The organism is Streptomyces sediminimaris (genome assembly GCF_047049295.1).
Lineage (GTDB): Bacteria > Actinomycetota > Actinomycetes > Streptomycetales > Streptomycetaceae > Streptomyces > Streptomyces sediminimaris.
Genome location: NZ_JBJWOT010000001.1, coordinates 4377243 through 4433563, shown reverse-complemented (window position 1 = coordinate 4433563; position 56321 = coordinate 4377243). Strand labels below are relative to the sequence as shown.

The following is a 56321-nucleotide window of genomic DNA, read 5'->3' as shown; positions in this document are numbered from 1 at the left end:
GGTGCGCGCCGCCGCGATCTTCTTCGTACGGCCCGCCGGCGCCCTGGACCTGCCCAAGGTGCGCGCCTACGCGCGCGCGTACCGGCGTACGGCGGGCGCCACGCCCTCCGAGCTCGCGGCGGCCGTGCACCGGGTGTGGTGGGAACGCCTCAACGACTTCTGGATGCTGCGCTGGCACTACGAACGCGGCGACACCCGCGCCGACCCCCAGTTCCCGGCGGCCTCCGCGCTGGCGGTGTGGTGGACGCGGGAGTACGACGCGGTGTGCGCGGCGTTCGCGGAGTGATCCGTCAGCCGCCGAGACCCTGGGTCACGCCGCCGTTGCCGACGCCGCCGTCCGTCGTCGGGTTCGACGGATCACCCGTCGGCGCGGTCGGCGTGTCCGTCGGCTGGTCCGTCGGCTTCGTGGTGGTCGGCTGGTCCGTCGGCTGGCCGGTGGGCTGGTCCGTGGGGCTCTGCGAGGGGGTGTACGACGGCGTGTACGACGGCGTGTAGTCCCCGGAGCCGCCGCTCGTGGAGTTGTCCCCCGTCGAGGTGTCCGCCGACCGGTCGGTCGGCTCGGAGCTGGGCGTCCGGCTGGCCGAGTCGTCCTTCGTGGAGTGCGTCGCGCTCGGCGACGTGGTGGGGTGCGTGCCGCCGCCCGCGCCGCCGCCCTTGTTCAGCGCCAGCGCGACGCCCGCCGCGATGGCGATCACCGCGAGCACGGCGAGGATCCACAGCTTGCCGCGGCCGCTGCCCCGGTTGCCGTGCCCCTCGAAGCCGCCGTCGTCCCGGCCGCCGTAGCCCCCCACCATGCCCTGCTGCGGGATCTGCGCCGTCCCGGAGGCGTCACCGGGGTGCGGCAGCACCTGGGTGCCGGCGAAGCCCGCCGCCGGGGTGTGCCGGCCCTCGTGCATGTCGACCGGGCCGGTGTTCCAGGTGCCGGTGTGGCCGCCCTGGTCGTAGAGCATCTGCAGGCCGTACTGGACCAGGCCGCGCATCTCCTCCGCGGTCTGGAAGCGGTCGTCCGGCTCCTTGGCCAGCGAGCGCATGACGAGGCCGTCGAGCTCCGGCGGGGACTCGCCGCCCGAGGTCTGCGACGGCGGCACGGGCACGTCCTGGACGTGCTGGTAAACCACCGACAGCGGGGTCTCGCCGACGAACGGGGGCCGCAGCGCGAGGAGTTCGTAGAGCAGGCAGCCCGTCGCGTACAGGTCGGAGCGGTGGTCGACGGCCTTGCCGAGCGCCTGCTCCGGGGAGAGGTACTGCGGGGTGCCCATGACCATGCCGGTCTGGGTCATCGTCGTGGAGGCGCCGTGCAGGGCGCGGGCGATGCCGAAGTCCATCACCTTGACGGCGCCGGTGTTGGTGATGATGACGTTCGCCGGCTTGATGTCGCGGTGCACGATGCCGTGCTGGTGCGAGTAGGCGAGCGCCTCCAGCACACCGGAGACGATGATCAGGGCCTGCTCGGGGCCCGGCGCCTCGGCGTTGATCAGCAGGTCGCGGATGGTGCGGCCCTCGACCAGCTCCATCACGATGTACGGCACCGACTGGCCGCCCACGAAGTCCTCGCCGGAGTCGTACACGGCGACGATCGCGTGGTGGTTGAGGCCGGCCACGGACTGCGCCTCGCGCGTGAACCGGGCCTTGGAGACGGGGTCCTCGGCGAGATCGGCGCGCAGCAGTTTGACGGCGACGGTGCGCCCGAGGCGCACGTCCTCGGCGGCGAACACCTCTGCCATGCCGCCGCGGCCGAGTCTGCGCGTCAGCCGGTACCGGCCGTCCCCGACAAGTCCGCCGTTCCCCCACATCTCCGGCGCATCTGACATACCGCCGCCAGTCGCCTCGGGGTCGGACGGGCCCTGGGCGCGCTGCTGCTGTGCCATCAGTCCTCGCCGTCGTTTCTGCCCGCGGTGCGCGCGGTGTTGTCACGGTCTCCGTCGGCCACGCTACAGCCTCGGCGCAACCCGCCGGCCCGGGACAGGGGCCGGAACCGGATCGGGACGGACCGGCCATCAAACCGCCATCCGGCGCTCCCGTGCAAATTGTGTGTACCGCCCGTACGCCGTCTGTAACGCTCGCGCGACGCTTGTGTCGCGTACGGTCACGGATCGGGCACCGAACTTGACGTGTCACTGCCCTCGGGCAGACTTGGCCGGGAATAGCACTTTGGATCAACGACAGTCAACGGCGCCTGACGGCCCACGGGGGAAGCGGAAGATGAGCCAGGACGGCGCACAGGACCGGTATCAGGGGCGCGCGCTGGCCGGCGGCCGCTACCAGCTGCGCGACCTGCTCGGCGAGGGCGGCATGGCCTCGGTCCACCTCGCCTACGACAGCGTGCTGGACCGCCAGGTCGCGATCAAGACGCTCCACACCGACCTCGGGCGGGAACAGGCCTTCCGCGAGCGCTTCCGCCGCGAGGCCCAGGCCGTGGCCAAGCTCACGCACACCAACATCGTCTCGGTCTTCGACACCGGCGAGGACAGCCTCGGCTCCATGACGACGCCGTACATCGTCATGGAGTACATCGAGGGCCGCCCGCTGGGCTCGGTGCTCGACGCGGACGTCCGGCAGTTCGGCGCGATGCCCGCCGACAAGGCGCTGAAGATCACCGCGGACGTGCTCGCGGCGCTGGAGATCAGCCACGAGATGGGCCTGGTCCACCGGGACATCAAGCCGGGCAACGTCATGATGACCAAGCGCGGCGTGGTCAAGGTCATGGACTTCGGCATCGCGCGTGCCATGCAGTCCGGCGTGACGTCGATGACGCAGACCGGCATGGTCGTGGGCACCCCGCAGTACCTCTCGCCGGAGCAGGCCCTGGGGCGGGGCGTGGACGCCCGGTCCGACCTCTACTCGGTCGGCATCATGCTGTTCCAACTGGTCACCGGGCGGCTGCCGTTCGACGCGGACTCGCCGCTCGCGATCGCCTACGCGCACGTGCAGGAGGAGCCGGTCGCCCCGTCGTCGATCAACCGGTCGCTGCCGCCCGCGGTGGACGCGCTGGTCGCCCGCGCGCTGAAGAAGAACCCCAACGAGCGTTTCCCGAACGCCGAGTCCATGCGCGACGAGTGCCTGCGCGTGGCCGCGTCCTTCCAGGCCGCTCCGCCGAGCATCGCGCCGGGCGCGCCCGCCCAGGCCGGCTCCGGCGTCGCCTCCGCGGTCTTCCCGCCGGTCGACCAGTCGGCCCCGGCCCCGACGGGCCCCGTGCAGACGCCCTACCAGCCGGCCCCGAACCCCTACGGCGCCCCGTCCGTGCCGTCGCCCGCGTACGGCTACCCGCAGCAGGGCGGCTACCGGACACCGTCCCCGTACGGGCAGCCGTCGACGCCGCCGCCGTACAACATCACGCCCCAGCCCGCCCCGGCCCCCGCGGGCGGCGGCCGGAGCAACAAGCCGGTGATCATCGGCTCGGTCGCCGTCTCGGTCATCGCGGTCGGCGGGCTGATCGCCGCGCTGCTGTTCAACAACGGCGGCGGGGACGACCAGGCCAAGGGCGGCGGCACCAGCGCGAGCGCGTCGGCGACGAAGGCGGCGGGCTACCGCGGGCCGGACACCACGAAGAAGATCGACTCCAGCGAGTGCACGGAGCCCCAGGAGTCGTACAACGACCCCAAGAAGATCAAGCTGCCCGACTTCCGCTTCAAGTACATCGGATCGGTCAAGGAGTGCCTGCAGGCCGCGGGCTGGCAGCTGAAGATCAAGAAGGTCGACGAGAACACGTACGGCGAGGGCGCGGTCATCGACCAGTTCCCCTCCGCCGAGACCGACGTCGACCCGAAGAACATGCCGCAGATCGAGCTCAGCGTCTCCTCGGGCAACCCGGCCTGACCCGCACGGCGGACGCGGAAGGGCCCGGCGGCTTCGGCTGCCGGGCCCTTTCCGCGACTCGGGTTCTTTCCGCGACCCGGGTTCTTTCAGAGGTACGGTCCGCCCGAGTGGCCGCCGGTGTTGCGGTCCTCGGCTGCCCCCTCGGGGGCGACGCCCGGCGGCAGCGCGCGTCGCATCTGCTCCAACTGGGCCCGCGCGGCCATCTGCTGGGCGAACAGCGTGGTCTGGATCCCGTGGAAGAGGCCCTCCAGCCAGCCCACCAACTGGGCCTGCGCGATGCGCAGTTCGGCATCGCTGGGAGTGCCGTCGTCCGTGAACGGCAAGGACAGCCGCTCCAGTTCCTCCACCAGCTCCGGCGCCAGCCCGTCCTCCAGCTCCTTCACCGAGCTGCGGTGGATGTCCTTGAGCCGGGCCCGGCTCGCCTCGTCCAGGGGAGCCGCGCGCACCTCCTCCAGGAGCTGTTTGATCATGCTGCCGATCCGCATCACCTTGGCCGGCTGCTCGACCTGCTCCGTCACCGGAATCTCGCGGGAGTCGTCGTCCGCGCCGCCACCAATCGCCATGCCGTCCTGGCCCACGACCAGGATCTGGGGATTCTCCGGCGACCTGTCGTTCCTCGGCATCTCCATGCCGCCATTCTCTCGCACCCGTTCATCTCATCACCGTGGTGCCCCCCGTGCACGGTGATCCACCGTTCACGGCGCGGGAGTTTCCGCCCGCAGCCGCAGCAGCCGGGCCTCGCAGTGTTCCAGCCAGCGGATCTCGGCCTCCGCATGGCAGATGAGCTGCTCCAGGATCAGCAGCCGCGCCACCTCGTCCGGGTGCCCGGGGCCCCGCGCCGGCACCTGCGCCCGCCGCCGTACGTGCTCGTGCAGCGCGTCCGCCACGTGGCGGCGCTGTGCCTCGACGACCGTCCGCACGTCGGCGCCGGGTGCGCCGACCGCCGGCGCCAGCCTGACCGCCGGCTCGTCCCGCGGCGGTCCGGCCCGCTCCACAGGGCGCGAACCAGGCCGCCAGCTCGGTCCGGCCCATGCGCGTCAGCGCGTACAGGGTCCGCCCGGCCTCGTCCTCGCCCTCCCGCAGGACCATCCCGTCCCGCTCCAGCCTGCCGAGGGCGGTGCAGACCTGCCCGAGGCTCAGCGGCCAGGTCCCACCGGTGCGCGCCTCGAACCCGGTGCGCAGCCGTGAGGCGTGGCGGGGGCCCTGTTCGAGGAGCGCCAGCAGTCCGTGACGTATCGGCATACCCGGATTGTGCAGCGGCTTCGGATATTTGGCGGAACACGGAATGCCGGAAGGGTGGGCCGGTGTGAGCCTTGAGGCGTGACTCCATGGCTGCGTGCTTTGCAGGGGGCCGGACTGGTGGTGGGGGTGGGGACGAGTGTGCTCCTGCCTGCGTGCGGGGGTGCGGTGGCGTACGGGGGCGGGAGCGTTCTCGCCGGGCACGCGGCCGCCGCGACGCATGCGCCTGGTTCGACGAACGGCCCCGTAGCGGCGCACAGCCCCACTCCGGCGCACAGCCCCGCTCCGGCGCACAGGCCCCCTGCGGCGTACAGGCCCCCTGCGGCGTACAGGCCCCCTGCGGCGCACGGTCCTGTCCTGCCGGACGAGGCCGGATCAGGCGACGAGGCCGGATCGGGCGACGAGGTGGCGACCGGGGACGAGGCCGGCACCGGGGACGAGGCCGGCGCGGGGTCCCACGCCGGGCACGCGTCCGGTTCCGGCACGCCGGAGGCCGTAGCTCGCCGGTCCGGCTCCCCCGGTGTCTCGCCGGAGCCGTCGCGTGCCGGGAGCCTCGCGGGACAGGGGCGGGAGCGGCCCGGGCGGCGGGAGAGCCCGCCGGCGGACGAGTCGGCAGGCGACTCCTCGGACCAAGGGGAGGAACAGGGGGAGGACCAGGGCGACGAGGGCGGGGACACGGCGTATCCGCAGGGGCGGGACGAGGGGGACGGGGCGGGCGACGCCTCCGCGACGCCGCCCCAGGAGGCGGGCCTGGTGCCGTCCCGGGCACCGGGACGCCGCGCTCAGCAGGCCGGGGCCCCCGCCGAGCCCGTCCTGCGGATCCTGCCGCTGGGCAGCGGACTGGTCCTGATCGGGCTCGGCCTGGGGCTCGCCTTCATCGCCCTGCGGCTGCGGCGGGTCTAGCAGCCCGACGGCTCCCGCGGGCGGCCTCAGGGGCTCAGGGGCTCAGGGGCTCAGGGCACCACCAGCAGCACCTTGCCCACGTGACCGCTCTCCTCCACGACCCGGTGCGCCGCGGCGGCGTCGCTCATCGGGACTTCGCGGTCGACGACCGGGCGGACGTGGCCGCCGTCGAGCAGGGGCCACACGTGCTCGCGTACGGCCGCGACGATCGCCGCCTTCTCGCCGAGCGGACGGGCGCGCAGCGAGGTCGCGCTGATCGCGGCCCGCTTGTTCAGCAGCGTGGCGATGTTCAGCTCACCCTTGATGCCGCCCTGCATGCCGATGATGGCGAGGCGGCCGTTGACCGCGAGGGCCTGGACGTTGCGGTCCAGGTACTTGGCGCCCATGTTGTCCAGGATGACGTCCGCACCCGCGCCGTCGGTGGCCTTCTTGACCTCGGCGACGAAGTCCTGCTCCCGGTAGTTGATCAGGATGTCGGCGCCCAGCGCGGCGCACCGCTCCAGCTTCTCCCCGGTGCCCGCCGTGACGGCGACCTTCGCCCCGACGGCCTTCGCCAGCTGGATCGCCATGGTGCCGATGCCGCTGGAGCCGCCGTGCACGAGCAGCGTCTCGCCGGGGCGCAGGTGGGCGATCATGAAGACGTTCGACCAGACGGTGCAGACCACCTCGGGCAGCGCGGCGGCCTGCCTGAGGTCGACGTCCTTGGGCACGGGCAGCAGCTGGCCGGCCGGGATCGCCACTTTCTCGGCGTAGCCGCCGCCCGCGAGGAGTGCGCAGACCTCGTCGCCGACGGCCCAGCCGGAGACGCCGGGGCCGAGCGCGGCGATGCGGCCGGAGCACTCCAGGCCGGGGTAGGGGGACGATCCCGGCGGCGGATCGTAGAAGCCCTGCCGCTGCAGGATGTCGGCGCGGTTGACGGCGCCGGCCACCACCTCGACCAGCACCTCGCCCTCACCGGCCACCGGATCCGGGACCTCGTCCCACACCAGCGCCTCGGGCCCACCAGGTTCGGGAATCGTGATCGCATGCATGAGGGGGACGCTACTCCTCACCGCCCGGACGGCGGCTTCGGCGCCGTGATCACCGGCCACCGGCCGAGTGATCACTCCCGGGACATGGGCCGGACGTCGGGTGCGACCTGGGCGCCCGGGGTCGCCCGGACGATCGTGATCAGGCGGTCCGTCAACTGCAGGGTGCCGATGGCCGGATCGTCGTAGCCGAGCACCCGGTGCCCGCGTATGACGCTGACCACCAGGTCCTCCGTCTCCCGCGGGCTCCTGCCCGCCTCGGCCTTCACCACCGGCCGTTCGACCATGTCGAGCCCGGTGCCCTGCTGGATGAGGTCTTCCAGCACCATGCCGGCCGCGGGGCTGAGCACGGAGAGCCCGAGCAGTCGGCCGGCCGCGCTGGCGCTGGTGATGACGGCGTCGGCACCGGACTGCTTCAGCAGCGGCGCGTTCTCCTCCTCGCGCACCGCGGCCACGATCTTCGCCCCGCGGTTGAGCTGCCGGGCCGTCAGCGTGACCAGCACGGCCGTGTCGTCGCGCTGGGTGGCGATGATGACTTGCCGCGCCCGGTGCACCTCGGCCCGCTTGAGCACCTCGCTGCGCGTCGCGTCCCCGACCACACCGGCGTAACCGTCGGCCGTCGCGGCCTCGATCACCTCGGAGCTGGGGTCGACCACGACGACCTGCTCCTTCTTCAGACCCGTCGCACACACGGTCTGGACCGCCGAGCGCCCCTTCGTCCCGAAGCCGACGACCACGGTGTGCTCCCTCAAGGCGGACCTCCAGCGGTTGAGACGCCATTCGTCACGGGTGCGTTCGGTGAGGACCTCGAGGGTGGTGCCGACCAGGATGATCAGGAAGAGCACCCTCAGGGGCGTGATGACGAAGATGTTGGTGAACCGGGCCGCGTCGCTGACCGGGGTGATGTCGCCGTACCCGGTGGTGGAGAGGGTGACGGTCGCGTAGTAGAACGCGTCGAGCAGGTCGACCGAACTGTCCGAGCTGTCGTTGTAGCCCTCGTGGTCGGCGTACACGATCAGGGCGGTCGCGACCAGGACCAGCAGCGCCATCAGCAGGCGTCTGCCCACCTGCCGGATCGGGCGCTGCACCACTTTCCTCGGGAGTTCCACCCGGTGGGTCACGAGATGTTCGTCCGCCTGGCGGGCGATCGCGTCATGGCCCGGCAGTTTCACGTGAAACACACTCCGATTCCGGCGGAGGCCCAGGGCAGATCGAGCAGTTCCAGCTCCTGACCGGGACCGGCGCCGCCCGGTGGCACGACGGCGAGGGCGTCCGCCGCCGCGATGCCGCGCAGCATGGCCGGGCCGTTGTAGTGCAGCGGCACGGCGCGGTCGCCGCGCAGCACCACGGGGACGAGCCGGGTGTCGTGCGGATGCCCGTGGGCCGCTTCCTGGATCGGCAGGGTGTACGGCTCCGGGGCGGGGCGGGCGGCGAGCGTGCGCAGCAGGGGCTCGGCGAGGGTGAGCAGGCCGGAGACGGCGGCGAGGGGGTTCCCAGGCAGGCCGACCAGGTGCTGGTCGGCCTTGGTGCGGGCCAGCAGCATCGGGTGGCCGGGGCGCACGGTGACGCCGTCCACCAGGAGCTCGGCGCCGATGCGGCTCAGGGTGGGGTGGACGTGGTCGACGGGGCCGGAGGCGGTGCCGCCGGTGGTGACGATCAGGTCCGCGTCCGAGCCGGTGACGGCCTTGCGCAGGGCCTTCTCGTCGTCGCCGAGCCGTCGTACGGAGATGACGTCGGCGCCCAGCGCGCGCAGCCAGGGCGGCAGCATCGGGCCGAGGGCGTCCCTGATCAGTCCGTCGTGCGGCGTGCCTTCGGTGAGCAGCTCGTCACCCAGCACCAGGACGTGGACACGGGGGCGGGGGACGGCGGTGACGGTGTCGTAGCCGGCCGCCGCGGCGAGACCGAGCACGGCCGGGGTGACGAGGGCGCCGACGGGCAGCAGCTGGTCGCCGGAGCGGCACTCCTGGCCGCGCGGGCGGATGTCCTGCCCGTGGTGCATCTCGCGGGTGGCGTGCAGCCGGCCCTTGTCGTCGGTGCGGCCGTGCTCGGAGCGGATCACGGCGGTGGTGTCCGGGGGGATACGGGCGCCGGTGGCGATGCGGACGGCCTCGCCGTCGGTGAGGGCTTCGGGCTCGGCGTGCCCGGCCAGGACGCCTTCGTCGCGTACGTCCCAGGGGCCGGGCCCCGCGACCGCCCAGCCGTCCATCGCCGAGGTGTCGAAGGAGGGCAGGTCGGTCAGGGCGGTGAGAGGGGCGGCGAGGGTGAGTCCGAGGGAGGCGTCGAGGGGGACGGAGACCAGGGCGCGACGGGCGCCCGAGCGGGCGGCGCGTGCGGCGGTCTCCCGGGCCTCGGGCCAGGGGGTGGCCCGGTGGTGGGCGCCGGGCCTGTGCGGTGTGCCGTGGTGGTGGCCGGACGCCGCGGGCGCGGGTGCGCGGTCGCCGGCCGTGCGGCCGTCGGGGTCGTTCACCAGGGCGAGCACCTCCTCGACGTCCAGGTCCTCGGCGTCCTCGCCGGTACGGACGGAGCGGGCGGTCATCCGGCGTCCGGGCGGGTGTCGGGCGTGGCGTCCGGCGCGGCGTCGGTCTTGGCGGCGGCGGCCTCGTCCGCCCAGCGCCGGGCCAGCGCCGCGGCCTTGCGGGCGGCCTCGGCGACGGCTTCGGGGCCGCCGCCCGCCCGGCCGGCCGCGTAGCCGACGAGGAAGGTGGTCAGGGGTGCCGCGGGCCTGGCCACACCGTGGGCGGCGTCGCGGGCGAGGTCGAGCAGAGCGCGCATGTCGACGTCGAGGTCGATGCCCAGCTCGTCCTTGGCTGCGGTAATCCATTCATCCAACACGTGCCCATGCTCCCTGATACGTGCCCTGGCGGTGGCGATGTCGTCCCAGGTGTCGCAGTCGAAGGAGGCGACGGGGTCCGGGACGCGGGTGAGGTCGAGGGCGCCGGTCAGCCGGCGCAGCGGCAGGCCGGTGAGGCCGCCGTGCTCGGTGGACAGGGTGGCCAGCTCCCGCCGCAGTGCCTGTGTGCGGTAGGCGGCCACGAGAGGCTGGTCGCGGCCGTCCGCGTCGGTGAGCAGGACGCCGTCGGCGTCGCTCGCGCGCAGCGCGGTCAGCAGCCGCACCACCGTGGCCGTTTCGAGGAACGGCAGATCGGCGGAGAGGACGACGAGCTCTCCGGCCGCGGTGTGGTGCAGCCCGGCGCCGAGGGCGGCGAGGGGTCCGCCGCCGGGCGGGTCCTCGCGGGCCCACAGCACGGGCCGGGCGGTGGGCCGGGCGTCGGCGACGACGACGGTCGTGCGCGCGTCGGCGCAGGCGGTCAGGACATGGTCGAGCAGCGCCCGGCCGCCCACGTGGACGCCGGGCTTGTCCGCGCCGCCGAGCCGCCGGGCGGCGCCGCCGGCGAGTACGACGGCGTCGTACGGCTCGGCGGCGGCGCGGTCGCCGGAGAGCTCGCGGGAGGTCACCCCCCGAGTATGCGTGCCGTGGCGATCACAGGGAACGTGCGGGCGGGGCTGCAATCACAGCGTGCGCAGCAGGACCGCCGGCTGTTCCACGCAGTCCGCCACATACCGCAGGAAGCCGCCCGCGGTGCCGCCGTCGCACACCCGGTGGTCGAAGGTGAGCGAGAGCTGCACGACCTGGCGCACCGCCAGCTCGCCCTCGTGCACCCACGGCTTGGGGACGATGCGTCCGACGCCGAGCATGGCCGCCTCGGGGTGGTTGATGATCGGCGTGGAGCCGTCGACGCCGAAGACCCCGTAGTTGTTCAGCGTGAACGTGCCGCCGGTGAGGTCGCCGGGGGTGAGGCTTCCCGCGCGGGCCGCCTCGGTCAGCCGGGCGAACTCCGCGGTCAGCGCCTCCGCGTCCCGGGCGTGCGCGTCCCGTACGACCGGGACGACGAGGCCCCGCTCGGTCTGCGCGGCGAAGCCCAGGTGCACCTGGTCGAGCCGGACGACCTCCCTCGCCTCCGTGTCGACCGTGGAGTTGAGGTCGGGGAAGCGGGCGAGGGCGGCGGTGCAGATGCGGGCCAGCAGGGCGAGCAGGGAGATCTTCGCTCCGCCGGCCGCGTTCATCGCGGCACGCGCGCGCATGAGCTCGGTCGCGTCGGCGTCCACCCAGCAGGTCGCGTCCGGTATCTCGCGGCGGCTGCGGGAGAGCTTGTCGGCCACGGCGCCCCGCACGCCCTTGAGGGGCACGCGCAGACCGGTGCCGGCGGGGGCCGCGGCGGGCGCCGTAGGCGCGGGGGCCTGGGCCTGGTCCCGGGGTTCCGCCGGCCGGTGGTGGGCACCGGCGGCACGCAGCGCGTCCTCCACGTCCGCCCGCAGGATCAGCCCGTCGGGGCCGGAGCCGGTCATCTCCCGCAGGTCCAGGCCGTTCTGCCGGGCGAGCCTGCGCACCAGGGGTGAGATCACGGGGACGGGGCCGTCGGCGGGCTCGGGGGTGCCGGCGTGCCCGTTCGCCTCGCGGGGCGGCGCGGCGGGGGCCGCCTGGCCGGGCCGCACCCTGCGGCGTCGCGCGGGGGACTGCGAGGTGCCGTATCCCACCAGGACGTTGCCCGAGCCCTGGGTCTCGGCGCCGGAGGCCGGGGCGCCCACTGCCACGGTGATCAGGGGTGCGCCGACGGGCAGTTCCGTGCCCTCCTCGCCGAAGCGGGCGGTGACCACGCCGCCGTAGGGGCAGGGGACCTCGACCATCGCCTTGGCCGTCTCGACCTCGACGACCGGCTGGTCGACCGCGACGAGGTCTCCGACCTCGACCAGCCAGCGCACGATCTCCGCCTCGGTGAGGCCCTCCCCGAGGTCGGGGAGCCTGAACTCCAGGCTGTGCATCTCGGAAGTCTGTGCCATCAGCTCTCCGCCTCCCACTGCAGACGCGCCACGGCGTCCAGGATCCGGTCGACGCCGGGCAGGTGGTGGCGCTCCAGCATCGGCGGCGGGTAGGGGATGTCGAACCCGGCCACGCGCAGCACCGGCGCCTCCAGGTGGTGGAAGCAGCGCTCGGTGACGCGGGCCGCGATCTCACCGCCGGGGCCGCCGTAGGAGCCCGACTCGTGCACGACGACCGCGCGTCCGGTGCGCCGTACCGAGGCGCAGACCGTCTCGTCGTCGAACGGCACCAGGGAGCGCAGGTCGACGACTTCGAGGTCGTGGCCCTCGGCCGCGGCGGCCTCGGCGGCTTCGAGGCAGACGGGCACCGAGGGCCCGTAGGTGATGAGCGTGGCGCTGCGGCCGGAGCGCCGCACCGCCGCGCGGCCTATCGGTTCGACGTCCGTCGGGTGCTCGGGGTCCCAGGTGTCCTTGGACCAGTACAGGCGCTTGGGCTCGAGGAAGACGACGGGGTCGTCGGAGGCGATCGCGGCGCGCAGCAGGCCGTAGGCGTCGGCGACCGTGGCCGGGGTGACGACGTGCAGCCCCGGGGTCGCCATGTAGTACGCCTCGGAGGAGTCGCTGTGGTGCTCGACGCCGCCGATGCCGCCGCCGTAGGGCACGCGGATGGTCAGGGGCAGGGGCATGGCGCCGCGGGTGCGGTTGCGCATCCGGGCCACGTGGCTGACCAGCTGCTCGAAGGCCGGGTAGGCGAACGCGTCGAACTGCATCTCCACGACCGGCCTGAGGCCGTACATCGCCATGCCCACGGCCGTGCCGAGGATGCCCGCCTCGGCCAGCGGGGTGTCCGTGCAGCGGTCCTCGCCGAACTCCTCGGCGAGTCCGTCGGTGACCCGGAAGACGCCGCCGAGGGTGCCGACGTCCTCGCCCATGACGTGCACGGCGGGGTCGGCGGTCATGGCGTCGCGCAGCGCGCGGGTGAGGGCCTGCGCCATGGTGGCCGGCTTGACGGCGACGGTGGTCATCAGTGGCCGCCTTCCTGCTCCGCGTGGAGCTCCGCCTGCAACTGGGCCCGCTGCTGGAGCAGCTGGGGGGTGGGCTGCGCGTAGACGTGGGCGAAGAGGTCCATGGGGTCGAGCACCGGGTCCTGGTTCATGCGTTCGCGCAGGTCGGCGGCCATGGTCTCGGCGGCGTCGCGGGCGGCCCGTATGCCGTCCTCGTCGATCAGGCCGCGCTCGGTCAGCTCGTGCTCCAGGAGCGCGATCGGGTCGTGCGCGCGCCAGGCGTCCACCTCGGAGTCGCCGCGGTAGCGGGTCGCGTCGTCGGCGTTGGTGTGGGCCTCGACGCGGTAGGTGATCGCCTCGACCAGAGTGGGGCCGCCGCCCTCACGCGCGCGGCGCACGGCGGCGCCGAGCACCTCGTGCACGGCGGCGGCGTCGTTGCCGTCGACCAGGCGGCCTGGCATGCCGTAGCCGACGGCCTTGTGGGCCAGCGACGGAGCGGCGGTCTGCTTGGCGAGCGGGACGGAGATGGCGAAGCCGTTGTTCTGGACCAGGAAGACGACCGGCGCCTGCCAGACGGCGGCGAAGTTCAGCGCCTCGTGGAAGTCGCCCTCGCTGGTGCCGCCGTCGCCGACCATGGCGAGCGCGACCACGTCGTCGCCCTTGAGGCGGGCGGCGTGGGCGAGGCCGACGGCGTGCGGGAGCTGGGTGGCGAGCGGCGTGGACAGCGGGGCCACGCGGTGCTCGTGCGGGTCGTAGCCGGTGTGCCAGTCGCCGCGCAGCAGCGTGAGCGCCTGGACGGGGTCGAGGCCCCGGGCGACGGCGGCGAGCGTGTCGCGGTAGCTGGGGAAGAGCCAGTCGCGGTCCTCCAGGGCCAGCGCGGCGGCGACCTCGCAGGCCTCCTGGCCCGTGCTGGAGGGGTAGACGGCGAGGCGGCCCTGCTTGGTGAGCGCGGTGGCCTGGGTGTTGTACCTGCGGCCGCGGACCAGCTCGGCGTACAGGCGGCGCAGCAGGGCCGGGTCGGCCTTCGCCGCCGCCTCGGTGCCGAGGACGCGCAGCGGCTCCGCGTCGGGCAGCAGCGGCGCGGGGTCCGTGCGGGGCTGCCAGGCGGGCGGCGGGGCCGGCCGGTAAGCGCCCCGCTGCTCCATGACCGTCATGACGGCACCTCCTCGTGGGAGCGGCTTGGCGCACCACGGCAGTGTGGCGCGCCTCACCTACCGATTGTTCGGTCGTCGACACATTTTGGCTACAGGTGGCTTCCGGCTGTGGACAAACGGTTCTCCACAGCCTGGAATGAAGGCACTACGTCCACGGCAGGGAGGCGGGGGGACATGGCGCCTGAACAAATGGCCGAAGGGCCGGAGGCGACAGGCACCCCGCCGCCCGCCCGTCCCCTCGACGCCATCGATGCGGACATCCTCCAGATACTCCAGGCGGACGGCCGCGCCTCGATACGGTCGGTCGCGGAACGGGTGCACGTCTCGCGCGCCAACGCCTACGCGCGCATCAACCGCCTCCTCGACGACGGCGTCATCCGCGGGTTCGGCGCCCGCGTCAACCACGAACGCGCCGGTCAGGGGACCTCGGCGTACATCACCCTGAAGATCGTCCAGAACTCCTGGCGGACGGTGCGCGAGGAGCTCAGGCAGCTGCCCGGCGCCTCGCACATCGCGCTGGTGGGCGGCGACTTCGACGTGCTGCTGCTGGTGCACACCTCGGACAACCGGGCGCTGCGCGAGCTGGTGCTCACCCGGCTCCAGGCCATGCCCGAGGTGCTCAGCACGCGCACGCTGCTGGTGTTCGAGGAGGAGGACCTGGAACCGCAGGGCTGAGCCCGGCCGTTCAGCCCTTCCTGCGCAGTCCCTGGAAGACCAGCCGCACGACCGCGTCGGCCACCTCGCGCTCGTTCATGCCGCGTCCGTCCGGCCGGTACCACTCGACGATCGAGTTGATCATCCCGAAGACCAGGCGCGTCGCGAGCCGCACCTCCACGTCCGCGCGCACGTCCCCCTCGGCGGCCGCCGCCCTCAGCAGCTCGGCCACCCGGTGGTCGAAGTCGCGGCGCCGCTCCAGGGCCCAGCGCTCGGTGCCGGTGTTGCCGCGCACACGCAGCAGCAGCGTCACGTACGGCAGCTCGCCGATCAGCACCTCGACCATGCGCCGCACCACGTACTCCAGGCGGCCCGCGGCGCTGCCCACGCGCGCGTGCTCCTCGTCCAGGATGCCGAACAGACCGTCGATCGCCCGGCTGACGGCCCGGCGCAGCAGCTCCTCCTTGCCCGAGACGTGGTGGTATATCGACGACTTGGAGATGCCGGCCGCCCTGGAGAGGTGCTCCATCGACGTCCCGTCGTAGCCGCGCTCGTTGAACACCTGGACGGCCACGGACAGCAGCGTCTCCGGGGTGTACGTGTCGCGCTTGGCGGTGGTCATGAGCTGCTGCCCTCCCGCTTGTCGGAGGCGTACGCGTGGCGGTACAGCGCAAGGGAGGGCGCATAGCGTCCGGAGGGGTCGCGCAGGTGCAGGTCGTCCAGGAGGGCGTATGCCCAGTTGCGGCCGAGCCTGCGGCTCCACTCGAAGGGGCCGAGCGGATAGTTGACGCCCAGGCGCATCGCCGTGTCGACGTCCTCCTCGGTGGCCACGCCCTTGGCGACGGCGTCGTGTGCGAGGTCGATGATCCGGGCCACCGTACGGGCGACGATCATGCCCGGGACGTCGCCGATGACGCTGACGTCCTTGCCGAGCGCCTGGAAGAGGCCGACGGCCTCGGCGAGCGTCTGCGGCGCGGTGTCCTGGGAGGCGGACAGGGCGATCCGGGTGGCCCTGCGGTAGTCGAGGGCGAGGTCGAAGTAGACGACGTCGCGGAACTCCACCGAGGTCTGGCCGTCGGCGAGCGCCAGCTGGCCGCCGCCGGGCAGCACCAGCCGGGTGCCGTGGTCCTCGTCCTCCTCGCGCACCGCGATGCCCGCCTCGCGGATCAGCGCGAGCAGCTCGGCGGCGGGGCCCAGGTCGCCCTCGACGGTCACGTACGCCGGCGGCCGCGCCCTTTCCGCGGTGTGCGGCTCGGCGGCCTCGGCGTCGTCGCCGTGGTCGTACCAGCCGTGCCCGCTCTTGCGGCCGAGCCGCCCGGACTCGACCAGCCGCCGCTGGGCGAGCGACGGCGTGAAGCGCACGTCCTGGAAGAAGCTCTGCCACACGGAGTGCGTGACCGCCTCGTTGACGTCCTGCCCGATGAGGTCGGTCAGTTCGAAGGCGCCCATCCGGAAGCCGCCCGACTCGCGCAGGACCGCGTCGATGGTGGCGGGGTCGGCGCCCTGCGCCTCGTAGACCGCGAAGGCCTCGGCGTAGAAGGGCCGGGCGATGCGGTTGACGATGAAACCGGGCGTGTCGGCGCAGGCGACGGGGGTCTTCCCCCAGGCGCGCGCCATCTCGTACGCGCGCGTGGCCGACGAGACGTCGGTGGCGAACCCCGAGACGACCTCGACCAGGGGAAGCAGCGGCGCCGGGTTGAAGAAGTGCAGACCGACGAAGCGGCCGGGGTGGCGCAGCGCCCCGCCGATGGCGGTGACGGACAGGGACGAGGTGTTGGTGGCGAGCAGACAGTCCTCGCCGACGACGTCCTCCAGCGCCCGCAGCAGCTCCTGCTTGACCTCCAGCCGCTCCAGGACGGCCTCGACGACCAGGGCGCAGTCCGCGAGCTCGGCGAGGTCCGCGGCGGGCAGCAGCCGGCCGCGCGCGGCGTCCCGGTCGGCCCCGGTGAGGCGCTCCTTCTCCACGAGCCGGTCGAGGCGGGCGCCGATCGCCGCGGCCGCTTCCCGGGCGCGCCCCGGAACGGCGTCGTACAGCCGTACCCGATGGCCGGCGACCAGCGCGACCTGGGCGATGCCCTGGCCCATGGTGCCGGTGCCGACGACGGCCACGGGGCTGCTGAGGTCGAGTGCTGTCATGGGCGCGATCCTCCCGCACGGGGTTTTCCACAGATGCGGCGGACCCCCTTGTCCCGACCGATCGTTCGGTTACTCTAGCTCTGACCGGCCGTCCCTGCCCCTATTTCCGCACAGGTCACGAGCTCGACGGAGAGTTCAACGGAGAGTTCACAAGACGAGGAGTTGGTCCCGCATGGCCGCCGAACTGACCACGCACGAGCTGATCGCCAAGCACCGGCCCACGCTCGACCAGGCGCTGGAAGCGATCCGCACGCGCGCGTACTGGTCACCGCACCCCGAGCACCCCAAGGCCTACGGCGCGGACGGCAGCCTGGACATGGCGGCGGGCAAGGCCGCCTTCGACGCCCTGCTGGGCACCCGCCTCGACCTGGGCCAGCCCGGCACGGACGACTGGGTGGGCGGCGAGGTCTCGCCGTACGGCATCGAGCTGGGCGTGACCTACCCGCACGCGGACCTCGACGTGCTGCTGCCCGCGATGAGGGCCGGACAGCGCGCGTGGCGCGACGCGGGCGCGGAGATGCGCGCGGTGGTGTGCCTGGAGATCCTGCGGCGGATCAGCGACCGGACGCACGAGTTCGCGCACGCGGTCATGCACACCTCCGGCCAGGCCTTCATGATGGCGTTCCAGGCGGGCGGCCCGCACGCGCAGGACCGCGGCCTGGAAGCGGTGGCGTACGCGTACGTGGAGCAGGCCCGCACGCCCGACACGGCGGAGTGGACCAAGCCCCAGGGCAAGCGGGACCCGCTCGCGCTCACCAAGCAGTTCACCCCGGTCCCGCGCGGCGTCGCCCTGGTGATCGGCTGCAACACCTTCCCGACCTGGAACGGCTACCCGGGTCTGTTCGCCTCCCTGGCCACCGGCAACGCGGTCGTGGTCAAGCCCCACCCGCGCGCGGTGCTGCCGCTCGCGCTCACCGTGCAGGTGGCGCGCCAGGTGCTCGCCGAGGCGGGCTTCGATCCGAACCTGGTGGCGCTGGCGGCCGAGCGCCCCGGCGAGGGCATCGCGAAGACCCTCGCCACCCGCCCGGAGATCCGGATCATCGACTACACCGGCTCGACGGCGTTCGGCGACTGGCTGGAGACCAATGCCCGCCAGGCACAGGTCTACACGGAGAAGGCCGGCGTCAACACGGTGCTGGTGGACTCGGCGGCGAACTACCAGGGCATGCTCTCCAACCTGGCCTTCTCGCTGTCCCTGTACAGCGGCCAGATGTGCACCACCCCGCAGAACCTGCTGATCCCCCGCGACGGCATCCGCACCGACCAGGGCCCGAAGACCTTCGACGAGGTGGTGGCGGACCTCGCCCGCGCGGTCGACGGCCTGCTCGGCGACGACGCGCGCGCGAACGCGCTGCTCGGCGCGATCGTCAACCCGGACGTGAAGACCCGCCTGGAGGCCGCGGCCGGGCTCGGCGAAGTCGCCCTGGCCTCGCGGGAGATCAGCAACCCCGAGTTCCCGGGCGCGGTGGTGCGCACGCCGCTGGTCGTGAAGCTGGACGGCGCCAAGCCGGACGACGAGGCCGCCTACATGAGCGAGTGCTTCGGCCCGGTCTCCTTCGCCGTCGCGGTCGACTCGGCGGCGGACGGGGTGGAGCTGCTGCGGCGCACGATCCGCGAGAAGGGCGCCATGACGGTCGGCGCCTACACGACCGACGAGGAGGTCGAGGACGCGGTGCGGGAGGTCTGCCTGGAGGAGGCCGCCCAGCTGTCGCTGAACCTCACCGGCGGGGTGTACGTCAACCAGACGGCCGCGTTCTCCGACTTCCACGGATCGGGCGGCAACCCGGCGGCGAACGCCGCGCTGTGCGACGGGGCGTTCGTGGCGAACCGGTTCCGGGTGGTCGAGGTGCGCCGCGAGGCCCGGGGGCAGGCGTAGGCCGGGCCCAGGGGGCAGGCCTAGGCTCCGTGTGAGCCATATGAGCCGTGTGAGCCATGTGAGCTTGCCGGGCCGATCGCGCCCCCGGTGGTGCTCCAGTGGTACAGCGCCATCGCCACGCTGGTCGCGAGGTTGTAGCTGGAGACCTGGGGGCGCATCGGCAGCGACAGCAGGCGGTCGGTGCGGGCGCGCAGCCCGGCGGACAGGCCGCTGCGTTCGGATCCGAAGGCGAGGACGGCGTCGTCGGGGAGCTTGACGCCCCGGATGTCGTCGCCCTCCGGGTCGAGGGCGAACAGCGGCCCCGCCGGCAGCTCGTCGACGGCCAGCGGCTCCACGGTGGTCGCGAAGTGCAGCCCCGCCCCGCCGCGCACGACGGTGGGGTGCCAGGGGTCGAGCGTGCCGGTGGTGACCACGCCGGTCGCGCCGAACCCGGCGGCCAGCCTGATCACCGCGCCCGTGTTGCCGAGGTTGCGCGGGTTGTCGAGGACCACGACGGGCGCGGTGCGCGGGGTGAGCGCCAGCTTCGCCAGACCGGCCGTGCGGGAGGGCCGTACCGCCAGCGCCGCCACCGCGGTGGGGTGCGGGCGCGGGACCAGGCTCCGGTACGTCTGCTCCGGCACCTCGGTGAGGAGGCCGGCCAGCTTCTCCCGTACGTCGGGCGCGAGTTCGCCGGCGAGCGCGAGCGCCGCCCGCCGGTCGGTGGTGACCGCCACCGGTACCTCGGCCTCGAAGCGCAGGGCGTGCTTGAGGGCGTGGAAACCGTCGAGCAGCACGCGGGTGCCGGCCGACCGGCGCCAGGCGCTCACGGTGTCGGCGGTGGGGTCGCTCATGGCGTGCAGCCTACGTGCGGCTGCGGGCCGCGTACCCGCCTGGCCGGCCCGGTCGGTCGCAGGGGGCCGCGTGCGTGGCGCCTGCACGGCCCGGTCACAGGCGCCGCGTGCGCCCGCCGCCAGGGGCCCCCGGTCACAGGCGCCGCGTGCGCCTGCCGCCAGGGGCCCCGGTCACAGGCGCCGCGTGCGCCTGCCGCCAGGCCCGGTCACAGGGGCCGCGTGCGCCTGCCAGGCCCGGTTCCAGGGGCCGCGTGGTGGGTCCTGCCCGGCCGGGTCACATGGGCCGCGTACGCGGCGCCGGCCCGGGCCGGTCCCAGGGGCCGTGCAGTGGCCGCTGCCCGACCGCGGTCACACGGGCTACGTACGCGGCGCCGGCCCGGCACGGTCACACAGGCCACGTATGCGCCTGCCCGGCCGCGGGTCAGACCGTGGAGCTCGCGTGCGTGGGCTCGGGGTTCTCCGGCGCGCGCGGCCCGGGCAGGGGCACCCGGGCGCCGCGGGCGAGGAGGCGGGCACGCGCGCGTGCCACCCGTTCGCCGAGGCCGCGCAGGAACGACGTCGGCAGGAAGACCGAGTCCGCCGCGATCATCGCGAGCGAGAAGAACGGCAGGCCGAGGACGACGGCGATCACCGTGTGCTCGGTCATCATGACCGCCAGCAGGACGTTCTTCACCCGCCGGTTGAACAGCGTGAACGGGAAGGCGACCTGCACGACGACCGTCCCGTACGTCACCAGCATCACCATGATGCCGCTGGAGGACAGCAGGTCGGCGAGCGCGGGCCAGGGCGAGAAGTAGTCGAGGTGGAGGGGGTAGTACACCGCCGTGCCGTCCTGCCAGCGGGAGCCCTGGATCTTGTACCAGCCGGCCGTGGCGTAGATCAGACAGGCCTCGGCCATGATCACGACAAGGGCGCCGTTGTGCACGATGTTGCCGACGACGTCCAGCAGTATCCGCGGCTCCGCGCTCTTCGCCCGCCGCCCGACGACCCACCACACGCCGAGTGCGACCCACACCGTCCACACGATCACCGGCACGGTCGGGTCCACGCCGTCGAACCTGCCGCCGGCGGTCACCGCGACCAGCGCGAACCCGAGCACACTCCACAGCACCGGACCCATCCGGTCCGCGACCCGCTCCCCACGCGCGCGTGCCCCGGCCGCACGCCGGGCCCGCCGCGCGTCCAGCGACCAGACCTGGCCGCAGCGCGTGAAGACGAGGTAGACGGACATCAGGTGCAGGACGTTGTCGCCGCCGTCCCCCATGAAGACGCTGCGGTTCTGCAGCGAGAGCACCCCGATCATGAACAGCACGGACATGGTCCGGGTGCGCCAGCCGAGCAGCAGCAGCACGCTCGACAGGACCGCGAGGACGTAGACGATCTCGAACCAGGCGCGGCCGTCCGACCACATCAAGGCGGTGAAGGCATGGTTGACCGCTATCAGCTGCTGGGCGTCGTCCCAGCTCCACGGGCCGGAGGGGCCGTAGAGCTCCGCGCGGTGGGGGAACTCGCGCAGCAGGAACAGCAGCCAGGTCGCGCTGAATCCGATGCGGACGACCGCCGTCTGACAAGGACCGAGCGCCGACTCGGTGACACGGGCGATGGCGGAGGAGACCGAGAGGGCGAAGCGGTTCACTCGGCGCCTCCGTCGGTGTCGGCGGCCGTGACCGACCACCAGGGCAGCACACGGTACAGGGGCTTGTCCGAGACCTTCTCCGCGCTCCACTTGGGCGGGGCCACGTTGGTGGTACGGGAACGGACCTGCACCCGCTGCACGGCGCCGCCCTTTCCGGCCGCGTCGTCGCGGTCCAGGCGCAGCGCCACGATGCGCCGCAGGTAGTTCTCCGACAGGGCGCCGCGCAGGCCCGAGGGGCGGTTGTCGCTGTCGTGCGTGGCGACGAAGAAGTCCCAGGCCCGGCGCAGCTCGTTCTGCTGGGTGTGGCTGGGCAGCAGATTGCCGTCGATGGCCCGGCCGTCCTCGGCGGACAGGTCGTACCAGCCGGTGGTCCGCAGCTCGCCGCCCTTCGTCTGCACCTCGGCCCGGACCTGGACCGCGATGTTCTGCTGGAGGGGGTTGGGTGCGAACAGCTTCCAGTTCTGCTCGAACTCCGGATAGATCCAGTCGTCGACCGCCTTGCCGTGCGCCTTGGTCAGCGTGTTCGACGGCGCGACGTGCAGAAAGACCATGCCGAGGTGCACACAGACGGCAATGGCGACCACCGCGAGCGCCAGCGCCGCTCCGACCTGGTAGCGGGGGGAGAGCGCGGCGACACCGGTGCGTGCTTCGGCGTACGCGGCGTCGGGCCGGGGCGGGACGACCGGCTCGGGGTCACCGACCGGCTCGGGGTCACCGACCGGTTCGGAGCGATCCTCGCCGGACGGCCGGTCGAACAACTGGGACAGCCGGGACAGCTGAGACGGCTGGGACAGCTGAGACGGCTGGGGCAGCTGGGATGGCTGGGACGGCCGGTAGGGCGCCTGGTCCAGCCCGTCGGGCAGGCGCTCGGGCTCCTGATCCGGCCCGTCGGACAGGCGCTCGGGCTCCTGATCCGGCCCGTCGGACAGGCGCTCGGGCTCCTGATCCGGCCCGTCGGACAGGCGCTCGGGCTCCTGATCCGGCCCGTCGGACAGGCGACGGGACACCTCGTCGGGCCCGTCGGACAGGCGCTCGGGCTCCTGGGCGGGTTTCTCGGAGCGCCGGTCGGACGGCTCGGGCATCGCGCCCTCCGGCTCGGGCGGGCCCTCCCGCTCGGGCCTACCCTCTCGCTCGGGCGGGCCGCCGGGGCCGTCCGGCCCGTGCCGGGCGTCGGAGTCTGTGCCGTACGCGTCCATTGCCGCCCGTCTTTCGATCCCGGTCCGTCTCGCGGCCGCCGTACGCGGAGCGTCGTACCGCCCGCCCGCCCGCACCGCCGCACTCGCACGGCACGGTACTCAGGCCCGCCCGCTCGGCGCAGCCCGGTCGGCCGACCTCGCCGCCGTGCACACGAGGCCGCCCCCGGTCGTCCACAGACCACGCGCGCGGGTCACCCGCGGCGGTTGACACCTTACGGCGTCCGGACCCCTCCCGAGGCGAACGACCGAACGATCGGTCGGGAACGACGCCGAACACCGGCGCACCCGTTCCCTTCTTCTAGAACCTGTTCTATCTTGACGCCCCGTCAGCTCAACGGACCCGGACCCGCCGGAGGGACACGACCGTGGACTTCACCTTCACCGAGGAGCAGCAGGCGGCGACCGAGGCGGCGCGCGGAGTGTTCGCCGGGGTCGCGCCGGACGCGGTGCCCAGTCCCTCGCTCGTCGCGGGCGCCGTCGCCGACGACTTCGACCGCGCGCTGTGGGCGAGGCTCGCCGAGGCGGACCTGCTGAGCCTGCTGCTCGATCCGGAGCACGGCGGCGCCGGCCTCGACGCGATCGCGCTCTGCCTGGTGCTGCGGGAGTCGGCCAAGGTGCTGGCCCGCGTGCCGCTGCTGGAGACCGCCGCCGCGGCGGTCGCCGTACAGGCCTACGGCGGCCAGGAGCTGAAGGCGGCGCTGCTCGCCCGGGCCGGACGGGGCGAGGTGGTGCTGACCGTGGCCGCCAACGGACGCGGTGGCCACGACCCGGCCGAACTCGCCGTGACCGCGCAGCTGGACGGCGACGGGTGGATCCTGGACGGCGTGCAGACGGCGGTGCCGTGGGCGCACACCGCCGACTTCGTCGTCGTGCCGGCCCGCACGACCAGCGACCGCACCCTCCTCGCCGTGGTCCCCCGGGCCCACCCGGGCACCGGCCTCAGCGAGCAGATCTCCACCACCGGCGAGCGGCTCGGCGAACTGCGTCTCGCGTCCGCGCGGGTCCCGGCCCGAGACGTCATCGACGCCGACGGCGCCTGGGAACGGCTACGCGACCTGCTGACCTGCGGCACGTGCGCGCTCGCCCTCGGCCTGGGCGAACGGGTCCTCGCCATGACCAGTGAGTACACCGGCAAGCGGGAGCAGTTCGGCCATCCCGTCGCCACCTTCCAGGCCGTCGCCGTGCAGGCGGCCGACCGCTTCATCGATCTGCGCGCGATGGAGGTCACCCTGTGGCAGGCCGCGTGGCGCATCGCCTCGGCCGCGGCCGGTGTGCTGCCCGTCGCCGCCGACCTCGCCGTCGCCAAGATCTGGGCCTCGGAGGGCGTACGGCGGGTCGTGCAGACGGCACAGCATCTGCACGGCGGATTCGGCGCGGACGTCGAATACCCCCTGCACCGCTACCACGCCTGGGCCAAGCACCTGGAGCTCCGGCTCGGCCCGGCGGCGGCGCACGAGGAGGCCCTGGGCGACCTGCTGGCCGCCCACCCGCTCGGATGACCGGCCCCCTGGGGGGTCCGGCGGTCTACAGGACGATCCCGGGCTGCCCCTCGTCCGTCACGACGGGCCGGCCCGCCGCCGCCCACACCTGCATGCCGCCGCCGACGTTCACCGCGTCGACGCCCTGCTGCACGAGGTACATGGCGACCTGCGCCGAGCGGTTGCCGGAGCGGCAGATGACGTTGACGCGGCCGTCCTGCGGGGCGGCCTCGGTCAGCTCGCCGTAACGGGCCACGAACTCACTGATGGGGATGTGCAGTGCCCCTTCCGCATGGCCCGCCCGCCATTCGTCGTCCTCGCGGACGTCCAGCAGGAAGTCGCCGTCCTTGAGGTCCGCGACCTCGACCGTGGGCACACCAGCTCCGAATTGCATGGCCGAGACGCTACCCGACACCCCGCCCGGGCCGCCCTGGGCCCTGTCCGACAGGACCTGTTCCGGCTCCGCACATGATCCAGAAAACAGAACCCAGCCCTGCCCAGCCCTGCCTGCCCCAGCCCTAGGCCAGCAGCTCGGCCAGTTCGTCCTCGCGCCGGGAGACGTCCGCCAGCAGCTTCTCGGCGACCTCCTCCAGGAGCCGGTCCGGATCGTCCGGCGCCAGCCGGAGCATCGCGCCGATCGCGCTCTCCTCCAGCTCCTTGGCGACCAGCGTCAGCATCTCCTTGCGCTGGGAGAGCCATTCGAGGCGGGCGTAGAGCTCCTCGCTCTGGCTCGGACGGCGCTCCTCCGGCACCGGCCCCTTCGCCCACTCCTCGGCCAGCTCCCGCAGGAGGGACTCGTCACCGCGCGCGTAGGCGGCGTTGACCCGGGTGATGAACTCCTCACGCCGCGCCCGCTCGGTGTCGTCCTGCGCCAGGTCGGGATGGGCCTTGCGGGCCAGTTCGCGGTAGAGCTTGCGGGCATCGTCGCTGGGGCGCACCCGCTGCGGGGGCCGCACGGGCTGGTCCGTGAGCATCGCCGCGGCCTCCGGGAAGAGCCCGTCGCCGTCCATCCAGCCGTGGAACAGCTCCTCCACACCGGGCATCGGCAGCACCCGGGCACGGGCCTCCTCCGCCTTGCGCCGGTCCTCGGGGTCGCCGGTGCGGGCCGCCCGCGCCTCCGCGATCTGCGCGTCCAGCTCATCGAGGCGGGCGTACATCGGGCCGAGCCTCTGGTGGTGCAGCCGGGAGAAGTTCTCGACCTCCACCCGGAAGGTCTCCACCGCGATCTCGTACTCGATCAGCGCCTGCTCGGCGGCCCGCACGGCCCGCTCCAGGCGCTCCTCGGGGCGCGGCGCACCGTCCTCGGGCGTCGCCCGCGTCTCACCGGCGACACCACCCTGCTCAGCATCCGGGCTCGTCACACGACCAGCCTAGGCCACGCCCCACCGCGCCCACCGCGCCCACCGCCGCACCTGAGCACACGCACCGAGTCCAACGGCCGCGACCGGCGACGACGCCCGCACCGAGAGCAGTGCCCGCGCGGCCCCAAGAGACTGATCACGGATCACGGATCACCGCTCACCACCCCCGCCCCCGTTCCCGTTCCCGTTCCCGTTCCCACCCCTACCCTCGCCCCCAGAACAGCCCGCGTCCACCCACTCCGCCGCCAGGTCCCGGCACGCCACCACCATCGTCCCCGGCCGGCACGCGATCTCGTGCGTGCAGCCGTCGGCGTGCGGCAGGACCTCGTCGAGGATCACCTCGCCCAGGGCACTCACGTCGCAGACGTCCAGGACGTCCACCTGGAAACGGGAGATGCCGGTGTAGCGGACGAGCAGGTCCTCGTCGTGCTTGAAGCAGTTGTGGCCGAAGCGGATCTCGATCTCGTCGTCCCCGGTCCGGCGGACCCCTTGCGGCACGAGGTCCTTCACGCACCGCCGGCCGGAGAAGTCGTAGTGCCCCGGGTCCGTGGCGAAAGCCCGGGCCCCCGGCGGCAGTTGCCGCGCCAGCACCGGAAGCCGCGCCAGGTAGGGGCGCGGGTCGATGATCCCCGTCACCGCGCCCTCACGCCCGTCGAGATCGACGTACCTCATCCGGTGCCCCTGCCGACCGCGCCCGTCACACCCCCAGCTCCGCCGCGACCCTCCCCGACCGCACCGCCGCGGTGAGATCGGCGTGGTCGGCCTCCGTACGGTCGGCGTACGCGACGGCGAAGTCCGCGACCGCCTCGTCCAGCTCCTCGTTCTTCCCGCAGTACCCGGCGATCAGACGCGGGTCCGCGCTGTGCGAGTGGGCACGGGCCAGCAGGGCGCCGGTCATGCGGCCGTAGTCGTCTATCTGGTCGGCGGCCAGGGCCGCGGGGTCGACGCTGCCCTTGCGGTTGCGGAACTGCCGCACCTGGAAGGGCCGTCTGTCCACCGACGTCCAGCCCAGCAGGATGTCGCTGACGACCTGCATGCGCTTCTGCCCGAGCACCACCCGGCGGCCCTCGTGGTCCACGTCCGGCACCTCGAAGCCCGCGGTCACCAGATGCGGGACCAGCGCCGAGGAGCGGGACTCCTTCACCTGGAGCACGAGCGGCTCCCCCCGGTGGTCCAGGAGCAGCACGACGTACGACCTCGTGCCCACGCTGCCCGTGCCGACGATCCGGAAGGCGACGTCGTGCACCGCGTGCCGGGCCAGCAGGGGCAGCCGGTCCTCGGCGAGCGTCGTCACGTACTCCTCGAGAGCCGCCGCCACCGCCGCGGCCTCCTCGTCCGGCACTCCCCGCAGCACCGGCAGGGACTCCACGAAGCGGCGCCCGCCCCCCTCGACCTGCTCCGTCGACTTCGCCGCGAAGCGCCCGCTGGTGTTGGCCCGCGCCTTCTCGGAGACCCGCTCCAGCGTGCCGAGCAGGTCGTGGGCGTCGGTGTGGGAGACGAGTTCCTCGTCCGCGATGGCGTTCCACGCGTCCAGCACCGGAAGCTTGGCGAGCAGGCGCATGGTGCGGCGGTAGGCGCCTGCCGCGTCATAGGCCGCCCGGCGGCACTGGTCCTCGTCGGCGCCCGCCTCCCGGCCGGCCAGCACGAGGGAGGCGGCGAGCCGCTTGAGGTCCCACTCCCAGGGGCCGTGGACCGTCTCGTCGAAGTCGTTCAGGTCGATGACCAGGTCGCCGCGCGCGTCGGCGTAGAGCCCGAAGTTGCCCGCGTGGGCGTCACCGCAGATCTGCGCGCGGATGCGGGTCATGGGGGTGCGCGCGAGGTCGTACGCCATCAGGCCCGCCGACCCGCGCAGGAAGGCGAAGGGCGTCGCGGCCATCCGGCCCGCCCGGATCGGGGTGAGCTCGGGGATCCGGCCGCGGTGGGACTCCTCGAGGGCGGTCACCGCGTCCGGCCGGGCGCCGTCGAGGTCGAGCGCGCGATGCGCACGGCGCGGCACGCTCTTGCGCAGCGCCTTGCCCTGGTGCTTGGGCGATCCCTCGGGCGGCCAGGCGGCGAACCCCCGCACCTGCGGCAGGCGACGTACCGCCGACTCCACCGTTCGTCCCCCACCGTTTCCCGTCACGCCGACCGCCTCCCCCGCTCCCGCACGAACATCAACACGAACATCAACTCGTGGAGACCGTACAGCCGGTGGGCACGGCGCGTCAGACCCTGTGGAGAACTACGCGCCTGTGGACAACGCGCCCGCACGATCATGTGGACATGTGGAGCGGGGTTGTGATTGTCCTCACGGGGTAATGAGCCTCACACTGATCGGGAGAACGCGGAAGCCCCCAGGTCCGGGACCTGGGGGCTTCCGACTGGTGCGCGAGGGGGGAGTTGAACCCCCACGCCCTTGCGGGCACTGGAACCTGAATCCAGCGCGTCTGCCTATTCCGCCACCCGCGCATTGGGTGTGTCCTCCGGCTCCCGCCCCCTCGGGTGCGGCGCCCTCCGACATCCAGAACATTAGCACGCTGGCAGGGGTGGGTTCACATCCCTTTCCCCGCGGCCGCCGCCCACCAGGCACGTCTCCCGATCCGGCCCTCGAGCGACCGGGACTCCGGGGCCCGCGGCCCGTGTCGACGGACACCGGTTCTCGTATCAACCTCGTACCGGTCCTGTCCGTCTGTCCAGGAGCCGGGCAGAGTGCACAGTCAGGTGCGGGACACTGGTCTGCGGCCACCTCTACGATCCTGGGCAGAAGGAGTGCGTGGGAGGAGTTCGAAGGACGGCTCGGAAGGGAACCTCCGAAGCGGACTTCGTCCAGCTTTCGACACCCGTCGACCGGGCCGACAGGGGGAACCAGCCGATTCACCCGCGCGTGGATACGATCAGTAAGCAGTACCAGGCACAACAGGTCCCGCCGGACGGGACACAGGACGGCAGCGACATCGGAGGAGGTGCCCCATGGGAGTCCTGAAGAAGTTCGAGCAGCGTCTCGAAGGTCTGGTCAACGGCACCTTCGCCAAGGTGTTCAAGTCAGAGGTCCAGCCCGTGGAGATCGCCGGCGCGCTCCAGCGCGAGTGCGACAACAACGCGACGATCTGGAACCGCGACCGGACGGTCGTCCCCAACGACTTCATCGTGGAGCTGAGCACGCCGGACTTCGAGCGGCTCAGTCCCTACTCCGGCCAGCTCGGCGACGAGCTCGCCGGCATGGTGCGCGACTACGCCAAGCAGCAGCGCTACACCTTCATGGGCCCCATCAAGGTCCACCTCGAGAAGGCGGACGACCTCGACACCGGCCTGTACCGGGTGCGCAGCCGTACGCTCGCCTCCTCCAGCAACCAGCAGGCGGGCGGGCCCGCCGCGCCGCCGGCACCGGCCGCGGGCCGCCCCGGCGGCGGGTACGGCTACCCGCCGGCCGCCGCCCCCGCGAGCGCCCCGCCCATGCCGGCCGCGCCGCCGCCCGGCGCGCGCCCCGGTGGCTACGGCTACCCGCAGCCCGCGGGTCAGCGGCCCCCGGCCGCCCCGTTCGCGGGCGGCCGGACGCGCCACTGGGTCGAGATCAACGGCACCCGCCACCAGATCTCCCGCCCGACTCTGGTGCTGGGCCGCAGCACCGAAGCCGACGTGCGGATCGACGACCCCGGCGTCTCGCGCCGGCACTGTGAGATCCGGACCGGAACGCCCTCGACGATCCAGGATCTCGGGTCCACCAACGGCATCGTGGTGGACGGGCAGCACACCACCCGCGCTACGCTCCGCGACGGCTCGCGGATCGTCGTGGGCAGCACCACCATCATTTACCGGCAAGCCGAAGGGTGAAGCGGGGGCAATGTCAGAGCTGACCCTCACGGTCATGCGGCTGGGTTTCCTGGCCGTACTGTGGCTGTTCGTGATCGTGGCCGTGCAGGTCATCCGCAGCGACCTGTTCGGAACGCGTGTCACCCAGCGCGGGTCCAGGCGCGAGAGCGGGCGCCCGCAGCAGGCCGCCCGGCAGCAGGCCGCGCCGCCGCAGCAGCGCCAGCAGTCCGGCGGGGGCCGCCAGCGCCGCAACGCCCCCACCAAGCTGGTCGTGTCCGAGGGCACCCTCACCGGCACGACCGTAGCCCTGCAGGGCCAGACCATCACCCTGGGCCGGGCACACGACAGCACGATCGTGCTGGACGACGACTACGCCTCCAGCCGCCATGCCAGGATCTACCCGGACCGCGACGGCAACTGGATCGTCGAGGACCTGGGTTCCACCAACGGCACGTACCTCGACCGGAGCCGGCTGACGACCCCCACGCCGATTCCCCTGGGCGCGCCGATCCGCATCGGCAAGACAGTCATCGAGCTGCGGAAGTAGTGCTACATCATGATTAGGCGCGAGCGGAGCGAGCACGCAGCGGCGGCCCCCACCACGGGCCTCGGCGCGCTCCCGACCGGAGGGTGGGCACCGTGCGGATGTATCCGGAGCCGACGGGCGAGGTGCGCATGAGTCTGTCACTGCGCTTCGCCGCCGGATCGCACAAAGGCATGATCCGCGAGGGCAACGAGGACTCCGGATACGCCGGTCCGCGCCTGCTCGCGATCGCCGACGGCATGGGCGGCGCCGCCGCCGGCGAGGTCGCCTCCTCCGAGGCGATCTCCACCATCGTCGCGCTCGACGACGACGTGCCGGGCTCCGACATCCTCACCTCCCTCGGCACCGCGGTGCAGCGCGCCAACGACCAGCTGCGCTCGATGGTCGAGGAGGACCCGCAGCTGGAGGGCATGGGCACCACGCTCACCGCCCTGCTGTGGACCGGCCAGCGACTCGGCCTCGTCCACGTCGGCGACTCCCGCGCCTACCTGCTGCGCGACGGCGTCCTCACCCAGATCACCCAGGACCACACCTGGGTGCAGCGGCTGGTCGACGAGGGCCGCATCACCGAGGAAGAGGCCACCACCCACCCCCAGCGGTCCCTGCTGATGCGGGCGCTGGGCAGCGGCGAGCACGTCGAGCCCGACCTGTCGATCCGTGAGGTACGGGCCGGCGACCGGTACCTGATCTGCTCCGACGGCCTGTCGGGAGTCGTCTCCCACCAGACCCTCGAGGACACCCTCGCCAGCTACCAGGGCCCCCAGGAGACCGTGCAGGAGCTGATCCAGCTCGCGCTGCGCGGCGGCGGCCCCGACAACATCACGGTCATCGTCGCCGACGTGCTGGACCTGGACACCTCCGACACCCTCGCCGGGCAGCTCTCCGACACCCCGGTCGTGGTCGGCGCGGTCGCCGAGAACCAGCACCAGCTGCACGACAACGGCATCATGCAGACCCCCGCGGGCCGCGCCTCCGGCCTCGGCCGGCAGGTGCCCGGACAGGGCGGTGGCGGCGAGTTCGGCCCGCCCGGCTCCGGCGACACCACCGGTTACATCCCCGCGGGCAGTTTCGGCGACTACACCGAAGACGACTTCGTCAAGCCCCGCAAGGGCCGCAAGTGGGCGAAGAGATCCTTCTACATCGTGCTCGCGCTCGCCGTCATCGGCGGTGGCCTGTACGGCGGCTGGCGCTGGACGCAGACGCAGTACTACGTCGGCGCCAAGGACGAACACGTGGCGCTGTACCGGGGCATCAGCCAGGACCTGGCCTGGGTCTCGCTGTCGAAGGTGGAGAAGGACCACCCCGAGATCGAACTCAAGTACCTGCCGCCGTACCAGCAGAAGCAGGTCAGGAACACGATCGCCGAGGGCGGTCTGAGCGAGGCCCGGTCGAAGATCGACGACCTGGCCGTGCAGGCCTCCGCGTGCAAGAAGGAGGCCGAGCGTCAGGCGGCCGAGAGCCAGAACAGCTCGAAGACCGGCGCGGGCCAGGCGGGCGGCACCAAGGGAACCACCAAGGCCTCCCTCACGTCCAAGGCATCACCGAGCCCCTCGACCTCACCGACCCCGTCCACGTCAGCGACCGCTCCCACCCCCAGCCCCGGCCCCAGCCTCTCGGAGGATGAGCAGAAGGTCGTCTCGCTGTGCGGTAAGCAGTAGGCAAGCCGTGAGAGGCCCTGTCACACGATGAGCAGTACTACCAACACACCGACGCACCACACGTCCACGATCGGCGCGATCGGCGCCCCGAGCCGGCGCAACACCGAGCTCGCGCTGCTGGTGTTCGCGGTCGCCATCCCCGTGTTCGCCTACGCCAACGTGGGCCTGGCCATCGACGGCCGGGTACCGGCCGGCCTGCTGAGCTACGGACTGGGACTCGGCCTGCTCGCGGCCGTCGGTCACCTGGCCGTACGGAAGTTCGCGCCCTACGCCGACCCGATGCTGCTGCCGCTGGCCACCCTGCTCAACGGCCTCGGCCTGGTGGTGATCTGGCGCCTCGACCAGTCGAAGCTGCTGCAGTCACTGCCCAACTACTTCCAGGCCGCGCCCCGTCAGCTGCTCTACACCGCGCTGGGCATCGGCCTGTTCGTGGTCGTGCTGATCTTCCTGAAGGACCACCGCGTCCTGCAGCGCTACACCTACATCTCGATGTTCGTCGCCCTGGTGCTGCTCATCCTGCCGCTGGTCCCCGGCCTCGGCGCGAACATCTACGGCGCCAAGATCTGGATCCGCGTCCCGGGCCTCGGCTCCCTGCAGCCCGGTGAGTTCGCGAAGATCGCCCTGGCCATCTTCTTCGCCGGCTACCTGATGGTGAAGCGCGACGCGCTCGCCCTCGCCAGCCGCCGCTTCATGGGCCTGTACCTGCCGCGTGGCCGCGACCTCGGTCCCATCCTGGTCGTCTGGGTGCTCTCGATCCTCATCCTGGTCTTCGAGACCGACCTCGGTACCTCACTGCTGTTCTTCGGAATGTTCGTCATCATGCTGTACGTCGCCACCGAGCGGACCAGCTGGATCGTCTTCGGTCTGCTGATGTCCGCGGCCGGCGCCGTCGGCGTGGCCAGCTTCGAACCGCACGTGCAGCAGCGTGTCCAGGCCTGGCTCGACCCGATGAAGGAGTACACGCTCAGCCAGCAGGGCGTCGTCGGCCACTCCGAGCAGTCGATGCAGGCCCTGTGGGCCTTCGGCTCCGGCGGCACCCTCGGCACCGGGCTCGGCCAGGGCCACTCCGACCTGATCCGGTTCGCCGCCAACTCCGACTTCATCCTCGCCACCTTCGGCGAGGAGCTCGGCCTGGCCGGCATCATGGCGATCCTGCTGATCTACGGCCTGATCGTGGAACGCGGCGTGCGCACCGCCCTCGCCGCCCGCGACCCGTTCGGCAAGCTGCTCGCCGTCGGCCTGTCCGGCGCCTTCGCACTCCAGGTCTTCGTCGTGGCCGGCGGCGTCATGGGGCTCATCCCGCTGACCGGTATGACAATGCCTTTCATGGCCTACGGCGGCTCCTCCGTGCTCGCGAACTGGGCCCTGATCGGCATCCTCATCCGCATCAGCGACACCGCCCGCCGCCCAGCGCCCGCACCCGCAGGCAACCCTGATGCCGAGATGACCCAGGTGGTCCGCCCGTCATGAACAAGCCTCTGCGCCGGATCGCGATCTTCTGCGGCCTGCTGGTCCTCACACTGCTGCTGCGCGACAACTGGCTCCAGTACGTCAAGGCCGACAGCCTCAAGGACGACCCGAAGAACCGCCGTGTCACCATCGCCCGTTACTCCATCCCACGCGGCGACATCATCGTCGACGGCGACCCGATCACCGGCTCCACCAAGACCAGCAAGAGCGGCCTGAACGACCTCGAGTACAAGCGCACGTACAAGAACGGACCGATGTGGGCGCCGGTGACCGGCTACGCCTCGCAGGCCTTCGGCGCCAACCAGCTGGAGTCCATCGAGGACGGCATCCTCACCGGCACCGACGACCGGCTCTTCTTCCGCAACACCCTCGACATGATCACGGGCAAGCAGAAGCAGGGCGGCAACGTCGTCACCACGCTCAACGCGGCCGCGCAGAAGGCCGCGTACGACGGCCTGAAGAAGCAGGGCGGCAAGGGCGCGGTCGTCGCGATCGACCCGTCCACGGGCAAGATCCTGGCCCTGGCCTCCTACCCCTCGTACGACCCCTCGTCCTTCGCGGGGAACTCCACGAACACGGACGCCAAGGCCTGGCAGAAGCTGCAGAAGAAGAACGACCCGGCCGACCCGATGCTCAACCGGGCGCTGCGCGAGACCTACCCGCCGGGCTCCACCTTCAAGGTGGTCACGGCGGCCGCCGCGCTGGAGAACGGGCTGTACACCTCGGCCGACGACAAGACCGACTCGCCGCTGCCCTACATCATGAAGGGCACCACGACCGAGCTGAAGAACGAGGGCAACATCCCCTGCAAGAACGCGACCATGCGGGTCGCGCTGCAGTACTCCTGCAACACCGTCTTCGGCAAGATCGGCTCGGACCTCGGCAACGACAAGATGCTGAGCGAGGCCAAGAAGTTCGGCTTCGACCAGGAGCAGTTCACGCCGGTGCGCTCCGCCGCCTCGGTGTTCTCCGACAACATGAACTCCTCGCAGACCGCGCTGTCCTCGATCGGCCAGTTCAACACCGCGGCGACCCCGCTGCAGATGGCCATGGTCGCCTCCGCGGTCGCCAACGACGGCAAGCTGATGAAGCCGTACATGGTCGACAAGCTGCAGTCCTCGAACCTCGACACCGTCGCGCAGACCGACCCGCAGGAGCTGAGCCGGCCCCTGTCGTCGAAGAACGCGCAGATCCTGCAGTCGATGATGGAGACGGTCGTCCAGAAGGGCACCGGCACCAACGCGCAGATCCCGGGCGTCACCGTCGGCGGAAAGACCGGTACCGCCCAGCACGGCGTGGCCAACAGCAAGAACCCCTACGCCTGGTTCATCTCCTACGCCAAGCTCCCCGACGGCAGCTCGCCGGTGGCCGTGGCCACGGTCATCGAGGACGAGAACGCCAACCGTGACGACATCTCCGGCGGCGGCCTCGCGGCGCCCATCGCCAAGAGCGTGATGGAGGCGGTCATCAAGTCCAAGAAGTGACCCCGCTCACGTCCCCTTCACATCGGTGCACGTTGCGATACCGGTCCTGTATCGGGTGACGGGCTCGGCCAGGTCACACAATGCGATCCGGGTACGGTAGGCCCGGACGGCAGCCTCCGGCGCCACACGAGTGACGGCCGGGACCCACGGAGAGGGCTGGTAGGTAGCTATGGAAGAGCCGCGTCGCCTCGGCGGCCGGTACGAACTGGGCCAGGTGCTCGGTCGTGGTGGCATGGCGGAGGTGTACCTCGCGCATGACACCCGTCTCGGGCGCCAGGTGGCGGTGAAGACGCTGCGCGCGGACCTCGCGCGCGACCCTTCATTCCAGGCCCGGTTCCGCCGGGAGGCCCAGTCGGCCGCCTCGCTCAACCATCCCGCGATCGTCGCGGTCTACGACACGGGCGAGGACTACATCGACGGGGTCTCGATCCCATACATCGTCATGGAGTACGTGGACGGCTCCACGCTCCGCGAGCTCCTGCACTCCGGCCGCAAGCTCCTGCCCGAACGCGCGATGGAGATGTGCATCGGCATCCTCCAGGGCCTGGAGTACGCCCACCGTAGCGGCATCGTCCACCGCGACATCAAGCCGGCCAACGTCATGCTCACGCGCAACGGCCAGGTCAAGGTGATGGACTTCGGCATCGCCCGCGCCATGGGCGACTCCGGCATGACGATGACGCAGACCGCGGCGGTCATCGGCACCGCGCAGTACCTCTCGCCCGAGCAGGCCAAGGGCGAGCAGGTCGACGCCCGCTCCGACCTGTACTCCACGGGCTGCCTGCTCTACGAACTGCTGACCGTGCGGCCCCCGTTCGTCGGGGACTCCCCGGTCGCGGTCGCCTACCAGCACGTACGGGAAGAGGCGCAGCCCCCGTCGGTCTTCGACCCCGAGATCACGCCCGAGATGGACGCGATCGTACTGAAGGCCCTGGTCAAGGACCCCAACTACCGCTACCAGTCCGCCGACGAGATGCGCGTCGACATCGAGGCGTGCCTCGACGGCCAGCCCGTCGCGGCCACGGCGGCGATGGGTTCGGTCGGCTACGGCGGATACCCCGACGACCAGCCGACCACGGCCCTGCGCTCCGCGGACGGCGGCGCGACGTCGATGCTGCCCCCGATGAACCCGGACGACGGCGGCTTCGGCTACGACGACCGCCCCGACCGCCGCCGCCAGAAGAAGACCAACACCTCGACGATCCTGCTGATCGTCGCGGGCATCCTGGTACTGGTGGGCGCGATCCTGATCGGCAAGTGGGCGTTCAGTGGCAACGGCGGCGTCGGCAACGACACGGTCGCCGTGCCCAACCTGGTCAGCCAGTCCGAGGCCGACGCCAAGCAGCTGCTGAACAACAGCGACCTGAAGGTCGGCACCATCAAGCGCCAGCCGTGCGAGGACCAGTCGAAGGGCAACGTCTGCTCCCAGGACCCGGCGAAGAACTCGGACGTCAAGAAGGGCACCGAGGTCAACTTCGTGGTGTCGACGGGCGCGCCGAAGGTGGCCGTGCCGAGTGTCCTCGGTAAGAGCCTCGACGAGGCCAAGCAGATCCTCGAGGCCGACAAGTACAAGTTCAACGTCGAGACGAAGACGCAGGAGTCCTCGGAGCAGCCGAACACGGTCCTGGACCAGAATCCGGGACTCGGCAAGGAAGTCCAGAAGGGCTCCACGATCACTCTCACCATCGCCAAGGCCCCGGAGACGGTCCAGGTTCCGGACGTCACCGGCCGGAGCTGTGACGAGGCCAAGGCTCAGATGACGGCCAACAACCTCAACGGCAACTGCACCGAGGTCGACACCCAGGACCCCAACCAGGTCGGCAAGGTCGTCTCGACCGACCCGCAGGCGGGCACCCAGGTCAAGAAGAACTCCTCGGTGAACATCCAGATCGGCAAGGCCCCGCAGAACCAGCAGACGCAGGTTCCCAACATTCAGGGCCAGAAGCTCAAGGACGTCAAGAACCTGCTGGCCCAGGCGAATCTGCAGGTGGGCAACATCCAGGGCTCGCAGGACGACAACGCCATCGTCCTCAACTCGAACCCGCCCCCGGGAAGCACGGTCAACCAGGGCACCCCGGTCAACCTCGTCACCGTGAGCGGCGGAAACGGCGGAAACAACGGCGGCACCAACTTCTTCGGTGGAGCCGGCGGCTGACTCTGATCTGCGATGGGCCCCTGCCGGTTCTCCCGGCAGGGGCCCATCGTCTTCCCTGCCGACGCGCGGGGACCGCGGCGGCGACGTCATCGGCCTGACCGCCGACGGTCGTCGCCTCGTCCCTCCCGCCGACGGTCGTCGCCTCGTCCCTCCCGTCGTCCGGTGCAGGCGGTACGCGCCCTACCTCAGCGCAGTTCCTTCGGCGGCGTCCTCTTGCTGTCCACCTTCTCCACCCGCACCAACTCCCCCCACACCACGTACCGGTACCGCGAGGTGTACACCGGCGTGCACGTCGTCAGCGTGATGTAGTGGCCGGCCTTCTTCTTGCCCGACTCCTTCGGGACCTGCGCGATGACCTTGACGTTGAACTTCGAGGTCTCGTCGAGGATGTCGTAGACCTTGTAGACGTACCACTTGTCCCGCGTCTCGAAGACGATCGGGTCGCCCTTCTTCAGCTTGTCGATGTTGTGGAACTTCGCGCCGTGGCCGTCGCGGTGGGCGGCGAGGGTGAAGTTGCCCTTCTTGCCCGTCATCGGCAGCGTCGCCTTCACCGGCTTCGTGTAGTAGCCGGCCACGCCCTCGTTGAGGACCGTCGTCGACGTACCCTTCTCGACCAGGACCTCGCCGTTCTTCATGGCCGGCACGTGCAGGAAGCCGATGCCGTTCCTGGTGTCCAGGGCGCCGGGGCCGGTGTCCTTCTCGTGCGCCCAGCTCTGGCGCACCTTGTCGGCCTGCTTGTTCGCCGCGCGGTCGGCGACGACGTTCGTCCACCACAGGGAGTAGACGACGAACAGACCCAGGACCAGGCCCGCCGTGATGAGGAGTTCACCGAAGACACTCACCACCATCGCGACGGGGCCGGGGCGCCGGCGGCGTGCCGACGGCCCCGCGTGCGCGTCCGTGTCCCCTTGAGTGCCAGTGCCGTCGGTGGTCGCTGCCACGTTCATCCGCCCCTACTTGACGAGCGCATCCGGCTTGCCCTTGCTGCGCGGCCGTTCCTCGACCATCTTGCCCCAGACGATCAGCCGGTACTTGCTGGTGAACTCCGGAGTGCAGGTCGTCAGGGTGATGTACCGCCCCGGCTTGGTGAAGCCCGACTGCGGCGGCACGGGCGAGATCACGCTCGTGTTGCTCGGCGACGTCGCCGGCAGCGTCGACGTCATCTTGTACACGTAGTACTCGTCCTGCGTCTCGACGACGACCTCGTCGCCCTTCTTCAACCGGTTGATGTACCGGAACGGTTCGCCATGGGTGTTGCGGTGGCCCGCGAGCGCGAAGTTGCCGGTCTTGGCGGACGGCATCGCCGTCTTCAGCCTGCCCTCGCTGTAGTGGCCGACCATGCCCTTGTCGAGCACCTTCTCGGTGCTGACACCCTCGGCGATCGGTACGACCACGTCCAGCTTGGGGATGTGGAGGATCGCGAAGCCCTGCCCCGGCTCGAACGTGCCCGGCGCGCGCTTCCCGCTCGCCCAGTCGTTCTGGAGACTGCTGGCCTCCTTGTCCGCCGCCGCGTGCGCCCGGACGTTCGTCCACCACAGCTGGTAGCTGACGAACAGCAGCATCAGCACGCCGGTGGTGATGAACAGCTCGCCTATCGCCCTGCTCGCGATGACCGCCGGGCCGGGCTTTCGGGCACGGGCCTGCCGCCGCGCCTCGACGCGGGAGAGGGGCGCCTGTGCGGTCGCATCACCGGCGTCCGAAGGTGACGTCGAAGTCGAAGATGACGTTGAAGCCGAAGCCGAAGCCGAAGCCGATCCCGACGTGGCGGCACCGGCCGCCTGCCCCCCACGGCGCCCATGACGGCGCTTGGCGGCCTTTCTGCGGGCCGCACGGCCACCCGTGGTGGTTCCTGTGGCGGATGGGGCGGCTGAGGCGGCAGAAGCCGATATGGAGCCGCTGTCCGGCAGCTCCGGTATCCGCAGCGCCACCGTCTCCTCGTCCACGGGCGGCAGGTACGCGGTCTCGTCGCCGGACGGATGATGCCTGGTCTCCCCGGCGGGCGGCAGATACGCGGTCTCATCGGCCGGCGGCTGGTATGTGGTGTCACCGGCGGGCGGCAGGTACGCGGTCTCACCGGCCGGCTGCTGGTACGCCTGCTGCCCGACGGACCACTCCTCGAACGCACCGGACCCCTCGAACGCACCGGACCCCTCGTACGGCTCCTGCCCGTACGAGGTGCCGGACTCGCGCTCGGGGCGCAGCGCGGTCACGCCGTGGCCCTGCCCACCACCGGGGCGAGCCCCACCGACCTCGCCGGCGCGTCCTGGTAGCCGCACTCCGCCAGCCAGTTGGCCAGCATCCGGTGGCCGTGCTCGGTCAGCACCGACTCGGGGTGGAACTGCACGCCCTCCACCGGGAGTTCCCGGTGTCTGAGACCCATGACGATCCCGTCGTGCGTGCGGGCCGTGACCTCCAGCTCGGCCGGCACCGTCCGCGGCTCGGCGGCGAGGGAGTGGTAGCGGGTCGCGGTGAAGGGCGTGGGCAGACCGGCGAAAACCCCCTTGCCCTCGTGCTCGACCAGCGAGGTCTTGCCGTGCAGCAGCTCCGGCGCGCGGTCCACCACGCCGCCGTACGCCACCTGCATCGACTGCATGCCCAGGCACACTCCGAAGACCGGTACACCGGTCGCCGCGCAGTGCCGCACCATCTCGATGCAGACGCCCGCCTCCTCCGGCCTGCCCGGCCCCGGCGACAGCAGCACCCCGTCGAAGCCGTCCTGGGCGTGCGCCGTCGACACCTCGTCGTTGCGCACCACCTCGCACTCGGCGCCCAGCTGGTACAGGTACTGAACGAGGTTGAAGACGAAGCTGTCGTAGTTGTCGACGACGAGAATCCGCGCACTCACTGGTTGTCCACCGTCACATCGTTGAAGGGCAGCAGCGGTTCGGCCCACGGGAAGACGTACTGGAACAGGATGTAGACAATCAGCAGGACCAGCGCGAGGGAGATCAGCGCCTTCAGCCACGCGTTCCCCGGCAGATGCCGCCAGATCCAGCCGTACATGCCGTCCCTTCCGTTCCGTCACGGCACCAGATGCACGCCGTACCCGCACCAGACTAACGGCGCAGAGCCGCTGGTTTCCCTGCCTCCACAGGCTGTGTGGAATCAAGGTGTCCCCACACGATCAGGCGATGGCTGTGTCCCCATTCCGGATCACACGTGGTCAGCGTGAGATAGCGGCCCTCGCGCGTATACCCCGACTTACGTGGCACAGGGTCGATCACCTCAACGTCCGTGGGCACGGTTTTGTAGGGGCCTTTGTCGATCCGATACGTGAACCAGGTCGTCCCGTCGGTCAGCACCACCGCGTCACCGGGCCGCAGCTCGGGGAAGTCCACGAACGGATCACCGTACGTGCGCCGGTGCCCGGCGACGGCGAAGTTGCCCACCTGGCCGAGCCGGGCGGTGTCCGCGTAGTGCCCGAGTCCCTTCTTGAGCGTGCTCACCTCGGTGTTCTCCAGCACGGGCTTGTTCCACGTGAAACCAAGCCGCGGGATGTACATGATCGCGAAGGGCTTCCCCGCCGCGTACGGCGCCGTCTTCGGGGGGCTCGCCGAGGCGCCGGCCGCGGCGCTCGCCGCGGGGCGAGCGGTCTGCCTGGCCCACTGGCGGTGCAGGACGTCGATCTGGTGGCTCATCGCGCCGTTGGCGCTGACACCGGTCCAGAACAGGATGTAGACGACGAACAGGACGATCAGCGTACCCACGGTGATGCACAGTTCGCTGACGGTCCTGATGACGAGGCGCACCGGCAGCTCCCGAGACGGATCGGCTCACTCCACGGGCTGGGCGTAATGCAGATCCACTGTGCCCGAGTAGCCGGGCAGAGTCACCGTCCCGTCCTGGGTGACTTTCCAGCCGAGACCGTAGACATGCACGTACACCATGTAGTTCTGGATCGCGGCGGACGCGGAGAGCGCCTCGTTCAGCTTGTCGGGGTCCCCGACCGCCGTGATCTTGTACGGCGGTGAGTAGACCCGGCCCTGGAGGATCAGGGTGTTGCCCACACAGCGCACGGCGCTGGTGGAGATCAGCCGCTGGTCCATCACCTTGATGCCCTTGGCCCCGCCCGCCCACAGCGCGTTCACCACCGCCTGCAGATCCTGCTGGTGGATGACCAGGTAGTCGGGCTGCGGATCGGGGTAGCCCGGGAGCTTGGCGGTGGCGTCCGGCGGGGCGTCGTTGAGCGTGACGGTGATCGCCTCGCCCCTGACCTTCTGCGTGCCCGCGTCCTTCTCCAGGCCCGCGAGCTTCTCGTCCTGCGCCTTGCTGCTGCCGTCGTCACGCTCGGCGAAGGACTCCACGTCGTGGCGCAGACGGGCGTTGGAATCGTCCAGTTCGCCGTTCTTGCGGCTGCGCTCCTGGATGAGGTCGGAAAGCTTCAGCAAGGACGTGTCCGTGCGGATATTGGTGCCCTTGGCCGTGTCGAAGCTGGTGAAGAAAATGAGCCCCGCGAGGGCGAAGACGGCCACCGTGAGCACCCGCACGGGACGGAAACCCCGCTTGCGCTCAGGGCTGGATCCGGACTCGGGGGAGTCGGCAGAATTGCTCAACGTACCCTTATCTCCTTCGGCGCCGCGGAAGCACTACGCTAACTGACGCCTGGAGGAGCCCAAGAGTCCCCTTGTACGCTGCCCCGGAGCCAGCCACAGTTCCCTGCGCGGCCACGCAGCGCATCGACAGGAGAGACCCTCGTGCCGAAGTCACGTATCCGCAAGAAGGCCGACTACACGCCGCCACCGGCGAAGCAGACGGCCAGCATCAAGCTGCACAGCCGTGCGTGGGTCGCGCCCGTGATGCTGGCCATGTTCATCATCGGACTCGCCTGGATCGTCGTCTTCTACGTCAGCGACGGCTCGCTGCCCATCGACACGCTGCACAACTGGAACATCGTGGTGGGCTTCGGCTTCATCGCCGCCGGATTCGGCGTCTCCACGCAGTGGAAGTAGCAGCCGAGCAGTGGGGGCAGCGGCCGAAGCCACCGCCACGAACCGGTGAACATTGCTCTGCCCAGGGCTATCCGCTGAGTTATCCACAGCCTTGCAGGAATCCACAGAGCCCCTGGGGATAAAGAACGACGATCTGTGGATAACCCGTCGGGCGTTGACGCCGGTACGACCATCACACGTCCCTTCGTACGCATGTTCGCCCCCTGTCTGACCTGCGCAAATACGGTCAGTGACAGGGGGCGAAGCTGTGTCCGCGCGCTATGCACAAGATTCGCACACCCGCTGTGGACAACTGCGCACGTCAGGTGAGCTGAGCCGTCCTGAGCAGGGTCATGACCACGACACCGATCATCACCAGCGCGCAGGTGCCGTACTGCACGAGGGCGCGGTGCTCACGCGGGGCGTGCACCATCGCGTAGCCGGTGATCACACCGGCGACGAGGCCGCCGATGTGGGCCTGCCAGGCGATGTTGCTCCAGCCGAAGGTGAAGATCAAGTTGATCACCAGCAGCGCGATGACCGGCCGCATGTCGTACCTGAGCCGGCGCATCAGCACCGCGGTCGCCCCGAAGAGACCGAAGATCGCGCCGGAGGCGCCGAGCGATGCCGAGCTGGGCGAGGCGAGCAGGTAGGTCAGGGCGCTGCCCGCCAGGCCCGAGACGAAGTAGAGCGAGATGTAGCGGGCGCGGCCGAGGGCGGCTTCGAGCGGGCCGCCGATCCACCACAGGCTGAGCATGTTGAAGCCGATGTGCCACACGGCCTGGTGCGCGAACATCGACGTCACCAGGCGGTACCACTCGCCCGCCGCGACACCCTGCGTGGGGTGGTACGGGGCCGGGGGCCACTCGCCGATGAGCACCAGGTGGTCCAGGAACGAAGGGCGCACGTGCACGGCGATGAACACCGCGACGTTGATCGCGACGAGGATCTTGGTGACCAGCCGCGGGTCGGCGGCCACGGTGCCCCCGGCGATCGTCCGGGGCCGGGAGGCGGCCGGAGAGTGTCCCGTGCCGGAGTCGCCACGGGCGCACTCGGGGCACTGGAAGCCCACGGATGCGTTGACCATGCACTCCGGGCAGATGGGGCGCTCACACCGGGTGCAGCGGATCCCGGTCTCGCGGTCGGGATGGCGGTAGCAGCCGGGCAGACTCCGGGCGTGCTGGGGTCCCTGATCCTCCGGGCCCTGCGGGCTCCCTGGCGCCTGGTCCATGACTTCCCCTACGTCGTCGTTGGTGCGCCGTGCGCATATGCACCGCCCCGCCCATCTTTACGGATGAGCGGGGCGTTTGGTTCCTGCCCTGCGGGGTGTCCGGCTCCCGGTTCCGCGGTGAGTCAGCTTTCGCGGGTCTGCACGACGACCGACTCGATGACGACGTCGCTGAGCGGGCGGTCGGTGCGCGGATTGGTCTGGGTGGCGGCGATGGCGTCGACGACCTTCTGGCTGGCGGCGTCGGTGACCTCGCCGAAGATGGTGTGCTTGCGGTTGAGCCACGTCGTGGGCGCGAGAGTGATGAAGAACTGCGAGCCGTTGGTGCCCGGGCCGGCGTTGGCCATGGCCAGCAGGTAGGGCCTGTTGAAGGAGAGGTCGGGGTGGAACTCGTCGGGGAACTGGTAGCCGGGACCGCCGGTGCCGTTGCCCAGCGGGTCGCCTCCCTGGATCATGAACCCGCTGATCACCCGGTGGAAGACTGTGCCGTCGTACAGCTTGTCCGTGGATTTCTGCCCCGTCGCCGGGTTGACCCACTCACGCTCGCCCGTGGCGAGCTCGACGAAGTTGCGGACCGTTTTCGGCGCGTGGTTCGGCAGGAGCCGGACTTCGATGTCGCCGCTGGTGGTCTTCAGGGTGGCGTAGAGCTGCTCGGCCACGATGTGCCTTCCGTTGTCCTCGTGTGACCTCCTGATCCTCGCACGGCCCCGTCATCCGTGGCCCGACGCCGGTCTGCGGATGCGCATGACGCCGGTCTACGGATGCGCATATGGGGAAGTCGGGTGCAGTAAAGCAGTCGAGTACGTCCGGGCCGGGGGCGCTCGGCGGCGATCCGTGGCATTGTCGACGACAAGCGCCTGTTGCCCCGTATTCATCCTCTATATGGACTCGCTCGGCTCTTGATCAGCTCTTGATCGGGGTTGGTCCGGAGTCGGTTCGCATGACCCGGATGCCCGCCCTCGCATGCCCCGGCGTCTGTTGGGAGGCATGATCCCTAAAAGGGTGGAAAGTCGAAATACCGTACGCCACCGAGGAGGAGGAACCCGTGACCCGCATCGACAGCGTGCGCGCCGCGACCGGTTCGGCGAAGGACAGCGTGCTGCACGCCGCGGAAGTGGTGGCGCCCTACGCCGACACGGCCAAGGACCGGGCCGCACACTACGCACACGAGGCACGCGTACGGCTCGCGCCGAAGGTGTCACTGGCCGCGGACCAGGCCCGCGTCCAGTACGACGCCCATGTCGCTCCGCGCCTGGAGCAGGCCCTGACGCATGTGCCGCCGAAGGTCGACCAGGCCGCCCATGAGGCCGCGATCCGCACCCGGCTCGCCGCCCGGCAGGCCGCCGAGTATTCCCGGCCCAGGCTGGAGCAGGCGGTCGCCGCGGCCGGGCCCGTCAGGGACGAGGCCACTGCACGCGGCGCCGCGGCGTTGGCCGCGTTGCGCGGTCAGATCTCGGCCAAGGAGATCGAGAAGCTGGTCCGCAGGCATGAGCGGCGCGCGAAGGCCGGCCGTGCCGTGAAGTTCCTGTTGGTGTTCGGCGCTCTGGCGGGCGGTGCCTTCACCGCCTGGAAGTGGTGGGACAAGCAGGCCAACCCCGACTGGCTGGTGGAGCCGCCCGCGGCGACGGAGGTTCCGGAGTCGGGTCGGCTGGCGTCGGTGGACGGCAGCGGCAGCGGTCAGTCGGTGCTGGACCCGGAGGTGCAGGCCAAGCAGGCCGAGGAGGAGGCCGCGAAGCACGACGACGGCCAGTGATCTCCTCCGTGCCGGAATCTCCGTGGGACGGAAGACTTGAGGGTCTTCCGTCCCACGGCTGTGTTCCGGGTTCGTCCTTCACGGTGTTCCGGGATTGTTCTCCAGGGCTGTGTTTCACGTGAAACGCAGCCGTCGCATCACTCTGGGCCACTCGCGGGCGCGGTGTCGCTCGGGGAGGACAGCGCGGGCACCCGCGGAGTGAGGACGCCGTGGTACCACGCCGCCGCCTCGTCCAGCCGGGCCCTGTGCCCCGGTCCGGTGCCGCAGTCGATACGGGACCAGAGTGTGGAGCGGTACCAGCGGTCCTCGGCGAGCAGACCGGCCTGGTGCGCGCTGACCTTTCCGGGCGCCTCGCGCAGACGGGCCAGGTAGTCGCCGAGGGGGAGCCCCTTCGAGGGCACGGGCAGGCCGAGCGTGTCGCCGAGCAGAGAGACGAACTCGCGCAGGGTGGGTGCGTGCGGGTGGGCGGCGTGATGGACGGTGCCGTGCGGGACGCGTTCGGGCCTGCTGGCGAGGGCGGCCAGCAGGCGGGCCAGATCGCCGACCGCCACGAGCGACAGCCTGGCCGTGCCGTCCTCGGGCAGCGCCGGCACGCGCCGGAGCAGTTCGGCGATGGAGGGGACCACCCACACGTCGCCGGCGCCGTACACGAGCGGCGGCCTGAGCACCGTGCCGCCGGCGGCGAGGACTGCCTGCTCGGCCTCGAGCCGGGTGCGGCTGGTGGGCGAGGCGGGTACGGGGAGACATGCGTCTTCGGTGAGGTCGCGGTGCGGCCCGGCGCCGTAGACGGCGGTGGTACTGACCAGGACGGTGCGCCGGCCCCCGACGCGATCCGCTTCGGCGAGCAGGGCGCGGGTGCCGTCGGCGTTGACCGCCCGGCAGCGTTCCTCGTCGGCGCCGATGTACGAGGCGCAGTGGAGCACGGTACGGATACCGTCGCAGACCCCGCGCAGGGAGGCCGGGTCGGTGAGGTCGCCGGTGACGTACTCGACACCGGTCACCGCCTCTGAGCCCTCCGGTATCCGTCTGACCAGTGCTCTCACCCGGTTGGGCCGGTGCCGCGGGCCGGTGAGCTCCCGCAGGGCCGCGGAACCGATGAATCCCGTGCCGCCGACGACGAGGACCGCGTCGGTCGTACGTACGGGTGCGGGTCCGCGCTCTTTCTGGTTGTCTCCACGGTTGAGGTGCACCCACAGATGGAACGACGACTGCCACTTCGTACGCAAGCGCGCCAGAAACAGACCAAGCGGTCTCTTCTCGACCGGCGAAACCGCGAAGCGGGCTCGGCGGCTCGTCTCAACAGCAGGTCAAGACGTGCGGCCAGGGGCGGCGTATGCCACTTCTCCGACCTCGGAGAACAGTCACCGGAAACAGACCGGTTGGTCCGGTAGAGTTGGCGCAGAACTACGGCTCGGAGGGAAAGAAATGGCCAAGCAGGCTCGCGCGCTGCAGACACGGCGCTCGATCGTGGAAGCCGCGGCGAGCGTGTTCGCCGAGTACGGCTACGAACGCGCGGCCACCTCGGAGATCCTGCGCCGGGCGAACGTCACCAAGGGCGCGATGTACTTCCACTTCCCCTCCAAGGAGTCGCTCGCCCAGGCGATCATGGACGAGCAGACCGGCCTGGTGAGTGTGGAGGCCCAGCTCTCCCCCCTTCAGTCGGTCATCGACATCACGCACCAGTTCGCGCATGTCCTGCGCCACGACGCCATCGCCCGGGCCGGGACGCGGCTGTCCATAGAAGGCGTCTTCTTCAACGGCACCCATCCGTGGGGCGATTGGTTCGACCTGACCACCCGGCTGCTGGCCGAGGGGCGGAAGCAGGGCGAGGTGCTGCCCCAGGTCGAGCCCAGGGAGACGGCGGAGTTCATCGTCGCCACCTTCACCGGCGTCCAGCTGGTGTCCGAGGCCATCAACCGGCGGGCCGATCTACGCGGACGCGTCGCCGTGATGTGGCGTCACATCCTGCCGTCCGTCGCCCACCCCGCCACCATCGCCCGGCTGCGCCCGGAGGGCGTCACGGATCCGGCGACCACGACCGCACGGGACGACGTCCGGACCGGCGCCCGAGGCGATGCGGGAGCCGAGACCGGTGCCGAGGTCGGTGCCGGCGCCGGCTGAGGCGGTCCGCCGGGACCAGCCGGGGCCGCCCGCCGGGACCGGCTCGGCCGGAACCCGTTCTGCGGACCGGGACGCGCAAAGGCCCCTCCCCCTGCGTTTTGGCAGGTGGAGGGGCTTTCTGGAGTGGAGCCTAGGGGAGTCGAACCCCTGACATCTGCCATGCAAAGACAGCGCTCTACCAACTGAGCTAAGGCCCCGGAATGGGAGCATCCCCCCGGAAAAACCGCGTACCGGCGGGCGCCGCAGACCAGAGTACCGGGTCACCCCGGGGATCTCGCAAAAAGATTGGGGGTCCCCGTGAACCACCACGCTTCGTAAGATGCTCGGCGTGGTTCGCTACAGCGAACCACAGTACTTGGGGAAGCGATGGGGAGACGCAATGGACGCCGCACAGCAGGAAGCCACCGCAAGAGCGCGGGAACTGCAGCGGAACTGGTACGGGGAGCCGCTGGGGGCGCTCTTCCGTAAGCTCATAGAAGATCTCGGCCTCAACCAGGCCCGTCTCGCGGGGGTGCTGGGCCTGTCGGCGCCGATGTTGTCCCAGCTGATGAGCGGCCAGCGGGCGAAGATCGGCAACCCGGCCGTCGTACAGCGGGTGCAGCTGCTGCAGGACCTGGCGGGGCAGGTCGCGGACGGCAGTGTGAGCGCGGCCGAGGCCACCGAGCGCATGGAAGAGATCAAGAAGTCGCAGGGGGGCTCGGTGCTCAGCAACACCACGACCACGACCAGCAGTTCGGGGGCGCCCACGGTCAAGCGGGTGGTTCGTGAGATCCAGTCGCTGCTGCGCTCGGTGGCCGCCGCGGGCGACATCATCGACGCCGCGGACACTCTCGCCCCGAGCCATCCGGAGCTGGCAGAGTTCCTCCGGGTGTACGGGGCCGGCCGCACCTCGGACGCGGTCACGCACTACCAGGCGCACCAGAGCTGAGCCCGGGGCCCGGTCGCCGAAGGGGGTTCGGCAGCCGGGCCGACGGTGCAGGACAGACGGTGCAGGACAGACGGTGCAGGACAGACGGTGCAGGACAGACGGTGCAGGAGAAGCGCCGGGGTGCCGTATCACTCGTCACACGCGTCGGGAACGACGTGAGGGGGCCACGAGGGGAGTCGTATCGCTCGTCGAAGGGCAAGCAAGGGGGTAGCCGCAGGGGGAGGAGCGACGCACAGCCATGGGTGAGGTCTTCGCCGGCCGGTACGAACTGGTCGACCCGATCGGACGCGGAGGGGTCGGTGCCGTCTGGCGCGCCTGGGACCACCGCCGTCGCCGCTATGTGGCCGCCAAGGTGCTGCAGCAGAGCGACGCGCACTCCTTGCTGCGCTTCGTCCGCGAGCAGGCGCTCCGGATCGATCACCCCCATGTGCTCGCACCTGCCAGCTGGGCCGCCGACGACGACAAGGTCCTGTTCACCATGGATCTCGTCGCCGGCGGCTCCCTGGCCCATCTGATCGGGGACTACGGCCCCCTGCCCCCGGCCTATGTCTGCACCCTGCTCGACCAGCTGCTGTCGGGGCTGGCCGCGGTGCACGGGGAAGGCGTCGTGCACCGTGACATCAAGCCCGCCAACGTGCTGCTGGAAGCGACCGGCACGAGCCGGCCGAGGCTGCGGCTGTCCGACTTCGGCATCGCCATGCGGCTGGGCGAGCCGCGCCTGACGGAGACCAACCTCGTGGTGGGCACACCGGGTTATCTCGCGCCCGAGCAGATGATGGGCGCGGAACCGGACTTCCCCGCCGACCTGTTCGCCGTAGGGCTGGTCGCGCTGTATCTGCTGGAGGGCGCCAAGCCGGACGCCAAGGCGCTCGTGCAGTACTTCGCGGAACACGGGACGCCCAACGCCCCCAAGAACATCCCCGAGCCTCTGTGGGAAGTCGTGGCCACGTTGCTGCAGCCCGACCCGCAGGCCCGGTTCCGCACGGCCACGGGGGTGCGCAAGGCGCTCGCCACCGCCGCCGAGCTGCTGCCGGAGCCGGGCCCCGACGAGGAGTTGATCGAGATCTTCGACCAACTCGGGCCACTGCCGCCCGGCTTCGGCCCCGCCGGGCCCCTCGAACCGGCGCCCGGTGTCGCGGGCGGGCGAGGGAGGGACGCCGCCTCCCGCACCGGCACAAGTGAGGCTCCGGATGGGCCCGTTGAGGCAGATGGCTCCTCTGCGCCGTCCGCGTCGGACGCGGGCGCCGTACCGTCCACGGACGGCGCGCCTCCCGCCGCTCCCCGTCAGGGCGCCGAGCCGGCTCAGGAGCCGTACGTCCCCGCCGGGCCGCCCTCCATGTCGGACACCGGCAGCTTCCATCTGCCGCCCCCGCAGGCGACCGTCTCCTCCGTCCGGACTCCCGCCGAACAGACGCCCGTGCCGCCGCACGCCCAGGAGGCCGACGCACAGGCGCCACAGACCCCGGCGCCACAAGCCCGGCCGTCCCGGGCGCAGCAGCCCCGTGACAGCGTCCAGCAGGCACCTCACGGCGGCCGGCAGCAGCCCGCCTACGTCTCTCCCCACGACCCCACCCATGTGCTGCCCTCCTCCCGGTCGCACGCGCCGCACGCGCCGCCGTACTCCGCCCAGGCCATGAATCCGGCACCGCATCAGCGTGCCGACGCCTCTACTGCTTCGTACACCGCCCAGGTCCCCCAGGTTCCGCCTCCCGGGCAGGGGATTTCGCAGGAGCCCACGCGCCGCAGCCACCGCGCCCTCCCCGCACGCCGTCCCGGCCCACCCGCCAAGGTGGCGGTCGCGCTCCTGCTGCTCGCGCTGGCCTGCTATGCCGTGGGGCTCTGGGCGCTGACCCGCGTCTGAGCCGCGCGCCCGCCACCGGCCGCGCCTCAACCGATGCTCCGGCGTACGCCGACACGCCGCCCCGCCGACCGACACGCCGCCCCGCTCAGGTACCCGCCCTGCCGGCCAGTGACCACCCGCCGGCCGGTGACCACCGAACGCTGATCGCCGAACGCTGACCACCGAACGTGACGGCCGACCGACGAGCGCCGGCCGCTGCCCCGCCCTGCTCAGGTGCCCACCTCGCTCAGGTGCCCGCATACCGCTCAGGTGCCCGCCCGCCGCCGTGCGGTGAGCGTCCACGCTCCGAGTACGGCCAGCACCACCGTGCCCGCGCCGATCCCGCCTGCGGCGACCGCCTTCATCGCGGTGTTCCCGCCCCCGGCTCCCCCGGTCGCGGCGTTCTCCCGGTCCTCGTCCGTGACCTGGAAGACGTTCCGCGGCACCGACTGCCCGGCGTAGCCGGGACCGTCCTGCCCCGCGCCCCGGAGCCCTACCCGCAGCGTCAGCCCGAACGGCCCGTCGCCGAACTCGTCGGCCACCCCCTTGGACAGGTGCAGTACGAGGTAGTACGAACCGGCGAAGCGCATCCCGCTCAGCTGGTCGCCGGCCGCGTAGCGGTTGGCGTACGCCACGGGTGGCACCGGAGCGAGGGAGAGCGACTGCTGATGTCCGTCGTAGCCGACGCTGGTGTCCTCGACGTGGGCGCGCACGGGGTTGTAGAGCGCCAGACCCAGCGCGTCGACCGCGTAGCCCTGGCCGCGGCCCGCCGTGCCGAGTTCGGCGGTGGCGGACAGTTGACGGCCCCAGTCGACCGGGACCTTGTAGAAGAGCGTCTGTCCGGGCGAGATGTCGGCACGCCAGACGCCCTGTCCCACGGGGGTCGCGCGGGAGTAGCCCGCGCCGCCCTGGCTGGTCCTGGGCGCGCCCGTGACAGGCGTTGGCGAGGCGGAGTCCCACACCGTGGGCGCGCTGGTCGGACCGGCCTTCTCGGCCGGCGGTTCGGAGACGGTCGTGAGCTCCAGGTCCCAGGCACCGGGTGACGACTCCGCCGTTCCGACGCGCTCGACGACCACGTAGTAGGTGCCGGTGCCCTTGCACACCGGGTTGGCCGGGGAGACCGTGCGGGCGCCCCAGGCCGTGACGGGGTGCGGGCTCCTGGCGGCACCGAAGCTCGCGCTCTGGTACGAGCAGGAATTGCCGTCGGTGTTCTGCACCGACACCCTGATCCCGTCGGTGACGGAGAGCCTGGCGGCCTCGCCGGGGACGGCTGTGACGGAGACGTAGGTGTTCGAGTCGGCGTCGAGGTCGAAGCTGTAGTAGGCCTTCGCGCCCTTGGAGAGGGAACTCCGGTACGTCGTGCCGACCCGGAGGCGGGGGGCGTCGGCCGTCCCGGTGGCCCCGTCGACGCTCCGGGCGCCCTCCGCGAAGGCGTAGGAGGTGGCGGAGGGGCCGGAGGCGTTCGGGGCTCCGGACGCGGCGGCCGCCCTGGTGGGCCAGGACGCCGGTATCGCCACCGTGTACAGCACCGCCGCCGCGGCCGCCACGCGTACGCGTGCGGACGGACGACCGCGTCGAGCCTCCGCGCGCCACCACGCCGTACGCCGCCCCATCACGCGCCGCCCCTCCTCGTCCCCCGGGTCCCCGGCCGCCGCCCGGCGTCGGCCGGACCGTGGCCCATCCTGCCCCTACCGGCCGCGCCGCATCCGCACAACACAAAACCCCGACCGCGAGGACGGCCGGGGTCTGCTCAGATTCCGTTGTCGATACTCACGAACCCGTGGGCACGGAGTCAGTCGCCTCCGTCCACAGATCCTGCTCGGCGCGATCCGCCTGGATCTGGCGGTACACGAGGAGCCCGCCGATGGCGGCCAGTGCGACCAGGAGAAGCTTCTTCACCGCGCGACCTCGTCTTTCCTTGACGTAGGGGACCTCTGGCGCCCGACTATACACACCGGCCGATACCGATCGGTGACCTGCGTGGGCGGCCAACTGCCGTCCGGCGCACCGCCGTAGAAGGGGAGGGCGCCGCTCCGATCTGACGGTGATCACATCCTCACGCCGGGTTGCTTTTGCTGCCGTTTCTTATCTTTTCTTGCTGTTTACGCCCATCCGAGTGGTGTTCATCCGAACTTCGACACGGCACGGGCGTCGGTCCACCACTTCGCGGCCCTCATACACATGATGAGCAAAGTACGCAAATCGCCCAGACCCGAAAGTGAGGGGCCATGGCCCAGAACCAGGTCATGAAGCTGTGGACCACCATCGTCACCGCCTTCCTCGCGCTGTGCACGGCGCTCGGACTCATCACGACGACCGCCGCCGCGGCCGTAGCGCAGACCGAGCCGACCGGCAACAGCACGCCGCCCGCGACGACGACGCCGACGGTGCCCCAGTGGTCCTGGTCCAGCGCCGGAGCCCTGCCCCCCACGATGAAACAGCGCATCCACGCCGAGGCCCACGGAAAGGCCCCCAGCTGCCGCCTCCGCCCGCAGGCGGACACGGACGAGTGCGCGGGCACCGTGAGCATGGAGATCGACCTGCCGACGGACGCGTTCGTCACCGTCCCCAAACAAGGCACTCCCCTCCAGCTCTGAGACCCCACCGCGCATCTCCGACCCACCGGCGAGCTTGCGTACTCAATCCGCCACAGGAAGACCCCCGACCGGCAGCCGGTCGGGGGTCTTTCGCTGCTGCGAGCCGGCGGCCGGTGCCGACCGGACCCGCCACGGCCCGCACCGCGTCCGTCAGGCACCCCGCGCAGACGCCGAAGACCCCCGACCGGATCGGTCGGGGGTCTTCGTGGCTGGTGGGGCTAACAGGATTTGAACCTGTGGCCTCATCCTTATCAGGGATGCGCTCTAACCAACTGAGCTATAGCCCCGCCGCGCTCTGCGGTGTATGTCCCGCGCGCTGACCCCTGAAGATTAGCGCACGACGTGCGCAGTCCCAAAATCGGTTGTCTCAGGGCCGGCGGCAGCGGTGGGGAGGGGCCGACGGGGTGAAGGTCACTCGTCCTCGGCGAGCGTCAGCTCGACGCCGCCGACGAAGCCCGCGGAGAGGTTGTAGATGAACGCGCCGAGGGTCGCGAGAGCCGTCGCGAGGACGACGTCGATGACCGCGATGATCGAGGTGAACGTCAGGACGTGCGGAAGCGACAGGAAGGACTGCAGGTCGAAGCCGTTCGTCTCGTTGGAGCCGGTCGCCTCGGAGACCGTGCCGCCGACCGTCGAGAAGACGCCCATGGCGTCCATCACCATCCACAGCACGGCGGACGCGACGATCGTGCAGATGCCCAGCGCGATGGAGAGCAGGAAGCTGACCTTCATGACCGACCACGGGTCGGCCTTCGCCACCCGCAGGCGTGCCTTGCGGACCCGGGGCGTGGTACGCGCGCCGGTGCGCGGACGCCGTACGGCGCCGGCCGGGGCCTGCTGGTTCTGGTAGGCCTGCGGCGGGTGGTAGGGCCCGGCGGGCTGCTGCGGCTGCCGCTCCCCGGGGAGCGGAGAGGCAGCCTGCTGCGCCGCGGGCTGGGCGCCCGCCGCGGCCGGGCCCGCTCCAGCCTCGTACTGCTGGGTCTGCGGGCCTCGGGAGTCCGTCACAGTTCCCCCCTGGGATCCATGAGTGTCGGGCGGGCCGGGGTCGGCCGCACCGGCGTCGATCTTGCGCAGCTGCGTGGTGTGCGGGTCCGCCGCACGCGCGGCGGAGCCACGGCCGCCGCCGTCCGTCTCCGTACCCGTGGGGGTACCGGCAGATCCGGCGCCCGTGGCTCCGCTCACGATTGCTCACTCCTCGTGCTACTCGGCCGAGGGCGCCTCACCCTCGTCCGTGCCGGTGTCCGCGGCACCCTCGGCGGTCTCGTCGACGGCATCGCCGTCGACCTCCTCCGCCTCGCGCCCCGCCTCGGCGTTACGGGCGATGCCGACCACGGCATCGCGCTTGCCCAGGTTGATCAGTTGGACGCCCATGGTGTCACGGCCCGTCTCCCTGACCTCGTTGACTCGCGTACGAATCACACCGCCCGACAGCGTGATGGCGAGGATCTCGTCGGTCTCCTCGACCACCAGCGCGCCGACGAGCGACCCGCGGTCCTCCACGATCTTGGCGGCCTTGATGCCGAGGCCGCCGCGACCCTGGACGCGGTACTCGTCGACGGCGGTCCGCTTCGCGTACCCGCCGTCTGTGGCAGTGAACACGAACGTACCGGGTCGAACAACATTCATCGACAGAAGTTCGTCACCCTCACGGAAACTCATGCCCTTCACACCGGAGGTGGCCCGGCCCATGGGCCGCAGGCTCTCGTCCGTGGCGGTGAACCTGATCGACTGGGCCTTCTTGCTGATCAGAAGCAGATCGTCATCGGCCGAAACGAGTTCGGCTCCGATCAGTTCGTCGTCGGAACCGTCCGCCGTCTCACGGAGGTTGATGGCGATGACACCACCGGAACGCGGCGAATCGTAATCCTTCAGAGGCGTCTTCTTGACCAGACCGCCCTTGGTCGCGAGGACCAGGTAGGGCGCCGCCTCGTAGTCCCGGATGGCGAGGATCTCGGCGATCGCCTCGTCGGGCTGGAAGGCCAGCAGGTTGGCGACGTGCTGGCCGCGGGCGTCCCGGCCGGCGTCGGGCAGCTCGTAGGCCTTCGCGCGGTACACCCGGCCCTTGTTGGTGAAGAACAGCAGCCAGTGGTGGGTGGTCGAGACGAAGAAGTGGTCGACGATGTCGTCTTCCTTCAGCTTCGTGCCGCGTACGCCCTTGCCGCCGCGCTTCTGCGCCCGGTAGTCGTCCGTCTTGGTGCGCTTGACGTAGCCGCCGCGCGAGACGGTGACGACGATGTCCTCCTCGGCGATGAGGTCCTCGATGGACATGTCGCCGTCGAAGGGCACCAGCATCGTCTTGCGGTCGTCGCCGTACTTCTCGACGATCGCGGCGAGCTCCTCGCTGACGATGCCGCGCTGGCGGACCGGGGAGGCCAGGATCGCGTTGTACTCGGTGATCTTCGCCTGGAGTTCGTCGTGCTCCTGGACGATCTTCTGGCGCTCCAGGGCGGCCAGCCGGCGCAGCTGCATCTCGAGGATGGCGTTGGCCTGGATCTCGTCGATCTCCAGGAGGTCCATCAGGCCCCCGCGCGCGACCTCGACGGTCTCACTGCGCCGGATCAGCGCGATGACCTCGTCGATGGCGTCCAGGGCCTTCAGCAGACCGCGCAGAATGTGCGCGCGCTCCTCCGCCTTGCGCAGGCGGAAGCGCGTACGGCGGACGATGACCTCGATCTGGTGCGCCACCCAGTGGCGGATGAACGCGTCGAGCGAGAGGGTGCGCGGGACGCCGTCGACCAGCGCCAGCATGTTGGCGCCGAAGTTCGTCTGCAGGTCGGTGTGCTTGTAGAGGTTGTTCAGGACGACCTTGGCGACCGCGTCCCGCTTCAGCACGATGACCAGGCGCTGACCGGTGCGCGAGGAGGTCTCGTCGCGGACGTCCGCGATGCCGCCGATCTTGCCGTCCTTGACCAGGTCGGCGATCTTCTGCGCGAGGTTGTCGGGGTTGACCTGGTAGGGCAGCTCCGTGACCACCAGGCACTGCCGGTTCTGGATCTCCTCGACCTCGACGACCGCGCGCATGGTGATCGAGCCGCGGCCCGTGCGGTACGCCTCCTCGATGCCCTTGCGGCCGACCACGAGGGCGCCGGTGGGGAAGTCCGGGCCCTTGATGCGCTCGATGAGCGCGTCCAGGAGGTCCTCGTGCGAGGCCTCCGGGTTCTCCAGGTACCACTGCGCGCCGGCCGCGACCTCGCGCAGGTTGTGCGGCGGGATGTTGGTCGCCATGCCGACCGCGATACCGGCGGAGCCGTTGATCAGCAGGTTCGGGAAACGGGCGGGCAGGACGGTCGGCTCCTGGGAACGGCCGTCGTAGTTGTCCATGTAGTCGACGGTTTCCTCGTCGATGTCACGGACCATCTCCATCGACAGCGGCGCCATCTTGCACTCGGTGTAGCGCATGGCCGCCGCCGGGTCGTTGCCCGGAGAGCCGAAGTTGCCGTTGGAGTCCACCAGCGGCATCCGCATCGACCACGGCTGCGCGAGGCGGACCAGCGCGTCGTAGATCGAGGAGTCACCGTGCGGGTGGTAGCTGCCCATGACGTCGCCGACGACGCGGGCGCACTTGTAGAAGCCGCGCTCGGGGCGGTAGCCGCCGTCGTACATGGCGTACAGGACCCGGCGGTGGACGGGCTTGAGGCCGTCGCGGACGTCCGGCAGCGCACGCGAGACGATGACGGACATCGCGTAGTCGAGGTACGAGCGCTGCATCTCCGTCTCGAGCCCGACGGGCTCGACGCGCAGACCCGCGTCGGCGGCCTCTTCCGGGGTGACGGGAGTGTTCTCGTCGGTCATTGCTGGTGAAGGTCCTTCCTGGTGCGGTCAGCTGAGACCGACTCAGATGTCGAGGAAGCGGACGTCCTTGGCGTTGCGCTGGATGAACTGGCGGCGGGCCTCGACGTCCTCGCCCATCAGCACCGAGAACAGGTCGTCGGCCTGGGCGGCGTCGTCGAGGGTGACCTGGCCGAGGACGCGGTGCTCCTGGTCCATGGTGGTCACCCGCAGTTCCTCGGCGTTCATCTCGCCGAGACCCTTGAAGCGCTGGATCGTGTCCTCCTTGATGCGCTTGCCGCGCTGGCGGCCCATCTCCACCAGGGCGTCGCGCTCGCGGTCGGAGTACGCGTACTCGACCTCGTCCCGGCCCCACTTGAGCTTGTAGAGCGGGGGACGCGACAGGAAGACGTGCCCGGCCTCGACCAGGGGACGCATGAAGCGGAACAGGAAGGTCAGCAGCAGGGTGCTGATGTGCTGGCCGTCGACATCGGCGTCCGCCATCAGGATGATCTTGTGATAGCGGAGCTTCTCGATGTCGAAGTCCTCGTGCACACCCGTGCCGAAGGCGGAGATCAGCGCCTGGATCTCCTGGTTCTGCAGGATCTTGTCGATCCTGGCCTTCTCCACGTTGAGGATCTTGCCGCGGATCGGGAGGATCGCCTGGTACTGCGGATTACGGCCGGACTTGGCCGAGCCCCCGGCCGAGTCTCCCTCGACGATGAAGATCTCGCACTTGGTCGGGTCGTTGGACTGGCAGTCCGACAGCTTGCCCGGCAGGGACGCCGACTCCAGCAGGCCCTTGCGGCGGGTGAGGTCGCGGGCCTTGCGGGCCGCCACGCGCGCGGTGGCCGCCTGGATGCCCTTGCGGACGATGTCCGCCGCCTCGACCGGGTTGCGGTCCAGCCAGTCGTTGAGGTGCTCGTAGA

Annotated in this window: 50 protein-coding genes, 3 tRNA genes and 1 pseudogene (2 of these 54 cut by a window edge); 18 read left to right on the top strand and 36 right to left on the bottom strand. The window is 71.2% G+C overall.

What is annotated here, in order from left to right; translation table 11 throughout:
* Nucleotides 1–286: the 3' portion of a phosphotransferase gene (locus tag ACJ9NR_RS20595; RefSeq protein WP_412494043.1), read on the top strand. Its footprint begins 716 nt before the window's first position; the window shows 286 of its 1002 coding nt (coding positions 717–1002); its start codon lies off the left edge, out of view; its stop codon occupies nt 284–286.
* A 4-nt stretch (nt 287–290) separates the two neighbouring features.
* Here the strand turns inward: ACJ9NR_RS20595 and ACJ9NR_RS20590 are convergent, their stop codons facing one another.
* Nucleotides 291–1868, bottom strand: a complete 1578-nt coding sequence (locus ACJ9NR_RS20590; protein WP_412494042.1) for a protein kinase domain-containing protein — start codon at nt 1866–1868, stop codon at nt 291–293.
* A gap of 334 nt (nt 1869–2202) precedes the next feature.
* Here ACJ9NR_RS20590 and ACJ9NR_RS20585 point away from each other — a divergent pair, with 334 nt between their 5' ends.
* Nucleotides 2203–3816, top strand: coding sequence for a protein kinase domain-containing protein (locus ACJ9NR_RS20585; protein ID WP_412494041.1), 1614 nt, complete (start codon nt 2203–2205; stop codon nt 3814–3816).
* A gap of 86 nt (nt 3817–3902) precedes the next feature.
* Here the strand turns inward: ACJ9NR_RS20585 and ACJ9NR_RS20580 are convergent, their stop codons facing one another.
* Both ACJ9NR_RS20580 and ACJ9NR_RS20575 read right to left on the bottom strand, forming a co-directional pair.
* Entirely contained in the window at nt 3903–4445 is a 543-nt protein-coding gene (locus tag ACJ9NR_RS20580; RefSeq protein WP_412494040.1) for a bacterial proteasome activator family protein, read from the bottom strand.
* Between the two features lie 66 nt (nt 4446–4511).
* Nucleotides 4512–5058: pseudogene (locus ACJ9NR_RS20575) on the bottom strand (PadR family transcriptional regulator).
* Nucleotides 5059–5460: 402 nt separating this feature from the next.
* On the opposite strand from ACJ9NR_RS20575, the gene ACJ9NR_RS20570 reads away from it, so the two are divergent.
* The gene (locus ACJ9NR_RS20570; protein ID WP_412494039.1) at nt 5461–5958 is read left to right on the top strand and encodes a hypothetical protein; all 498 of its coding nucleotides are present in this window, start codon (nt 5461–5463) and stop codon (nt 5956–5958) included.
* Between the two features lie 50 nt (nt 5959–6008).
* Here ACJ9NR_RS20570 and ACJ9NR_RS20565 read toward each other — a convergent pair whose 3' ends face one another.
* The 7 genes from ACJ9NR_RS20565 to pdhA form a co-directional block, all read right to left on the bottom strand.
* On the bottom strand, nt 6009–6989 hold the full coding sequence (locus tag ACJ9NR_RS20565; protein WP_412494038.1) for an NAD(P)H-quinone oxidoreductase: 981 nt from the start codon (nt 6987–6989) through the stop codon (nt 6009–6011).
* Nucleotides 6990–7060: 71 nt separating this feature from the next.
* Nucleotides 7061–8158 carry a potassium channel family protein gene (locus tag ACJ9NR_RS20560; protein ID WP_412494037.1) on the bottom strand — a complete coding sequence of 366 codons (1098 nt, stop codon included), beginning with the start codon at nt 8156–8158 and terminating at the stop codon, nt 7061–7063.
* Nucleotides 8155–9522, bottom strand: a complete 1368-nt coding sequence (locus tag ACJ9NR_RS20555) for a molybdopterin molybdotransferase MoeA (RefSeq protein ID WP_412494036.1) — start codon at nt 9520–9522, stop codon at nt 8155–8157. The genes ACJ9NR_RS20560 and ACJ9NR_RS20555 overlap by 4 nt, the downstream gene beginning before the upstream one ends.
* Entirely contained in the window at nt 9519–10442 is a 924-nt protein-coding gene (locus tag ACJ9NR_RS20550) for an NTP transferase domain-containing protein (protein WP_412494035.1), read from the bottom strand. Before ACJ9NR_RS20550 ends, ACJ9NR_RS20555 begins: the two co-directional genes overlap by 4 nt.
* Before the next feature lie 54 nt (nt 10443–10496).
* Nucleotides 10497–11825 (bottom strand): dihydrolipoamide acetyltransferase family protein, encoded by a 1329-nt coding sequence (locus ACJ9NR_RS20545; RefSeq protein WP_412494034.1) that lies wholly within the window; start codon nt 11823–11825, stop codon nt 10497–10499.
* Nucleotides 11825–12829: an alpha-ketoacid dehydrogenase subunit beta gene (locus tag ACJ9NR_RS20540; protein ID WP_412494033.1), complete on the bottom strand. Its 1005-nt coding sequence runs from the start codon at nt 12827–12829 to the stop codon at nt 11825–11827. Before ACJ9NR_RS20540 ends, ACJ9NR_RS20545 begins: the two co-directional genes overlap by 1 nt.
* Nucleotides 12829–13962: a pyruvate dehydrogenase (acetyl-transferring) E1 component subunit alpha gene (gene pdhA / locus ACJ9NR_RS20535; protein WP_412494032.1), complete on the bottom strand. Its 1134-nt coding sequence runs from the start codon at nt 13960–13962 to the stop codon at nt 12829–12831. The genes ACJ9NR_RS20540 and pdhA overlap by 1 nt, the downstream gene beginning before the upstream one ends.
* Nucleotides 13963–14136: 174 nt before the next feature.
* Between pdhA and ACJ9NR_RS20530 the strand changes: the two genes are divergently transcribed.
* Nucleotides 14137–14637 (top strand): Lrp/AsnC family transcriptional regulator, encoded by a 501-nt coding sequence (locus tag ACJ9NR_RS20530; protein WP_412494031.1) that lies wholly within the window; start codon nt 14137–14139, stop codon nt 14635–14637.
* 10 nt (nt 14638–14647) lie between these two features.
* On the opposite strand, the gene ACJ9NR_RS20525 is transcribed toward ACJ9NR_RS20530, so the two are convergent.
* Nucleotides 14648–15238 (bottom strand): TetR/AcrR family transcriptional regulator, encoded by a 591-nt coding sequence (locus ACJ9NR_RS20525; protein ID WP_412494030.1) that lies wholly within the window; start codon nt 15236–15238, stop codon nt 14648–14650.
* Nucleotides 15235–16752, bottom strand: a complete 1518-nt coding sequence (locus ACJ9NR_RS20520; protein WP_412494029.1) for a 3-hydroxyacyl-CoA dehydrogenase — start codon at nt 16750–16752, stop codon at nt 15235–15237. Before ACJ9NR_RS20520 ends, ACJ9NR_RS20525 begins: the two co-directional genes overlap by 4 nt.
* 172 nt (nt 16753–16924) lie before the next feature.
* Here ACJ9NR_RS20520 and paaN point away from each other — a divergent pair, with 172 nt between their 5' ends.
* Entirely contained in the window at nt 16925–18628 is a 1704-nt protein-coding gene (gene paaN / locus ACJ9NR_RS20515) for a phenylacetic acid degradation protein PaaN (protein WP_412494028.1), read from the top strand.
* Nucleotides 18629–18648: 20 nt separating this feature from the next.
* Here the strand turns inward: paaN and ACJ9NR_RS20510 are convergent, their stop codons facing one another.
* The 3 genes from ACJ9NR_RS20510 to ACJ9NR_RS20500 all read right to left on the bottom strand — a co-directional run bounded on the left by ACJ9NR_RS20510 (nt 18649) and on the right by ACJ9NR_RS20500 (nt 22176).
* Nucleotides 18649–19458: a TrmH family RNA methyltransferase gene (locus ACJ9NR_RS20510; protein WP_412494027.1), complete on the bottom strand. Its 810-nt coding sequence runs from the start codon at nt 19456–19458 to the stop codon at nt 18649–18651.
* Nucleotides 19459–19879: 421 nt separating this feature from the next.
* Nucleotides 19880–21094, bottom strand: coding sequence for an HTTM domain-containing protein (locus ACJ9NR_RS20505; RefSeq protein WP_412494026.1), 1215 nt, complete (start codon nt 21092–21094; stop codon nt 19880–19882).
* Entirely contained in the window at nt 21091–22176 is a 1086-nt protein-coding gene (locus ACJ9NR_RS20500; RefSeq protein WP_412494025.1) for a DUF5819 family protein, read from the bottom strand. Before ACJ9NR_RS20500 ends, ACJ9NR_RS20505 begins: the two co-directional genes overlap by 4 nt.
* A gap of 479 nt (nt 22177–22655) precedes the next feature.
* On the opposite strand from ACJ9NR_RS20500, the gene ACJ9NR_RS20495 reads away from it, so the two are divergent.
* A complete protein-coding gene (locus ACJ9NR_RS20495; RefSeq protein WP_412494024.1) occupies nt 22656–23789 on the top strand; it encodes an acyl-CoA dehydrogenase family protein in 1134 nt (377 codons plus the stop codon).
* 25 nt (nt 23790–23814) lie between these two features.
* Here ACJ9NR_RS20495 and ACJ9NR_RS20490 read toward each other — a convergent pair whose 3' ends face one another.
* The 5 genes from ACJ9NR_RS20490 to ACJ9NR_RS20470 all read right to left on the bottom strand — a co-directional run bounded on the left by ACJ9NR_RS20490 (nt 23815) and on the right by ACJ9NR_RS20470 (nt 27577).
* A complete protein-coding gene (locus ACJ9NR_RS20490) occupies nt 23815–24144 on the bottom strand; it encodes a rhodanese-like domain-containing protein (protein WP_412494109.1) in 330 nt (109 codons plus the stop codon).
* A gap of 142 nt (nt 24145–24286) precedes the next feature.
* Nucleotides 24287–25129: a J domain-containing protein gene (locus ACJ9NR_RS20485; RefSeq protein WP_412494023.1), complete on the bottom strand. Its 843-nt coding sequence runs from the start codon at nt 25127–25129 to the stop codon at nt 24287–24289.
* A gap of 150 nt (nt 25130–25279) precedes the next feature.
* Nucleotides 25280–25801: a hypothetical protein gene (locus tag ACJ9NR_RS20480; protein WP_412494022.1), complete on the bottom strand. Its 522-nt coding sequence runs from the start codon at nt 25799–25801 to the stop codon at nt 25280–25282.
* A gap of 25 nt (nt 25802–25826) precedes the next feature.
* Entirely contained in the window at nt 25827–27251 is a 1425-nt protein-coding gene (locus ACJ9NR_RS20475) for a DUF2252 domain-containing protein (protein WP_412494021.1), read from the bottom strand.
* Nucleotides 27252–27490: 239 nt separating this feature from the next.
* Nucleotides 27491–27577: transfer RNA gene (locus tag ACJ9NR_RS20470), tRNA-Leu, on the bottom strand.
* A 501-nt stretch (nt 27578–28078) separates the two neighbouring features.
* On the opposite strand from ACJ9NR_RS20470, the gene ACJ9NR_RS20465 reads away from it, so the two are divergent.
* The 6 genes from ACJ9NR_RS20465 (at nt 28079) to pknB (ending at nt 36229) form a co-directional block, all read left to right on the top strand.
* The gene (locus tag ACJ9NR_RS20465; RefSeq protein WP_412512733.1) at nt 28079–28939 is read left to right on the top strand and encodes an FHA domain-containing protein; all 861 of its coding nucleotides are present in this window, start codon (nt 28079–28081) and stop codon (nt 28937–28939) included.
* 10 nt (nt 28940–28949) lie between these two features.
* Nucleotides 28950–29465, top strand: a complete 516-nt coding sequence (locus tag ACJ9NR_RS20460; RefSeq protein WP_412494019.1) for an FHA domain-containing protein FhaB/FipA — start codon at nt 28950–28952, stop codon at nt 29463–29465.
* A 98-nt stretch (nt 29466–29563) separates the two neighbouring features.
* The gene (locus ACJ9NR_RS20455) at nt 29564–31120 is read left to right on the top strand and encodes a Stp1/IreP family PP2C-type Ser/Thr phosphatase (RefSeq protein ID WP_412494108.1); all 1557 of its coding nucleotides are present in this window, start codon (nt 29564–29566) and stop codon (nt 31118–31120) included.
* Nucleotides 31121–31147: 27 nt separating this feature from the next.
* Nucleotides 31148–32590 (top strand): FtsW/RodA/SpoVE family cell cycle protein, encoded by a 1443-nt coding sequence (locus ACJ9NR_RS20450; RefSeq protein ID WP_412494018.1) that lies wholly within the window; start codon nt 31148–31150, stop codon nt 32588–32590.
* A complete protein-coding gene (locus ACJ9NR_RS20445; RefSeq protein WP_412494017.1) occupies nt 32587–34074 on the top strand; it encodes a peptidoglycan D,D-transpeptidase FtsI family protein in 1488 nt (495 codons plus the stop codon). The genes ACJ9NR_RS20450 and ACJ9NR_RS20445 overlap by 4 nt, the downstream gene beginning before the upstream one ends.
* A 169-nt stretch (nt 34075–34243) precedes the next feature.
* The gene (pknB, locus tag ACJ9NR_RS20440; protein ID WP_412494016.1) at nt 34244–36229 is read left to right on the top strand and encodes a Stk1 family PASTA domain-containing Ser/Thr kinase; all 1986 of its coding nucleotides are present in this window, start codon (nt 34244–34246) and stop codon (nt 36227–36229) included.
* Nucleotides 36230–36414: 185 nt separating this feature from the next.
* Here the strand turns inward: pknB and ACJ9NR_RS20435 are convergent, their stop codons facing one another.
* The 6 genes from ACJ9NR_RS20435 to ACJ9NR_RS20410 are packed head-to-tail and all read right to left on the bottom strand — an operon-like array spanning nt 36415 to nt 40782.
* Nucleotides 36415–37176, bottom strand: coding sequence for a class E sortase (locus ACJ9NR_RS20435; RefSeq protein WP_412494015.1), 762 nt, complete (start codon nt 37174–37176; stop codon nt 36415–36417).
* Nucleotides 37177–37182: 6 nt separating this feature from the next.
* Nucleotides 37183–38439, bottom strand: a complete 1257-nt coding sequence (locus tag ACJ9NR_RS20430) for a class E sortase (RefSeq protein ID WP_412494014.1) — start codon at nt 38437–38439, stop codon at nt 37183–37185.
* Entirely contained in the window at nt 38436–39074 is a 639-nt protein-coding gene (locus ACJ9NR_RS20425) for an aminodeoxychorismate/anthranilate synthase component II (RefSeq protein ID WP_412494013.1), read from the bottom strand. The genes ACJ9NR_RS20430 and ACJ9NR_RS20425 overlap by 4 nt, the downstream gene beginning before the upstream one ends.
* Nucleotides 39071–39232: a hypothetical protein gene (locus ACJ9NR_RS20420; protein ID WP_412494012.1), complete on the bottom strand. Its 162-nt coding sequence runs from the start codon at nt 39230–39232 to the stop codon at nt 39071–39073. The genes ACJ9NR_RS20425 and ACJ9NR_RS20420 overlap by 4 nt, the downstream gene beginning before the upstream one ends.
* A 53-nt stretch (nt 39233–39285) precedes the next feature.
* Nucleotides 39286–39978, bottom strand: coding sequence for a class E sortase (locus ACJ9NR_RS20415; protein WP_412494011.1), 693 nt, complete (start codon nt 39976–39978; stop codon nt 39286–39288).
* Nucleotides 39979–40002: 24 nt separating this feature from the next.
* The gene (locus ACJ9NR_RS20410; RefSeq protein WP_412494010.1) at nt 40003–40782 is read right to left on the bottom strand and encodes a DUF881 domain-containing protein; all 780 of its coding nucleotides are present in this window, start codon (nt 40780–40782) and stop codon (nt 40003–40005) included.
* 141 nt (nt 40783–40923) lie between these two features.
* On the opposite strand from ACJ9NR_RS20410, the gene crgA reads away from it, so the two are divergent.
* A complete protein-coding gene (crgA, locus tag ACJ9NR_RS20405) occupies nt 40924–41178 on the top strand; it encodes a cell division protein CrgA (protein ID WP_412494009.1) in 255 nt (84 codons plus the stop codon).
* 301 nt (nt 41179–41479) lie between these two features.
* On the opposite strand, the gene ACJ9NR_RS20400 is transcribed toward crgA, so the two are convergent.
* Nucleotides 41480–42388, bottom strand: coding sequence for a rhomboid family intramembrane serine protease (locus tag ACJ9NR_RS20400; protein ID WP_412494008.1), 909 nt, complete (start codon nt 42386–42388; stop codon nt 41480–41482).
* Nucleotides 42389–42510: 122 nt separating this feature from the next.
* Nucleotides 42511–43044 (bottom strand): peptidylprolyl isomerase, encoded by a 534-nt coding sequence (locus tag ACJ9NR_RS20395; protein ID WP_412494007.1) that lies wholly within the window; start codon nt 43042–43044, stop codon nt 42511–42513.
* Nucleotides 43045–43430: 386 nt separating this feature from the next.
* On the opposite strand from ACJ9NR_RS20395, the gene ACJ9NR_RS20390 reads away from it, so the two are divergent.
* A complete protein-coding gene (locus ACJ9NR_RS20390; RefSeq protein WP_412494006.1) occupies nt 43431–44138 on the top strand; it encodes a DUF5324 family protein in 708 nt (235 codons plus the stop codon).
* A gap of 137 nt (nt 44139–44275) precedes the next feature.
* Here the strand turns inward: ACJ9NR_RS20390 and ACJ9NR_RS20385 are convergent, their stop codons facing one another.
* Nucleotides 44276–45328 (bottom strand): NAD-dependent epimerase/dehydratase family protein, encoded by a 1053-nt coding sequence (locus ACJ9NR_RS20385; RefSeq protein WP_412494005.1) that lies wholly within the window; start codon nt 45326–45328, stop codon nt 44276–44278.
* A gap of 235 nt (nt 45329–45563) precedes the next feature.
* Here ACJ9NR_RS20385 and ACJ9NR_RS20380 point away from each other — a divergent pair, with 235 nt between their 5' ends.
* Nucleotides 45564–46259, top strand: coding sequence for a ScbR family autoregulator-binding transcription factor (locus ACJ9NR_RS20380; protein WP_412494004.1), 696 nt, complete (start codon nt 45564–45566; stop codon nt 46257–46259).
* A gap of 124 nt (nt 46260–46383) precedes the next feature.
* On the opposite strand, the gene ACJ9NR_RS20375 is transcribed toward ACJ9NR_RS20380, so the two are convergent.
* Nucleotides 46384–46456, bottom strand: a tRNA-Ala gene (locus ACJ9NR_RS20375).
* 182 nt (nt 46457–46638) lie between these two features.
* Between ACJ9NR_RS20375 and ACJ9NR_RS20370 the strand changes: the two genes are divergently transcribed.
* Nucleotides 46639–47187, top strand: a complete 549-nt coding sequence (locus ACJ9NR_RS20370; protein ID WP_384269150.1) for a helix-turn-helix domain-containing protein — start codon at nt 46639–46641, stop codon at nt 47185–47187.
* A 238-nt stretch (nt 47188–47425) separates the two neighbouring features.
* Complete coding sequence (locus tag ACJ9NR_RS20365) at nt 47426–49048, top strand: serine/threonine-protein kinase (protein WP_412494003.1); 1623 nt, start codon at nt 47426–47428, stop codon at nt 49046–49048.
* A gap of 245 nt (nt 49049–49293) precedes the next feature.
* On the opposite strand, the gene ACJ9NR_RS20360 is transcribed toward ACJ9NR_RS20365, so the two are convergent.
* Both ACJ9NR_RS20360 and ACJ9NR_RS20355 read right to left on the bottom strand, forming a co-directional pair.
* Complete coding sequence (locus ACJ9NR_RS20360; protein ID WP_412494002.1) at nt 49294–50640, bottom strand: hypothetical protein; 1347 nt, start codon at nt 50638–50640, stop codon at nt 49294–49296.
* 157 nt (nt 50641–50797) lie between these two features.
* Nucleotides 50798–50926, bottom strand: coding sequence for a DLW-39 family protein (locus ACJ9NR_RS20355; protein ID WP_003999697.1), 129 nt, complete (start codon nt 50924–50926; stop codon nt 50798–50800).
* A gap of 329 nt (nt 50927–51255) precedes the next feature.
* Here ACJ9NR_RS20355 and ACJ9NR_RS20350 point away from each other — a divergent pair, with 329 nt between their 5' ends.
* Nucleotides 51256–51624 (top strand): DUF6344 domain-containing protein, encoded by a 369-nt coding sequence (locus ACJ9NR_RS20350; protein ID WP_412494001.1) that lies wholly within the window; start codon nt 51256–51258, stop codon nt 51622–51624.
* A 210-nt stretch (nt 51625–51834) separates the two neighbouring features.
* Here the strand turns inward: ACJ9NR_RS20350 and ACJ9NR_RS20345 are convergent.
* From ACJ9NR_RS20345 to gyrB, 4 genes are all read right to left on the bottom strand, one after another.
* Nucleotides 51835–51911: transfer RNA gene (locus ACJ9NR_RS20345), tRNA-Ile, on the bottom strand.
* A 124-nt stretch (nt 51912–52035) separates the two neighbouring features.
* A complete protein-coding gene (locus ACJ9NR_RS20340) occupies nt 52036–52806 on the bottom strand; it encodes a DUF3566 domain-containing protein (protein WP_412494000.1) in 771 nt (256 codons plus the stop codon).
* 18 nt (nt 52807–52824) lie between these two features.
* Nucleotides 52825–55416, bottom strand: a complete 2592-nt coding sequence (gene gyrA / locus ACJ9NR_RS20335) for a DNA gyrase subunit A (protein WP_412493999.1) — start codon at nt 55414–55416, stop codon at nt 52825–52827.
* A gap of 42 nt (nt 55417–55458) precedes the next feature.
* Nucleotides 55459–56321, bottom strand: the 3' portion of a protein-coding gene (gyrB, locus tag ACJ9NR_RS20330) for a DNA topoisomerase (ATP-hydrolyzing) subunit B (RefSeq protein ID WP_412493998.1). 1198 nt of this gene lie beyond the right edge of the window; only the last 863 of its 2061 coding nucleotides appear in the window; its start codon lies off the right edge, out of view — the gene reads right to left on this strand; it ends in the stop codon at nt 55459–55461.

Excerpts from the sequence above, each read along its gene's own strand:
- ACJ9NR_RS20590 (WP_412494042.1), bottom strand. The coding sequence starts at position 1,868 with ATGGCACAGCAGCAGCGCGCCCAGGGCCCGTCCGACCCCGAGGCGACT.
- ACJ9NR_RS20585 (WP_412494041.1), top strand. The coding sequence starts at position 2,203 with ATGAGCCAGGACGGCGCACAGGACCGGTATCAGGGGCGCGCGCTGGCC.
- ACJ9NR_RS20580 (WP_412494040.1), bottom strand. The coding sequence starts at position 4,445 with ATGGAGATGCCGAGGAACGACAGGTCGCCGGAGAATCCCCAGATCCTG.
- ACJ9NR_RS20565 (WP_412494038.1), bottom strand. The coding sequence starts at position 6,989 with ATGCATGCGATCACGATTCCCGAACCTGGTGGGCCCGAGGCGCTGGTG.
- ACJ9NR_RS20555 (WP_412494036.1), bottom strand. The coding sequence starts at position 9,522 with ATGACCGCCCGCTCCGTCCGTACCGGCGAGGACGCCGAGGACCTGGAC.
- ACJ9NR_RS20545 (WP_412494034.1), bottom strand. The coding sequence starts at position 11,825 with ATGGCACAGACTTCCGAGATGCACAGCCTGGAGTTCAGGCTCCCCGAC.
- ACJ9NR_RS20540 (WP_412494033.1), bottom strand. The coding sequence starts at position 12,829 with ATGACCACCGTCGCCGTCAAGCCGGCCACCATGGCGCAGGCCCTCACC.
- pdhA (WP_412494032.1), bottom strand. The coding sequence starts at position 13,962 with ATGACGGTCATGGAGCAGCGGGGCGCTTACCGGCCGGCCCCGCCGCCC.
- ACJ9NR_RS20530 (WP_412494031.1), top strand. The coding sequence starts at position 14,137 with ATGGCGCCTGAACAAATGGCCGAAGGGCCGGAGGCGACAGGCACCCCG.
- ACJ9NR_RS20525 (WP_412494030.1), bottom strand. The coding sequence starts at position 15,238 with ATGACCACCGCCAAGCGCGACACGTACACCCCGGAGACGCTGCTGTCC.
- ACJ9NR_RS20520 (WP_412494029.1), bottom strand. The coding sequence starts at position 16,752 with ATGACAGCACTCGACCTCAGCAGCCCCGTGGCCGTCGTCGGCACCGGC.
- paaN (WP_412494028.1), top strand. The coding sequence starts at position 16,925 with ATGGCCGCCGAACTGACCACGCACGAGCTGATCGCCAAGCACCGGCCC.
- ACJ9NR_RS20510 (WP_412494027.1), bottom strand. The coding sequence starts at position 19,458 with ATGAGCGACCCCACCGCCGACACCGTGAGCGCCTGGCGCCGGTCGGCC.
- ACJ9NR_RS20500 (WP_412494025.1), bottom strand. The coding sequence starts at position 22,176 with ATGCCCGAGCCGTCCGACCGGCGCTCCGAGAAACCCGCCCAGGAGCCC.
- ACJ9NR_RS20480 (WP_412494022.1), bottom strand. The coding sequence starts at position 25,801 with ATGAGGTACGTCGATCTCGACGGGCGTGAGGGCGCGGTGACGGGGATC.
- ACJ9NR_RS20465 (WP_412512733.1), top strand. The coding sequence starts at position 28,079 with ATGGGAGTCCTGAAGAAGTTCGAGCAGCGTCTCGAAGGTCTGGTCAAC.
- ACJ9NR_RS20460 (WP_412494019.1), top strand. The coding sequence starts at position 28,950 with ATGTCAGAGCTGACCCTCACGGTCATGCGGCTGGGTTTCCTGGCCGTA.
- ACJ9NR_RS20455 (WP_412494108.1), top strand. The coding sequence starts at position 29,564 with ATGTATCCGGAGCCGACGGGCGAGGTGCGCATGAGTCTGTCACTGCGC.
- ACJ9NR_RS20450 (WP_412494018.1), top strand. The coding sequence starts at position 31,148 with ATGAGCAGTACTACCAACACACCGACGCACCACACGTCCACGATCGGC.
- ACJ9NR_RS20445 (WP_412494017.1), top strand. The coding sequence starts at position 32,587 with ATGAACAAGCCTCTGCGCCGGATCGCGATCTTCTGCGGCCTGCTGGTC.
- pknB (WP_412494016.1), top strand. The coding sequence starts at position 34,244 with ATGGAAGAGCCGCGTCGCCTCGGCGGCCGGTACGAACTGGGCCAGGTG.
- ACJ9NR_RS20435 (WP_412494015.1), bottom strand. The coding sequence starts at position 37,176 with ATGAACGTGGCAGCGACCACCGACGGCACTGGCACTCAAGGGGACACG.
- ACJ9NR_RS20420 (WP_412494012.1), bottom strand. The coding sequence starts at position 39,232 with ATGTACGGCTGGATCTGGCGGCATCTGCCGGGGAACGCGTGGCTGAAG.
- ACJ9NR_RS20400 (WP_412494008.1), bottom strand. The coding sequence starts at position 42,388 with ATGGACCAGGCGCCAGGGAGCCCGCAGGGCCCGGAGGATCAGGGACCC.
- ACJ9NR_RS20380 (WP_412494004.1), top strand. The coding sequence starts at position 45,564 with ATGGCCAAGCAGGCTCGCGCGCTGCAGACACGGCGCTCGATCGTGGAA.
- ACJ9NR_RS20370 (WP_384269150.1), top strand. The coding sequence starts at position 46,639 with ATGGACGCCGCACAGCAGGAAGCCACCGCAAGAGCGCGGGAACTGCAG.
- ACJ9NR_RS20365 (WP_412494003.1), top strand. The coding sequence starts at position 47,426 with ATGGGTGAGGTCTTCGCCGGCCGGTACGAACTGGTCGACCCGATCGGA.
- ACJ9NR_RS20360 (WP_412494002.1), bottom strand. The coding sequence starts at position 50,640 with ATGGGGCGGCGTACGGCGTGGTGGCGCGCGGAGGCTCGACGCGGTCGT.
- ACJ9NR_RS20350 (WP_412494001.1), top strand. The coding sequence starts at position 51,256 with ATGGCCCAGAACCAGGTCATGAAGCTGTGGACCACCATCGTCACCGCC.
- gyrA (WP_412493999.1), bottom strand. The coding sequence starts at position 55,416 with ATGACCGACGAGAACACTCCCGTCACCCCGGAAGAGGCCGCCGACGCG.